The organism is Paracidovorax valerianellae (assembly GCF_900102625.1).
GTDB classification, from domain to species: Bacteria; Pseudomonadota; Gammaproteobacteria; order Burkholderiales; family Burkholderiaceae_C; genus Paracidovorax; species Paracidovorax valerianellae.
In genome coordinates this window covers 1-57,671 of record NZ_FMZC01000016.1, presented here as the reverse complement: position 1 = coordinate 57,671, position 57,671 = coordinate 1, and the positions used below count along the sequence as shown (strand labels likewise).

Genomic DNA, 57,671 nt, shown 5'->3' with positions numbered 1-57,671 from the left:
ACCTCTTCCAGCCGCTTGTTCTTGTAGCCGAAGTTCACGGCCGAATACCACATCTGCAGGTCGAGGTACGGCGTGCCTTCGCCGTCGTACATATAGCTGCCTTCGCAGCTGTCGAAGATCTTGGGCGGGTTGACGTAGTGGACGGTGTCGCCGAAGGAACAGTATTTCGCTTCGTCGGCCAGCAGTTGCGCGTTGTCGTTGCTCATGTCGGAAAGGCTCCAGGAGGGGGTTTCATCTGCAGCGCAGTCTGGCCACCCAACCTTGATCGACTATCGAGCTTTTGTGCGCACTTTGTGCAGACGCCGGAAAAACGCAATCCCTCAGGCCACGCCGCCCTGTGGCAACGCGACTTCGGCGTGCCGCAGGTCCACGTGCGCCTGCAGAAAGTCCAGCACGGCGCGCGTGCGCGGCGGCAGCCGATCGGGCCGGCCCATGTAGACGGCGTGGATGGGCTCCAGGTCGCCGGCATTGAACGCCTCCAGCACGGGCACCAGCCGCCCGCTCGCCACGTCGTCCCACGCGTGGTAGAGCGACAGCCGGGCCAGCCCGGCGCCCTCCAGCGCCAGGCGGCGCATCACGTCGCCGTCGTTGACGCGGATGGCGTGGCCGATGTCCACCGCCGTGCGGCGGCCGTCGACCAGAAAAGGCCAGTGGGGAATGGCGCGCGGGTAGTTCCAGCCCAGGCGCACGTGCCCTTCCAGTTCATCGGGGTGCAGCGGCTCGCCGTGGCGCGCCAGGTACTGCGGCGCCGCCACGACGATCTGCCTCGTGTGGCCCAGCAGGCGGGCCACCACGTCCGATGCGGGCAACGCACCCCAGCGGATCGCGATGTCGATGCCCGCGTCCGCCAGGTCCACCACGTGGTCGGTGAAGTACAGATCCAGGCTGAGGCCGGGGTGCAATTCCCGCAGGCGCGGCACCAGCGGCAGCAGCAACACGGCGCCGGTGGACGTGCTGGCGCCGATGCGCACCGTGCCCCGCGGCGCGCTGCGGACCGCCACGTCCGCCTCCAACTCGTTCAGGTCGGCCAGCAGGCGCTTGGCGCCCTGGTAAAGCTGCGTTCCCTCGGCCGTGAGCTGCACGCGCCGCGTGCTGCGCTGCAGGAGTTGCACGCCCAGCCGCGCCTCCAGCCGCGACATCGCCTTGCTCACGGCCGAGGGCGAAACGCCCAGTTGCCGCGCCGCAGCGGACAGGCTGCCGCGCTCGGCCACGAGCACCAGTATTTCCAGTTCGCCGGACCGGTTGGTTTCGGCCATGCCGCCGTCGGGCCTGGGTGGGGAATGAGGCATCGAATGCATCAGCGATGAAGTTGCGATGGAAAGAAGACAAAGCAATGAAAGACTGGAAGACTGCGGATTTGTGCCAGTGGGGCACAAAGGCCTTTCCATTATTCCCGCTACACAAAGATGACGCGCACTGCCACATTCCAGGCATCGATCTACTCCCGTCCCTGCGGACGCTTTTTCCATGCCTCTCTCCCTACTCGCCCTGGCGGCCGGTGCCTTCGGCATCGGCACCACGGAATTCATCATCATGGGCTTGCTCACGCAGGTGAGCGAAGACCTGCACATATCCATTCCCGCCGCGGGCACGCTGATCTCGGGCTACGCCATCGGCGTGGCCGTGGGCGCGCCGGTGCTGACGCTGCTCACGCGGCAGTGGCCGCGCAAGCGCCTGCTGCTCGCGCTGATGCTGATCTTCATCGCCGGGAACGCGGCGGCCGTGGTGGCCCCCACCTACGGCTGGCTGCTGGCGGCGCGCGTGCTGACGGCGCTCACCCACGGCACCTTCTTCGGGGTCGGAGCGGTCGTGGCCACCGGGCTGGTGCCGCCGGAGAAAAAAGCCTCGGCCATCGCGCTCATGTTCTCGGGCCTCACCTTGGCCACGCTGCTGGGCGTGCCGGCGGGCGCCTGGATCGGCCAGCACTTCGGCTGGCGCATGGCCTTCGCCGCCGTGGCGGTCGTGGGCGTGGTGGCCCTGGCGATCCTCGCGGCCTTCGTGCCGGGCGACACGAGTCGCCCTGCCGCGACGCCGCTGCGGCAGGAACTCGCCGTGCTGGCGCGGGCGCAGGTATGGCTCGGCCTGGGCATCACGGTATTCGGTTTCGCCGGCGTGTTCGCGCTCTATACCTATGTGGAGCCGCTGCTCACCAAGGTGACGCACATGGACGGCACGTGGGTCGCCCTCACGCTACTGCTGTTCGGCGCGGGCCTTGCGGCCGGCAATCTGCTGGGCGGCAAGCTGGCCGACCGGGGCGTGATGCGGGCGCTGGCGCTGTCCATCGGCGCATTGATGCTGGTGCTGGTGGCCGGCCGCTGGGCCTTCGGCCATGCCGGCATCGCCATGGCCTACGTGATCGTGCTGGGCACCGCCGCGTTCGCCACCGTGGCCCCCATGCAGATGCGCGTCCTGGAGCAGGCCGGGCCCGAAGGCGCCACGCTGGCCTCCAGCCTCAACATCTCGGCCTTCAACCTGGGCAACGCCATCGGCGCATGGCTGGGCGGCCTGGTCATCGCGCAGGGCCTGGGTCTGCTTTCGGTAACCTGGGTGGCGGCCGCCCTCGCCGCGCTGGGACTGGCGCTGGTGGGCGCCAGCACCCGCAGCGAAGGACGCGCCCCGCTGCGGAGCGCCCCCGCCCGTGCCTGAGGGCGGTGGCGCCCGACAGGCTACCGCGCCAGCACGGGCCCCAGCGCCTTGCCCGTGTGCGTGCCCAGCCGCACCACGTCCTCCGGTGCGGCAGCGGCCACGATGCGGCCCCCTTCCCGGCCGCCTTCCGGTCCCAGGTCGAGAATCCAGTCGGCCTCGGCGATCACGTCCAGATCGTGCTCGATGACGACCACGCTGTGCCCGCCATCGACCAGCCGGTGCAGCACGCGGATCAGCTTATGCACGTCGGCCATGTGCAGGCCCACGGTGGGCTCGTCCAGCACGTACAGCGTGTGCGGCGCCTTCTGGCCACGGCGGCCGACCTCGTCGCGCACCTTGGTCAGTTCGGTCACCAGCTTGATGCGCTGCGCCTCGCCGCCCGACAGCGTCGGGCTGGGCTGGCCCAGCGTGAGGTAGCCCAGGCCGACGTCTTTCAGCAGTTGCAGCGGATGGGCGATGCTCGGCATGCTGGCGAAGAACTCCACCGCCTCGTCCACCTCCATCTGCAGCACGTCGCCGATGCTCTTGCCGCGCCATGACACCGCCAGCGTCTCGGGGTTGAAGCGCGCGCCGTGACAGGTTTCGCAGGGCACCTTCACATCGGGCAGGAAGCTCATGGCGATGGTGCGGATGCCCTGGCCTTCGCAGCTCGGGCAGCGGCCTTCGCCGGTGTTGAAGCTGAACCGCCCGGCCGCGTAGCCACGCGCCTTGGCCTCCAGCGTCTCAGCGAAGAGCTTGCGGATCGTGTCCCAGAAGCCGATGTAGGTCGCCGGGCAGCTGCGCGGCGTCTTGCCGATGGGGGTCTGGTCCACTTCCAGCACGCGGTCCACCGTCTCGAAGCCGGACAGGCCGGTGCAGCCCACGAGCGGCGGCGCCTTGCCGGCGTCCATCGCGTCGCGGCCGGCCTTGGTGGATCGCTGCTGCACCCAGGCCTGCACGTTGGCCAGCAGCACGTCGCGCGCCAGGGTCGATTTGCCCGAGCCGCTCACGCCGGTGACGGCCACCAGCCGGTTGAGCGGCACGCTGGCCGTCACGTGCTGCAGGTTGTGCAATTGCGCCCCGCGCACGGTGAGCCAGTGCTCGGGCTGGGCGGTTTTGGCATCGTTTTGGCCTTCTGCCGCCGTATTTTCTGCCTTGGTAGCTATTAAAAAAGTAGCATCCGAGCGAGCGACGTGCACCGGCGGCACCACGGGGCGGCGGGCCTGCAGCGGGTGCCGCATGGCGTGCAGCAGGTAGCGGCCGGTCTGCGAATCCTCGGCCGCGGCGATGTCCGCCACCGATCCCTGCGCCACCAGGCGGCCGCCGCGCTTGCCCGCGCTCGGGCCGATGTCGATGATGTGGTCGGCGCGGCGGATGGTGTCCTCGTCGTGCTCCACCACCACCAGCGTGTTGCCCTTGTCGCCCAGCTTGTGCAGGGCGTTCAGCAGGATCTGGTTGTCCCGCGCGTGCAGGCCGATGGTGGGCTCGTCCAGCACGTAGCACACGCCCTGCAGGTTGCTGCCCAGTTGCGCGGCCAGGCGGATGCGCTGCGCCTCGCCGCCTGACAGCGTGGGGGCGCCGCGGTCCAGCGTGAGGTAGCCCAGGCCCACCTCTTCCAGGAACTCGAGCCGGCTCTGGATCTCGGGGATCAGGTCGCGGGCGATGTCCGCCTCGCGCTGGCTCAGGCCTGCGCCCTGCTGCAGCGCTTCGATCCACTGGCGGATGTCGGTGACCGACAGCGCGGCGATGGCGGCGATGCCCACGCCCGCGCGGCCCGCGGCGGCGTTCTCGCCGAAGCGCACGGCCCGCGCCGTGGCGTTCAGCCGCGAGCCCTGGCAGGTGGGACAGGCCACGTCGGCCACGTCTTCGGCTTCGGGCTCGGCGAAGGTCTGCTCGCGGCCCTTTTCCTTGTCGTCCTGCACCGAGTCATCGAACACTTTGCGCTGCTCCTTGGTGAGCTTGACGCCCGTGCCCACGCAGTCGGGGCACCAGCCATGCTTGCTGTTGTACGAGAACAGGCGCGGGTCGAGTTCGGCGTAGCTCGTGGCGCACACGGGGCAGGCGCGCTTGGTGGAAAACGCCTGCAGCGTACCGATGTGCGCGGTGGCGCCGCCCGCCAGCATGGCGTCCTTCAAGCCGTCCAGCTGGCTCAGCACGTGCACGACCCCCTTGCCCAGCTCCAGCGCCCGAGCGAGCGACGAGCGCAGCAGGCCCTCGTTCTCGGGCGACACGTCCAGGCTGGCCACGGGCAGCTCGATCGTGTGTTCCTTGAAACGGTCGATGCGCGGAAAGCCCGTGGTCGGCAAGAACTGCCCGTCCACCCGCAGGTGGGTGTAGCCCCGCGGGCGCGCCCAGTCGGCCAGCTCGGTGTACACGCCCTTGCGGTTCATCACCAGTGGCGCCAGCAAGCCGATGTGCTGGCCCTTGAAATGGCGCAGCAGCTGCGCGGCGATGCTGTCGGGCGTCTGCGGCTGCACGGCGGCACCGTCGTAGATGCAGTGCTGCACGCCCAGCTTCACGTAGAGCAGGCGCAGGAAGTGCCAGACCTCGGTCGTCGTGCCGACCGTGCTCTTGCGGCCGCCGCGCGACAGGCGCTGCTCGATCGCTACCGTGGGCGGAATGCCGTACACGGCGTCCACCTCGGGCCGGCCCGCCGGCTGCACGATGGAGCGCGCATAGGCGTTGAGCGATTCGAGGTAGCGGCGCTGGCCTTCGTTGAACAGGATGTCGAACGCCAGCGTCGATTTGCCCGAGCCCGACACGCCGGTGATCACGTTGAACTGCCCACGCGGAATGTCCACGCTCAGGTTCTTGAGGTTGTGTTCCTTGGCGTTGACGATTTCAATGGCGTTTTTGGCCGGTGGCGCAACAGCCGCCTGCGCGAGCAGCTTCTCTTTTCGTAGCACCGCAGCCTTTTCGTGCACCGAGTGCCCACCCTCGCCCAGGGCCTGCTCGTACTCGCGCAGCGCCTGCCCGGTGTGCGAGGTGCGGTGCTGGCGCACGTCTTCGGGCGTGCCTTCGGCCACCAGCAGGCCGCCGCCGTCGCCGCCCTCGGGACCGAGGTCGATGATCCAGTCGCTGGCGCGGATCACGTCCAGGTTGTGCTCGATGACGATGAGCGAATGCCCGGCGTCCAGCAGCTTGCGCAGGGCGCGCATCAGCTTGGCGATGTCGTCGAAATGCAGGCCGGTGGTCGGCTCGTCGAACAAAAACAGCGTGCCCTTGCGCGCCAGCGGCTGGCGCGACTTGGATTCGCTGCGCGCCGCCTCGGCCAGGAAGCCCGCCAGCTTCAAGCGCTGCGCCTCGCCGCCCGAGAGCGTGGGCACGGGCTGGCCGAGCTTCACGTATTCGAGCCCCACGTCCACGATGGGCTGCAGGGCGCGGATCACGTCGCGGTCCGCGGCGAACAGCGAGGCGGCTTCGCTCACGGTGAGGTTGAGCACATCGGCCACGTTGAAGGACCGCCCGCCGCGCTCGATGGTGACTTCCAGAATCTCCGGCCGATAGCGCTTGCCGTCGCAATCGGGGCAGCGCAGGTACACGTCCGACAGGAACTGCATCTCCACGTGCTCGAAGCCTGAGCCGCCGCAGGTCGGGCATCGCCCGTCGCCCGAGTTGAAGCTGAACTTGGCCGCCGTGTAGCTGCGCTGGCGCGACAGCGGCGCCACGGCGAACAGCTCGCGCACCGCGTCCCACGCGCCCACATAGCTCACGGGGTTGGAGCGCGCCGTCTTGCCGATGGGCGATTGGTCCACGAAGACGACCTCGCCCAGGTGGTCGGCGCCCAGCAGGCGGTCGTGCGCGCCGGGCGTTTCCGTCGCCTTGCCGAAGTGGCGCAGCAGCGCGGGGGCCAGCACGTCCTGGATCAGGCTCGACTTGCCCGAGCCGCTCACGCCGGTCACAGTGACCAGCCGCTGCAGCGGGAACTCTACCGACACGTTCTGCAGGTTGTGCTCGCGCGCGCCTTCCAGGATGAGGCGCGGCGTCGATTCGGTCACGCGTCGCTGGTAGCCCATGCCGATCTGCTTGGTACCGCCCAGGTACTGGCCGGTGAGCGTGTCGGCGCGGCGCAGGTCGGCCGTGGTGCCGTCGAACACGATGGAGCCGCCGCGCTCGCCGGGGCCGGGCCCCATGTCGATCACACGGTCGGCCGCCAGCATGACGGCCGGGTCGTGCTCCACCACCACCAGCGTGTTGCCAGCGTCGCGCAGGCGCAGCATGGCTTCGGTGATGCGGTGCATGTCGCGCGGGTGCAGACCGATGCTGGGCTCGTCCAGCACGAACAGCGTGTTCACCAGCGAAGTGCCCAGCGCCGTGGTCAGGTTGATACGCTGCACCTCGCCGCCGCTGAGGGTGCGGCTTTGCCGGTCCAGCGTGAGGTAGCCGATGCCCACGTCGCACAGGTATTTGAGGCGCGTGGTGATCTCTTCATGCAGCAGCTTCAGCGCCTGCGCATCGCCGCCCGCGGCGGCATCGCCCTCGGGCAGTTCCATGCGGTCGAAGAAGCGCCGCAGCCGGTCGATGGGCAGCAGCATCAGGTCGTGCAGGCACAGGCCGGGCAGTGCTTCGAGCTGCGCGCGGCTCCATTGCACGCCCTGGGGCATGAAACGGCGAGCGGGGTCGATTGCCGCGTCGGCGTCTTCCTTGCTGCCCACGCGCCACAGCAGGCTCTCGGTCTTCAAGCGCGCGCCGGCGCAGGTGGGGCATGGCGTATAGCTGCGGTACTTGGACAGCAGCACGCGGATGTGCATCTTGTAGGCCTTGCTCTCCAGGTATTCAAAGAAGCGCTTGATGCCGTACCACTGCTTGCTCCATTGCCCGTCCTTGTAGCCGGGAGCGCCGCCGATGACCCACTGTTTCTGGTCGTCGGTGAGCTTGTACCAGGGCGTGTCGCGCGGAATGCCGGCGGTTTCGGCATGCCGCATGAGGTCGTCCTGCGCCTCTTTCCACGCGGGCGTCTGGATGGTCTTGATCGCCCCGGCACGCAGCGTGAGCTTTTCGTTGGGGATCACCAAGCCGTAGTCCACGCCGATCACGCGGCCGAAGCCGCGGCAGGTGTCGCACGCGCCCACGGCGGAATTGAATGAGAACATCGAGGGGATCGGCTCGCTGTAGCGCAGGTCGCTGTCCGGGCAATGCAGCCCGGTGGAAAAGCGCCAGAGTTCCGGCTCGCCCTCGTCCACGAGGCGGTACACGTTCAGCCGGCCCGTGCCACGCTTGATCGCCACCTCGATGGCTTCCACCACGCGCGCCTTCTCGGCGGTGCCCAGGCGGAACCGGTCGGCCACCACGTCCAGCAGCTTGCGCGGGCCGGTAGGCGTCGCGACCTCGCGCTCAGCCTGCACCTTGGTGAATCCGCTGGCGGACAGCCATTGCTCGACCTGCTCAGGCGACGTGTTGACCGGCAGTTCGACCGGAAAGGTCAGGACGATGCGCGGATCGCCAGCTTCTGCGCAGCGGCGCTGCAGTTCAGCGTAGATGGTTTCCGGCGAATCGTGGCGCACCGGCTGCGCGGTCTGGCGGTCGAACAGTTGCCCGGCGCGGGCAAAGAGCAGCTTCAGGTGGTCGTTCAGCTCGGTCATCGTGCCGACCGTGGAGCGGCTGGAGCGCACCGGATTGGTCTGGTCGATGGCAATGGCGGGCGGCACGCCTTCCACCTTGTCCACGGCCGGCTTGTCCATGCGGTCCAGGAACTGGCGCGCGTAGGCGCTGAAGGTTTCCACGTAGCGGCGCTGGCCCTCGGCATAGAGGGTGTCGAACACGAGGCTGGATTTGCCCGAACCGCTCGGGCCCGTGACCACCGTCAGCTCGCCCGTGCGAATGTCCAGATCGAGGTTCTTGAGGTTGTGCTGGCGTGCGCCGTGGATGCGGATCAATCCCTGGGTCATCGGGGGTCTTTCGGGTGGGGAGGCGGAGCATTCTATGGACTGCGGCCGCGTGCAGGAGGTAGGGCGTTTTCCCATATCGGGGCGACTCGGCCATTGGCAACCGCCCCCGCCTGATGGAATAGGCCTGGCACTCAGGGTGTTACCGGTTGTCACCAATTGCCAAGTGCGGCATGGTGCCGGTCAGGCGGAGGGCTTTTCTCCGCAGTCTTTTACGGATTCGACAGGAGACACCATGAACCTCATGCGCAAAACCGGCGTGGCGCTGCTGCTGGCAGGCTTGCTGTCCGCCGCCCAGGCACAGATTCTCATCGGCCAGACGGCGGGGTTCACGGGGGCCGTGGCGTCCGGGGTGCAGGAAACGACCGACGGCGCCAAGCTCTACATCGACTCCGTCAATGCGCGTGGCGGCGTGCTGGGCCAGAAGGTGGAACTCATCTCGCTGGACGACAAGTTCGACCCGCAACTGGCCGCCGCCAACGCCCGCAAGCTGATCGAAGAGCAGAACGTCTCTGCCCTGTTCCTTACCCGCGGCACCCCCCATACCGAAGCCATCATTCCGCTGCTGGACAAATACGGCGTGGCCCTGGTCGGCCCCTCCACCGGCGCCATGGTGCTGCACAAACCCGTGCGCAAGAACGTCTTCAACGTGCGCGCCACCTACCAGCGCGAAGCCGAAAAGGCCATCTCCCACTTGGTCTCCATGGGCATCACCAAGATCGCCGTGGTGCAGGCGGACGACAGCTTCGGGGCCGACGGCATGATGGGCGCGCAAAAAGGCCTGGAAGCCGCCAAGCTCAAGGCCGTGCTGCAGGAAAAGTTCGACCGCTCCAAGCCGGACTTCGGCCCTATCGCGCCCAAGATCGTGCAGTCGCAGGCCCAGGCCGTGCTGATGATCGCCTCCGGCACCGCCGTGGCGGAAGGCTATGCCGCGTTCCGCGCGGCCGGCTCGGGCGCGCAGATGGTCACGCTGTCCAACAACGCCTCGGCGGGCTTCGCCAAGAGCCTGGGCGCCAATGCACGCGGCGTGATCGTCACCCAGGTGTTTCCCAACGAGCGCGCCATGAACTTCCCCCTGGTGCGCGAAGCGCAGGAACTGGCCAAGGCCCAGGGCAAGGAAATCAGCCCCGCCATGCTGGAAGGCTACGCCGCCGCGAAAGTGCTGGTGGAAGGCCTGCGCCGCGCCGGCCCCAAACCCACCCGCGAGCGCATCCAGGCCGCGCTGGAAACCCTGCAGAAGTTCGACCTGGGCGGCCTGGAGGTCAACTTCAGCCCCGAAGACCACACGGGGCTGGACTTTGCCGACCTGTCCATCATCGGCACGGATGGCAAGTTCCGCCGCTGAGCAGGGCTGACCAGGACCGCGGCTGACAGGACGCGGCTGACGAAGGAGGCGGCGGACGGGCCGCACGACAGGCGGCCAGGCCATTCCGTGTCGAGTACACGGCGCTGATGCTTCGCCCGTGAATCGCCTTCAGTGCTTGGCGCGGCAATGGCCCAGCGCCGCAGCGGGATATGGTGGAAGTCACCCGGGAGCGGCACAATCCCCGTGCCTTTGGGTTAACCGCTGCTTGCCTGAGAGTATCTTTGCAGCCCTGCAAAGCCGGCGCGGCGGAATCTCCACCCCCTGAATCAACCTCCATGAATTCCCTTCAAAAACTCAGCACCGGCCTCGTGCTGGCCGCATGGCTGTCGGCCGCGCCTGCGCAGATCCTCATCGGACAGACGGCAGGCTTCACAGGAACGGTCGCGGCGGGGGTGCAGGAAACCACCGACGGTGCCAAGCTGTATCTGGACGCGGTCAACGCGCGCGGCGGCATCCACGGCCAGAAGGTGCAACTCATTTCGCTGGACGACAAGCTCGACCCCACGCTGGCCGCGGCCAACGCCCGCAAGCTGATCGAAGAGCAGCACGTTTCCGCCCTTTTCCTCACGCGCGGCACGCCGCCGACCGAGGCCGTCATTCCCGTCCTGGACCAGCACGGCGTCGCCCTCGTCGGTCCGTCCACCGGCGCCATGGCACTGCACAGGCCGGTGCGCAAGAACGTGTTCAACGTGCGAGCGCCCTACCAGCGCGAAGCGGAGAAAGCCATCGCGCACCTGGTGTCCATCGGCATCACCAAGATCGCCGTGGTCCACGCGGACGACACCTTCGGCGCGGACGGACTGGCCGGTGCCCAGACAGGGCTGGACAACGCCAAGCTCAAGGCGGTGCTGCAGGAAAAGGTCGACCGCACCAAACCAGACTTCTCGGCCCTCGTGCCCAAAATCGTTCAGTCGCAGGCCCAGGCCGTGCTGATGATCGCCTCCAGCACTGCCGTGGCGGAGGGCTACAAGGCGCTCCGCGCGGCCGGCTCCGCCGCACAACTGGCCACGCTGTCGAACAACGCCTCGGCAGGTTTTGCCAAAAGCCTGGGCGAGAATGCGCGTGGGGTGATCGTCACGCAGGTGTTCCCCAACGAGCGGGCCGTGAACCTGGCGCTGGTGAGCGAGGCCCACGACCTGGCCAAGGCGCAGGGCAAGGAAGTCAGCCCCGCCATGCTGGAGGGCTTCGCCGCCGCCAAGGTGCTGGTGGAGGGCCTGCGCCGCGCTGGCCCCAAGCCCACGCGAGAACGCATCCGCACCGCCCTGGAGGGGCTGCAGAAGTTCGATCTGGGCGGACTGGAATTGAGCTTCGGCCCCGATGACCACACGGGGCTGGACTTTGCCGAGCTATCGATCATTGGAGCGGACGGGAAATTCAGGCGCTGAGACACCGGCGAGGGTGAAGGACAAGGTGGCAGTGGCAGCGACAGGCCTGGTCGGCCGTCCTAGCCGCTGAAGCGCCACGCGCCCAATCCACAAAACACAAAAGACAAAGGCCGGCCAGTTCCTGAGAACTGGCCGGCCTTCGGCTTTTTGGCGGAGCCGAATGCCCGGGCGAATCAGCCCGGCATCTGGTCCTACCGCTTCAAGACGCGCTGCTGGCGGCGGATGCGGGCATTGCGGGCACCGACGCCGGAGTGCTGGCCGCAGGCGCAGCGGTTTCAGGCACGTGAACCGCATCGGCCCCATGTTTTTCACCGCTCATGTCCACTTTGTCTCCGGCTTTCATGATGACGAAGAGCGACAGCGCAGCAAACAGAACGAAGCCCACGACGATTTTCCACATACCTATCTCCTTTTTGAATGAACAGAACGGCCGAAACGGTTGAAAAAAAGCCCCACACCCCTTTCGGGATGTGAGGCTCTGTTTGCGTGGAGCGCCTGGCTGGCGGCCGAAGCCACCTGCGAAGCGACGTCCATCAGCAATTAGAAAGCGTGGCGAACACCCACTGCCACGGAGCTGAAGTCAGCGCCGGCGATACCGGTCATGTAAGCAGCGTTGCGGCTGTTGTTGACCTTCGTGTAGTAGCCGTACACCTTGGTGCGCTTGCTCAGGTTGTAGTTGTAGCCCAGCGTGTATTGCGTAGCAGCGCTGTCAGACACGTTCTTGTACTTGCCGGCACGGCCCACGTTCACGTGGAATTCCGAAGCGCCCATCAGGTAGGCACCCGACAGACGGAAGGTGTTGCGCTTGCCGCCGTTCAGGACGTATGCGTCTTCGTCACGTTGGTAGTAGCCACCGAACATGAACGAACCCATCGTGTACAGGCCGCGCAGTGCGAACTGGTTCACGTCGCCTTGCTTGCTGTAGCCAGCGCCCAGGGCCAGAGCGCCCAGGTTGTAGTTGGCAGCCAGGTCATAGGCGTTCTTCACGCCGACGGCTTGCTCGTGCAGAGCCACGGCGCCTTCGACGGTCAGGCCGCCGAAGTCAGGGGTGCGGTAGGAAATCTTGTTGGCATCGGGCATCACGTAGGCGTAGAACGCGTCGGACGACGAACCGGTGTCGTGGTTGTGCAGGCTGACGTAGTCGGCCGTAGCGTAGTAGGACTCAGCCGTGAAGCGGCCCAGACGCAGGGCGCCGAAACCACCCGACAGGTTCACTTCGCTCTGACGGGCGAAGAAGCCACGTGCGTCGGAAGAACCGGTGTCGGAAGCGAAGCCGCTTTCCAGTTGGAAGCCAGCCTTCAGGCCGCCGCCGAGGTCTTCCGTGCCCTTGAAACCAAAACGCGAAGCGTTGTTGAACAGACCGGTGGTCTTGGTGTCGCCCACTTCTTGGCGTTCCACCGTGGTGTTCACACGGCCATACAGCGTGACGCTGCTTTGAGCGAAGGCAGCGGTGCTACCCAGGAGAGCCAGCACAGCCAGTGCCAAACGATTCGTCTTTTGCATGTGATTTCCTTGAATGCTTTTATTCATCAGATGGTTTGGTAGGCACTGCAGAGCGGGTGGCCGCCGGGCGTTGGTGCAACTACTTACGAAATTTTAGGTGTTGCTGCCCAAATACCAGCATGCAAAGTCACTTTGATAACAGCCTTGATGCATTACCACCACACTTTGGCGTTTTTTGCCAACACATGGCCCTCTTTCCGCGCTGCGGACCACTGAATTGCAGTGGTCCGCCAAAGCGCAGAGGAACAAGTTCAATCGTTCGCGTAAATATCCACGTCCTTGGTTTCGCGGATGAACAGCGTGCCGATGATGGCCGTGGCGCCCGCGATGATGATGGGATACCAGAGGCCGTTGTACATGTTGCCGGTCTGGGCCACGATCGCGAACGAGGTGGTGGGCAGCAGGCCGCCGAACCAGCCGTTGCCGATGTGATACGGCAGGCTCATGGACGTGTAGCGGATGCGAGTGGGGAACATCTCCACCAGCATGGCGGCGATCGGGCCGTACACCATGGTCACGAGCAGCACGAGGTACGTCAGGATGACGACCATCATCAGCTTGTTCATCTTGGCGGGATCGGCCTTGGTCGGATAGCCGTCGGCCTTCAGCGTGTCGGCCACCGCTTTCTTGAACTCGGCGTCCTTGGCCTTGACCTGATCGGCCGGCAAGCCCTTGGCGCTGTAGCTCGGGATGGTCGTCGAGCCGATCTTGATCACCGCAGGCGTGCCGGCGGGGGCCACTTCGTTGTCATAGCTCACCGAGCCGGCGGCCAGCACCTGCTTGGCGATGTCGCACGAACTGGTGAACTTGGACGTGCCGGTCGGGTTGAACTGGAACGAGCACTCGGCCGGGTCGGCCACGATCACCACCTTGTTCTTGGCCTGGGCAGCGGCGAGGTCGGGGTTGGCCGCTTCGGTCAGGGCCTTGAACACGGGGAAGTACGTCAGGACGGCCAGCACACAGCCGACCATGATGATGGGCTTGCGGCCGATCTTGTCGGAGAGCGTGCCGAACACGACGAAGAACGGCGTGCCGATCAACAGCGCGGCGGCGATCATCAGGTTGGCCGTGACGGCATCCACCTTGAGCTGCTGCGTGAGGAAGAACAGCGCGTAGAACTGGCCCGTGTACCAGACCACGGCCTGGCCGGCGGTCAGGCCGATCAGCGCCAGGATCACGATCTTCAGATTTTTCCATTGGCCGAACGATTCGGACAGCGGCGCCTTGGAGGTCTTGCCCTCGGCCTTCATCTTCTGGAAGGCGGGGGATTCGGACAGCGACAAGCGGATCCACACCGAGATGCCCAGCAGCAGGATGGACACCAGGAACGGAATGCGCCAGCCCCAGTCTCCGAAGGCCTGTTCGCCCATGATCGTGCGCGTGCCCAGAATCACCAGCAGCGACAGGAACAGGCCCAGCGTGGCGGTGGTCTGGATCCAGGACGTGTAGGCGCCGCGCTTGCCGTGCGGCGCATGCTCGGCCACATAGGTCGCGGCACCACCGTATTCGCCACCGAGCGCCAGGCCCTGCAGCATGCGCAGCGCGATCAGGATGACCGGCGCTGCCACGCCGATGCTGGCGTAGGTCGGCAGGATGCCCACGATGAACGTGGACAGGCCCATGATCAGGATGGTGACGAGGAAGGTGTACTTGCGCCCGATCATGTCGCCCAGGCGGCCGAACACCAGCGCGCCGAAGGGCCGCACAATGAAGCCCGCAGCGAACGCCAGCAGCGCGAAGATGAAGGCCGAGCCCGCATCCAGGCCGCTGAAGAACTGCTTGGCGATGATGGCCGCGAGCGAGCCGTAGAGGTAGAAGTCATACCACTCGAACACAGTGCCCAGCGACGAGGCAAAGATGACTTTTCTTTCTTCCGGCGACATGGGCCGGGGTGCAACATTGGTAGCCATGGTGCTTGTCTCCATAGGTTGTCGGGGGGACGCGGGAATGCACGGTGCGATGGGGTTTCCGGGCACTCGTCGCAACCTGGACCGCAATATCGGACGCGCATCTGACCGAACACTGACAAGCACGCAGCACCGTCCGGCACGCCGGACTGACTCGCAACTGACAAACCGAGGGCCAACCCTGACCCGCCATTTCTCGATGCGGTAAATCGGGGCCTAAAACAGCCGAAATGCCGCTCGCCAAGCCTTTGCGCCGGCCTGTGCGGCATTGCACCGCCACGGGAAAACCCTGCCGGGGACTAACCCTGAAATGGTGGGAACTTCAAGGAAATCGGCCACCCATGCGCTTTGAGCGGAGCCGGCGCCTTGCGCAGCATGGCGATCCGCCAAGACTCCGTGGGCGGAATTTCAAGCCGCCGCAGGCGGCAAGCCCGAGGGCAACGCCTCGGCACCACCCCAGGCGGGGCCTTCGAACCAGGGATCGCCGGCCAGGCAGGCGCGCAGCATCGGCAGGCTGTCCAGTCCCCAGAACAGACGGCCATCCACTTCGAACGCCGGTACGCCGAACACGCCGCGCTGCGCCGCTGCATCGGTGTTGGCGCGCAGCAGTGCCTTGGCGTTGGTGCCGGCGGGCTGGGCGGCGCCGGGCCGCACCTGTGGCGCCAGGGCTTCGGCCAGGGCCTGCAGCCGCGCCGGATCGTTGGCGTCGTGGCCGCCCAGCCATACGTGGCGCAGTATGGTGCTGGCCACGAAACGGTTGACGGCGCCGTCATCGCTGCAGGCCAGCGCCTGGCGCAGCAGCGGCAGCGGGTTGAACGGGTGCTGCGCCGGCATCGCGAGGCCTGTGCCCAGGGAATGGCCGAGCCACTCCGCATGCCGATAGGTCCACAGCCGCTTGGCCGGAATGCCGGCCGGGCCGGGGTTGCCGTTGCGCTGCAGCAGCGCGCCCAGCAGCACGGGACGGTATTCGACGCTGTAGCTCAATCCTTCCAGGGCCTGCGGCAGTTGCTCGAACGCCAGCCAGGCATACGGAGAGACGAAGTCCAGATAGAAGGTGATGTGCTTCACGGCAAGTCCTCGAACGGAGACGGTGGCGGAAACTCGAAGCCCGCGCGCTGCGCCAAACGGCCCCAGATGGCGCGGCGCTCGGCGGAATCGGCGCCGGCCCACACACGGATTTCGTCCAGGGTGCGAAAGCAGCCGTCGCAGAACGTGCCATCGGCCGAGAGGCGGCACACCGAGATGCAGGGCGAGGGCACGCCCTCACCGCTGTTCTCGTCAAAATAGCCTCCAGCGCCCAGCAGCATTGCGCGAGCAGCTATCGATTCAGTAGCACTCATGCGGCCACCGGTGCCTGCACGACATCGACCACGGGGGCGCCGGTGAGTTTTTCGAGGTCTTGCGGGCGCAGCGCGAAAACGCTGTGCGGGTGGCCGGCGGCCGCCCAGATCTCCTCGAAGCGGAACAGCTCGCGGTCGATCAGCGTGACGGGCGGCGTCGCGTGGCCCACCGGGGACACCCCGCCGATCGAAAAACCCGTGCGCGCCTTGACGAACTCGGCGTCGGCCCGGCCGATCTTGCCCACGTGCGCCTCGACCTTCTTTTCATCCACGCGCCGGTCGCCCGAGGTGACCACCAGCACGGCGGCGTCATCGCTCTTGCGCCGGAAGATGATGCTCTTGGCAACCTGGCCGACGAGGATGCCCAGCGCATCGGCCGCTTGCTGCGCGGTGCGCGCTGCATCGTCCAGCATGCGCGGCATGTGCGGATGGCCCAGCGTCTGCAGCGTGGAAGCCACGCGCTGGACGCCTTCGGGAAGAGGAATGAGTTCGGCTGCGCACATGGAGATCTCTCAGAGCCCGAAGGCCGATGGTCCAAAGCCGTGAATCTTAGCGACGGCCACCGCCGGGCGCAGCCCCGCGCGCGACCTCAGGCGGTGGCGCGCTCCCGGTGCACGCCCGGGCCTTGCTCGGCCAGGTCCCAGAACAGCCCCGCCATGATGTGCAGCGATTCCCGGGTCACGTCGGCCAGGATGTGTTCGTTGGGCGCGTGCTGCGAGCACGCAGGGTAGGAATGCGGCACCCAGAGCGTGGGCAGGCCCAGCGTTTCGGAGAACACATCGTTGGGCAGCGAGCCGCCCAGGTTGGGCAGCAGCGCGGGGCGCCGGCCCGTGGAGCGCTCTATGGAGGCCAAACCCCAGCGCACCCACGCGTCGTCCGGGTCCAGCCGGGTGGCGGCCATGTGAACGTCGGTGCCGCGCACCTCCACGTCGGTGAAGCCGCGGGCATTCAGATGCTCGCGGATGTGGTCCAGGAAGGCCGTCGGATCGCAGCCGACCACGTATCGCATGTGGCAGTGCGCGCGGGCCTCGGACGGAATGGCGTGCACCGGCATGGCCGGGTTGCCGGTGGTGAAGGCCAGCACCTCCAGGCTGTTCCAGCCGATCACGCGCTCTGACGGGGTCAGCCCGGGCTCGCCCCAGTCCACATCGATCTCGGGATCGTCGGGACCGCCGCCCACTTCGATGTCGCGCAGCGCCTCGCGCACGCTCGCCGGCACCTCTGCGGGCCGCAGGCCCGGCACCTGGATGCGGCCCCGCTCGTCGATCAGGCTGGCGATGGCATGGGCCAGCCGGATGCCGGGGTTGCGCAACAGGCCGCCCCAGTTGCCCGAATGGTGGCCGCCGTCGCGCAGCTTCACGTGCAGGTCGAAGTTGAAGACGCCACGCGATCCAAGAAACAAGGTGGCGCGCGAGGCCGACACGCGCGGGCCATCCGACGCCAGGAACAGGTCCGCCGCCAGCGCTTCGCGTTCCTTCGCGCACACGGCGTCCAGGCCGGGCGAGCCGTCTTCCTCGCCCATCTCCAGGATGATCTTCACGTTGTAGCCCAGGCGCCCGCCGCGCACCGCGAGCACCTGCTCCAGCGCGGTGAGGTTGATGGTGTGCTGGCCCTTGTTGTCCGCCGTGCCGCGGCCATACCAGCGGTTGCCTTCGACCACGATGTCCCAGGGCTTGAGGCCCACGCGCCACTGGGCGTCGTAGCCGCGCACCACGTCGCCGTGCCCGTAGGTGAGCAGCGTGAAAGCAGCGCCCTCTTCCGTGCGCTCGGCCAGCAGAAAGGGGCTCTTGCCTGGCACCGGGTTGTCCACGACGCGGCAGGCAAAGCCCAGCGCGTGCAGCTGGGGCACCATCTCTTCGGTCAGGTAGGCATGCAGGATTGGGCCGCTGGCGGCGTTCTGGCTTTCGGTGCGAAAGGCGACCCGGCGTGCCAGCGTCTGCTGAAAGCGCCCGTCGTCGAAGCAGGCCAGCGTCTGGGCAATGGCTTGGTCACGGCTCATGGGAAAAGTCCTCGGGGTGGGGGTGGATGGAAGATCGGCCGGGCCGCTCAGGCCATGGCGGCGCGCTCGATGTCGGGAATGCCCAGGCCCGGCTCGGGCGTGAGCGCGGAGGCCAGCAGCCGGCGGGTGTAGGGGTGCTCGGGCCGGGCGAAGATCTGCTCGCGCGTGCCCAGCTCCACGATGGCGCCGCGGTACATCACCGCCACGCGGTCCACCAGGTGCTCCACCACGCCCAGGTCGTGGCTGATGAACAGATAGGTCAGCCCGAACTCGGCCTTGAGGTCGAGCAGCAGGTTCAGGATCTGCGCCTGCACCGATACGTCGAGCGCGGAAGTCGGCTCGTCACAGATCAGGATGTCCGGCCGCAGCACCAGCGCCCGCGCGATGGCCACGCGCTGGCGCTGTCCACCCGACAACTGGTTGGGGTACTGCGAATGACTGCGCTCGGGCATGCCGACCAGATCGAGCATTTCGCGCACGCGCTGGCGCTGCTCGGCAGCGGTGCCGACATGGTGCAGGCGCAGCGGCACGCCGACGATGTCCGCCACCGTGCGGCGCGGGTTCAGCGACGAATAGGGATCCTGGAAGATGGGCTGGATGCGCCGCGCCAGCGCACGCCGGTGGCGCGGGTCGATCTCCTTGCCATCGACCAGCACGCTGCCCGAACTGGGCGGGAGCAGGCCCAGCAGCATCTTGGCCAGCGTGCTCTTGCCGCAGCCGGATTCGCCCACCAGGCCCAGCGTTTCGCCCTTGCGGATGCGCAGCGAAACGTCGTTCACGGCGTGGATCTCGCCGGGGGCACGGAACAGCCCGCGCTTCAGCCGGAAGCTGCGGTGCAGCGCGCAGAGTTCGAGCGCGATGTCGCTGCCCGGCGGTGCAGGCAAGGCAGACGGGGTGGTCAAGGGAACGGGTGACTTGGTTGTCATACGGCCTCCGCCAGAGACTGGGCCTGCACGCAGCGGGCCGCATGCCGGGCATTCAACGCGACATACGGTGGCGTATGGGCACAAGCCGGCTGCACGTGCGTGCAGCGGTTGGCGAAGGCGCAGCCCTGCACCGTGCCGACCAGGCTCGGCACCACGCCGGGAATGGCCTGCAGGCGGCTGCCCGGCAGCGTCTTGCCGCGCACGGGAATGCACTGGAGCAACCCCTGGGTATAGGGATGCGTGGGCCTCGCGAACAGCTCGGCCACCGGCGCGGTTTCGATCACCTCGCCTGCGTACATCACGGCCACGCGGTCGGCGATGCGCGCCACCACGCCCAGGTCGTGCGTGATGAACACCACCGCCATGCCGAACTCCTGCTGCAGCTCGCGCAGGAGCCGCAGGATCTGCGCCTGAATGGTCACGTCCAGCGCCGTGGTGGGCTCGTCGGCAATGATCAAGTCGGGCTCGCACATGAGCGCCATGGCGATCATCACGCGCTGGCGCAGGCCGCCCGACAGCTGGTGCGGATATTGCCGCATGCGGTCGGATGCCTGCGGGACGCCAGCACGTTCCAGCAGGTACACGGCACGCTCACGGGCCTGCGCCATGCTCACTTTGCGATGCGCGCGCAGCGCCTCGCACAGCTGGTCGCCCAGCGTGTACGAGGGGTTGAGCGACGTCATGGGCTCCTGGAAGATCATCGCCATGCGGGCGCCGCGAAGCGCCGCCATGCCGCGCTCCGGCAGGCCCTGCAGTTCGGTGCCATCGAACCGGAGATGGTCGGCCGTGCGCACGGCCTTGCGCGGCAGCAGGCCCATCAGCGCCAGTGACGTCATCGACTTGCCGCAGCCCGACTCGCCCACCAGGCACAGCAGCTCGCCGCGGTTCACATGAAAGTCGATGCCCCGCACCGCATGCAGCATGCCGCGCTCGGTCGGCAGGTCGACCCGCAGGTTCTTGACTTCGAGCAAGGGAGTGGTCATGGGGTTCGTGCCTTTCAATTGCGGCCGTCCGGCGCGGTGAGGTCGCGCAGGCCGTCGCCCACCAGGTTGATGGCCAGCACCAGCACGGCCAGCACCACACCGGGAATCAGGATCACCCAGGGCTGGAAGAACATGTAGGCCTTGCCTTCCGCCACCATGAGCCCCCACGACGGCGTGGGCGGCTGCACGCCCAGGCCGAGGAACGACAGCGTCGATTCGAGCAGGATGGCGTGCGCCATCTCCAGCGTAGCCACCACGGTGAGCGCGCTCATCAGGTTGGGCAGCAGTTCGCGCACCAGGATGTACGGGGTCGAGGCGCCCAGCGCCTTGGCCGCGGCGATGAACTCGGCATCGCGCAGTTGCTGCGTGGCCGAGCGGGTGACGATGGCGAAACGGTCCCACAGCAGCAGGCCGAGCAGCACGATCACCACTTGCAGCGACCCGCCCACCAGCGACGCCATGGCCAGTGCCACCAGCACCACCGGCATGGCCAGGCGCGTGGTGATGATGTAGCTGATCACCGCGTCCACCTTGCCGCCGAAGTAGCCCGCCAGCACGCCCAGCGTCGTGCCGATGGTGCCCGCGATGAGCGCCGTGAGCAGCCCGATCAGCAGCGACACACGGGCGCCATAGATGAGGCGGCTCAGGTAGTCGCGGCCCAGTTTGTCGGTGCCCAGCACGTGCTCACAGCTGCCCTTGGCGTGCCACACCGGCGGAATGAGCCGCTGCGTGACGTCTTGCGTGTACGGGTCGTGCGGGCTGATCCAGGGCGCCAGCAGCGCGGCGATGGCCGCCAGGGCGAGCACCACGGCGCCCAGCACCAGGCCCCGCTGGCCCAGCACGCGGCGCAGCCAGCGGCGCCACGCGGGCGGCGACGGAACGGCCAGGGCCGCGGTCCCAGCGGGGGCCGGCGAAGAAAGAACAGTGGATGCGTTCATGGAAATCTCCGTTCCAGCCGTTCAGCGGGTACGCATGCGCGGGTCGAGTGCGGCGTTGAGCACGTCGGCCAGGAAGGTGAGCGCGATGTAGAACACCGCGATGATCAGCACCACGGCCTGCACCACGGGATAGTCGTTACGTGCGATCGAATCCCACGCCAGCTGGCCCAGCCCCTGCATCGAATAGACCGACTCGATGACCACCGAGCCGCCCAGCATGAAACCCAGTTCCACCGCCGCCAGCGCCACCACGGGAATGATGGCGTTGCGCAGCGCGTGCTTGAACACCACGCGCGAGCGGCTCAGGCCCTTGGCGCGTGCAGTGCGGATGTAGTCCGCCCCCATCACGTCGAGCATGCCGGCCCGGGTGAGCCGCATCATGGCCGGCATGGCGTAGTAGCCCAGCGCCACCGCGGGCAGTACGAAATGCTGCCAACTGCTGTTGCCCGCCACCGGCAGCCATTTCAGGCCCACGGCGAACAGCAACACCAGCGTGAGCGCGAACCAGAAGGTCGGCATGGCCTGCCCCACCACCGCCACCATCAGCGCGACGCGGTCGATCCAGGTGTCACGGTACAGCGCGGCCAGCACTCCGAGCGGTATGGCCACCACCACGGCCAGCAGCAAAGCCACACCACCGAGCTTGAGCGTGATCGGCAGGCGTTCGCCGACCAGCTCCATCACCGTGTTCTGAAAGTAGAACGACCGCCCGAAATCCAGCCGCGCCGCCGCGCCCAGCCAGTCGAAGAACTGCTCCACGATGGGGCGGTCCAGCCCGTACTGGATGCGGATCTTCTCCACGTCGGCCGCGCTCGATTCCGGCCCGGCGATGGCGGTGGCGAGGTCACCCGAGAGGTGCAGCAGCATGAAGCTGACGACCGCCACGGTCAGCATGACGCTCAGCGCCACGAGCAACCGACGAAAGATGTAGATCAACATGACACTGGCCCGTGAATGGGTGGGGAAGCAGCGGCGACGGGGCCGTTACTTCCAGCTGGCCTGGAAGAAGCGCGGCAGCTCGTCGGGCTGGGCTTCGAACTTCAGGTCCGACGTGAACGCGTAGTTGGTCGAATACGTGAACAGCGGCGCCCACATGGCCTGGGTCGAAATGCGCTGCAGCGCCTGCGCGTACTTGGCCTTGCGCTCGGCCTTGTCCACCGTGGCGTCGGCCGTCTGCATCAGCGCGATGACCTGCGGGTCCTTGGCGGTGTCGTCCGGGCCACCCTTGAAGAAGTTGCCCACGAAGGCCGATGCGTCGTTGATCGAGAACGATCCCCACGCCTGGAACGTGAGCGGTGCACGGCCGGCGCGCAGTTCGGTGCGCAGCGCCGGGTACTGCACGAAATGCAGCCGGGCGCGAATGCCCACCTTGCGCAGGTCGCCGATCATCGCCTCGGCATATTCACGCTCGCGGTAGGCCCACAGGGCGGTGTCGAACCCGTTCGGGTAGCCCGCCTCGGCCAGCAATGCCTTGGCCTTGGCCGGGTTGTATTCGTACTGCTGCACCTTGCTGGTGTCGCAGCCGAACTGGGTGCGAAAGCACGGCGCATACACCGGCTGGCTGCCGCCGCGCACCAGGCTGTCGGCCAGGCCCTTGCGGTTGATGGCGTAGTTGAGCGCCTGGCGCACGCGGGGGTCCTTGAATGGCGCGGCTTCGGGCGTGGTGCCGTTGTTGTTGATGGAGATGAAGCCCACGCGCATGGTCTCGCCGCTGAGCACCGAGAGATTCGGCGCCGCCTTGAGCGAGTCGGCCTGGTCGGCTGGCACGCGCCAGATCCAGTCCACCGCGCCGGTCATCAGTTGGGCCATGCGGGCCTCCGGATCGCGGATGACGGTGAACTTCACGGTGCCGATCTTCGGCTGGCCCACCGGGCTGTCCTTGAAATAGGCGGTGTTCTTCACCATCGTCACGCCCTGCCCGGGCACCACGGCGGTGATCTTGTAGGGGCCGCTGCCCACAGGCGCCTTGCTGAAGCCTTCCAGCCCCACCTTGGCGAAATAGGCCGCCGGATAGATGGGCGTGGGGCCGGCCAGGTATTCGAGCGCCGCCGGGAAGGGCGTCTTGAGGTGGATGCGCACTTCGTAGTCGCCCACCTTGTCCACACTCTTGATCCAGTCGGTGTTCTGGCGCGTGGCGATCTTGGCGTCGGGCCCGGTCACCACGTTGAAGGTGTACCCCACATCGTCGGCCGTGAGCTTGTCGCCGTTGTGGAAGGTCACGCCCTGGCGCAGGGTGAGGAGCAGCGCGGTGGGCGTTTCCCACTTCCACGCGGTCGCCAACTGGGGCTTGATCTCGCCGGTCTTGGTGTCGCGGTAGAGCAGCGTGTCCCAGGCCATGGCCGCCAGCACGACGCCTTCGCGCATGTTGTTGTGGTACGGGCTGACGTTCTCGACCTCGTTGTCCGAGGCGTAGGTCAAGGTGTCGTTGGCCTTGTTGGCATGCGCGCTCGCCGCACAGACCGCCACGCCCAGCGCCAGGCAACCCCGACGCACCCATTGGGTGAATAAATGCCCCATTGCGAACTCCTTCATCGTGATGAACCAGGAAAACACCATGACCGGGAGCAAGAATGGGACCTCGGGCGCGTTTTCGCCATTACCGAATATCGCGGCGAGCGCTATCGAAAAGGCAACGCTCGCGCAGCAGTGCCTCTATGCTCCAGCCACTGTTGCAATGCACAACGCCTTTTGTGCCACCCCGCCATGAAACGCTCGCAAATCGTCGCCCGCCAATTGCAGGACACCGCCCTGCGCTACTTTCTCGAAGTGGTGCGCTGCGGCTCGATCAGCGAAGCCTCGCAGCGGCTGAACGTGGCGGGCTCTGCCATCAGCCGGCACATCGCGCACCTGGAAGACCTGCTGGGGGCATCGCTCTTCGACCGCCACGCGCGCGGCATGGTGCCGAGCGCAGCGGGCGAGTTGCTGGCGGTGCACGCGCAGAAATCCGCCCATGACGCCGAGCGCGTGGTGCATGAAATGCAGGCGCTGCAAGGCATGGAACGCGGGCGGGTGCGCCTTGCGTCGTCCGAGGGTTTCGCGCTCGAATTTCTGCCCCGGCTCATCAGCGACTTCCGCCGCCGGCACCCGGGCATCCAGTTCCATCTGGGCGTGTTCCCGCCCGCCGAAAGCACGCGCCGCGTGCTGCTGGGCGATGCGGACATCGGCATCACCATGAGCCGCAACGCGGAAAAGGACATCCGCATCGAGCTGCTGCAGCCTTCGCCGGTGATGGCCGTGGTGCAGCGCGGCCACCCGCTCACGCGTTTCCAGCAGGTCAGCCTGTCGCAATTGCAGAACTACCCGGTCGCGTTGCCCGAGCTCGACACCACGGTGCGGCAGCTGTTCGACATCGCCTGCAGCCGCCAGAAGGTGCAGATCGATCCGGTACTGACCAGCAACTACATCGCCAGCCTGTTCGGCTTCGTGAAGCACGAGCCCGAGGGGGTCTCCATCTCGGGCGAGATCACCATGCGCTACCAGATCGAGCGCGAAGAGATGGCCTGCGTGCGCCTGCGCGACCGGGGCCTCGACCTGCGCAACATCGAAGTGCAGACGCTGATGGGACGCACGCTGTCACGCGCTGCGCAATCGTTCCTGGTGCACCTCAAGGAACAGTTGCAGAACGTGGCAGCACCGCTGCCGGGCGGCTGAGCGTTCTGCGGCGGGTCAGTGCGGCGGGTCAGCCCAGCCGCTTGGTCAGCAGAGCCTTGGCCGCGCGCGAGTTCGAAGGCCGGCCGAGGAAGTCGCTGATGTACGCGCCCGCATCGATGAGCTTGTCCAGGTCGATGCCGGTGTCGATGCCCATGCCATGCAACATGTAGACCACGTCTTCGGTCGCCACGTTGCCCGTAGCGCCTTTGGCGTAGGGGCAACCGCCCAGGCCGGCGACCGAGGTGTCGTACTGCCAAACGCCCATCTCCAGCGAGGCCAGCGTGTTGGCCAGCGCCTGCCCGTAGGTGTCGTGGAAATGGCCCGACACCGCATCGATGCCATAGTGCTGCAGCGTCGCCTCCATGGCGCGCTGCACCTTGCGCGGCGTGCCCACGCCGATGGTGTCGGCCACGCCCACGTGCTGCACGCCGATCTGCTTCATGAGCCCGGCCAGGTACGCCACGCGCTCGGGCGCCACCTCGCCTTCGTACGGACAGCCCACGGTGCAGCTCATCGCGCCCCGCACCGCAATGCCGGCGGCCAGCGCCGCCTCGACCACGGGCGCGAATCGCTCGATGCTCTCGGCGATGCTGCAATTGATGTTCTTCTGGCTGAACGCCTCGCTGGCCGAGCCGAACACCACGATCTCGTCGGGCCGCGTCGGCACGGCCGCCTCGTAGCCCTTGAGGTTCGGCGTGAGCACCGAATAGCGCACGCCGGGCTGGCGCTCGATGCCGGCCATCACCTCCACGTTGTCGGCCATCTGCGGCACCCATTTGGGCGACACGAAGCTGGTGACCTCGATCTCGGTGAGGCCCGCGGCCTGCAGGCGGTGCACGAGGCCGATCTTTACGGCGGCGGGCACGGGCGACTTTTCGTTCTGCAGGCCGTCGCGCGGGCCCACATCGACGAGTTTGACGCGGGAAGGAATGCTGCTGCTCATGGGGGAAATCCTGCTGTGATGGGGTTCCAGGGGATGCGGACACCAGCCGCCGCTAGTAGCCGCGCCGGGGGTCCACAATGCCCGCGACCGGCTCGCCGCGCTGCAGGGCGGCGATCTTGCGCCCGATCTGGGCGATGCTTTCTTCGCGCAGCGTGCGGGCCGAGGTATGGGGCGTGGTCGTGATCTTGGGGTGCGTGCGCAGCGGATGGCTGGCAGGCAGCGGCTCGGTGCGGAACACGTCGAGCGTGGCCCCGGCCAGATGGTCCTCATCGATGAGCGCGATCAGGTCTTCTTCGACCAGGTGCGCGCCGCGCGCCACGTTGATCACATAGCCGCCCGGCTGCAGGCGCGACAGCGTGCTGCGGTTCATGACGTCCTGCGTCTCGGGCGTCAAGGGAAGCAGGTTCACCAGCACGCGGCTCGCCGCGAGGAAAGCATCGAAACCCTGCTCCCCGTCTGCGCCATGAAAGGCGCGCACGCCTTCAATGGCCTTGGGCGAGCGGCTCCAGCCGTTCACCGGAAACTCGAACTGCGCGAGCGCTTTGGCCACGCGCTCGCCCAGCACGCCCAGGCCCATCACGCCGACGGGAAAATCGCCGCGCAAGCGCGGCCGGCGAAAGGCCCAGCCACCGGTCCGCATGTCGGCCTCGTAGGCCTCGAACTCGCGGAAGTGGCGAATCACCGCGTGGCATACGTATTCGGCCATTTGCACGGCCATGCCGGCGTCGTCCAGCCGCACCACCTGCGCGCCGGCCGGCAGGCGCAGGGCCAGCAGCGCGTCCACGCCGGCACCGATGTTGAACAGTGCCTTGAGGCCGGACTGCTCGTCCATGAATTGCTGGGGCGGCGCCCAGACGACCGCGAAGTCGGCGGGCGGCGCCCCGGGTTGCCAGACGGTAATGTGCGCTTCAGGCAGCGCGGCCTGAAGGCCTTGCAGCCAGGGTTCGGCCTTGGTATGGGTACAGCAGAAAGTGATGTTCATGGCGGGAAAGCGTAGCGCGACTGCGTGCTGCGCGCTGTCACGCGGGCGAGAGCTTGAGCAGTTCGGCACCCTCGGTCACCTGATCGCCGGGGGCGTAGAGCAGTTCCTGCACCGTGCCGTCCACCGGCGCGGCGATGGTGTGTTCCATCTTCATGGCCTCCATCACGGCCAGCGCCTGGCCCTTGGCGACGGTATCGCCCGCCTTGACGGCGAACGACACCACCTTGCCCGGCATGGGCGCGGTAAGGCGCCCGCCTTCCGCCTGCGTCTCGCCCGCATGGGCCAGCAGGTCGATGGCAATGATCTGCGTGGCGCCGTGCGGCGTGAAGACGTGGGCGGTCTCGCCCTGCGCATGCACCACGGCGCGCGTGCGCTGGCCGGCGAATCGCAGGTCCATGCCCTCACCTTCGGCCGTGAAGGCCAGCGGCCCCGCCACTTCGGCATCGCCCTCGCCCACCGACAGCACCATGGCGCCGCCAGCGCCATAGGTGAGCCAGGCATTCACGGGCTCGCCACCGAACTCGAACGCGAAGGGCCGGCGCGTCACACCGTGCGATTGCCAGCCATCGCGGCGGCTGAATGGGTCGGTCCCTTCGGTCGCGCGTTCGCGCAGCAGCGTCTGGGCCACGGCGGCAGCAGCGGCCAGTGGCAGGCCCACGGGCTCCTGGTGGAACAGCACGGCCTGCTCGCGCGGGATCAGTGCGGTGTCGAGGTCGGCCTGCACGAACGAATCGGTGCGGGCCACGCGGCGCAGGAACTGCACGTTGGTGGACAGGCCCACGATGCGGGTCTGCGCCAACGCTTCGTCGAGCCGGGCCAGCGCCTGCTCGCGCGTGCCGCCATGCACGATCAGCTTGGCGATCATCGAGTCGTAGAACGGGCTGATCGCGTCGCCCTCGCGCACGCCGTCGTCGACGCGCACGCCGGCGCCTGCGCCATCCATCGGCGCGCGCTCGAAACTGGTGCCCGCCGGCTTGCGGTACACGTGCAGCGTGCCGGTGGCAGGCAGGAAGTTGTTGTCGGGGTTTTCGGCGCAGATGCGGGCTTCGATCGCATGGCCGGTGATGCGCAACTGGTCTTGCGCGAGCGGCAGCGGCTCGCCCGAGGCCACGCGCAATTGCCACTCCACCAGATCCTGGCCCGTGATGGCTTCGGTCACCGGATGCTCCACCTGCAGGCGGGTGTTCATTTCCATGAAGAAGAACTGCATGGCGCCGCTGGTCCGTTGCTCCACGATGAATTCCACCGTGCCTGCGCCCACGTATTGGACGGCGCGCGCGGCGGCCACGGCGGCGTTGCCCATCTGCGCCCGCAGTTCGGGCGTCATGCCGGGCGCAGGCGCTTCTTCCAGCACTTTCTGGTGGCGGCGCTGCACCGAGCAGTCGCGCTCGAACAGGTACACATAGTTGCCCAGCGTGTCGCCGAACACCTGGATTTCGATGTGGCGCGGGCGCTGCACGTATTTTTCGATGAGCACCGCATCGTCGCCGAAGCTGTTGATGGCTTCGCGCTGGCACGACGCCAGCGCGGCCGCGAAATCTTCCGCACGGTCCACCGCACGCATGCCCTTGCCGCCGCCGCCGGCGCTGGCCTTGATGAGCACGGGGTAGCCGATGCGGTCGGCCTCGCGCTGCAGCAGCGCGGGGTCCTGGTCGGCGCCGTGGTAGCCGGGCACCAGCGGCACGCCGGCCTTTTCCATCAACTGCTTGGACTCGGCCTTCAGGCCCATGGCCTGAATGGCGGACGGTAGCGGCCCGATGAACACGAGGCCCGCGTTGGCGCAGGCCTGGGCGAACTCCTCGTTCTCCGACAGAAAGCCGTAGCCAGGGTGCACTGCCTGGGCGCCCGTGGCCTTCGCGGCATCGATGATGCGCTGCCACTGCAGGTAGCTTTCCTTGGGCGCGCTGCCGCCGATGTGCACGGCCTCGTCGCACGCGGCCACGTGCTTGGCACCCGCATCGGCATCGGAATACACGGCCACGGTCTTGACACCCAGGCGGCGCGCAGTCGCGGCCACACGGCAGGCGATTTCACCGCGGTTGGCAATCAGGATCTTCTTAAACATGGGCTACCTCCGCGATGAAATCGCCTGCGCACGCTGCGCGTGCCACGCCATTTGCCGAAACAGCTGCGATGCGACCGTTTTCACCGCGGTTGGCAATCAGGATCTTCTTAAACATGGGCTACCTCCGCGATGAAATCGCCTGCGCACGCTGCGCGTGCCACGCCATTTGCCGAAACAGCTGCGATGCAACCGTTTTCACCCCGGTTCGCAATCAGGATTTTGGAGAACATTCAAACCACCTTCGCAGGACCAGAAAAAAGGGACGACACGCGCCGCAGCACGGCGCGCAGGAATTTGAAGAGCACGATCAGCAGCAGGACCGACAGCACCAGCATGACCACCAGCGCAAAGCCGAAGAGCACGGGGTGCTGCGTGGCCAGCCACACCACGGCCACCACCAGGCCGTCTTCGAAGAACGACAGCAGCCAGTTGGAGAACGGCTCGGGCGAGGTGTTGGCCGCCGCACGCGTGGTCATCTTGGTCGCCAGTGCCGTGGCCGAGAGCGAGCCGCCCAGCAGCCCGGCCACGAGGCCCATGGTGGCGTTGTCGGCACCGAACACGCCCGCAGCCAGCAGCGCGCCGCCAGGAATGCGGATCACGGTGTGCACGGCGTCCCAGGCGCTATCGAGCCAGGGCACCTTGTCGGCGAAGAACTCCACGCACAGCAGCAGCCCGCTCACGGCCAGCACGGCCGGGTGCTGCAGCCCGTGCAGGCCGGCCGGCAACGGCAGCCAGCCGCCCGCGCCCATGAGCCCCACGAGGAACACCACCGCATACAGGCGAAACCCGCTGGCCCAGCCCAGCGCGGCCGCCAGAGCCAGCAGGCCCGGCAAGTCCAGCGCCGACGTGGCATGGGCTGCGCCGGCTGCCACATCGCGGGCGGTGTCGGCGCCCACATGCAGCCCCACGGTGTGGAGCCACTGGACGATTTGCAGCCAGAGCGCGTCCATGACCGATCCGGTCAGCCCGGCCCCGCCAGCCAGGACGGCTTGCGTTTTTGCAGGAAGGCCTGCACGCCCTCGCGGCCTTCGTCGCTCGCGCGGATGTCGGCAATGCCTTCTACCGTGGCGGCGATCAGCGCGGCATCGATGTCGCGGCCGGCCACGTCCTGCACGAGGCGCTTGCAGGCGCGCACGGCCGCAGGGCTGGCGCTCGTGAGCGCCTTGAGCCAGGCCTCCACGGTGTCGTCGAACTGCTCGAATTCGACCACCGCGTGCACAAACCCGAGGTGCAGGGCCTCGGCCGCGCCGAAACGCTCGGCCGTCAAGAAGTAGCGGTGCGCCGCCCGCGCACCCATGGCGCGGATCACATACGGGCTGATGGTCGCGGGGATGAGCCCAAGCTTCACTTCCGACAGGCAAAAGCCGGCGGTATCCACCGCCACCGCCATGTCGCACGCCGCCACCAGGCCCATGCCGCCGGCATACACGTCGCCCTGCACCCGGGCGATGGTCGGTTTGGGGCATTCGTAGATGGTTCGCAGCATCTCGGCCAGCGCACCGGCATCGGCCACGTTCTCTTCGCGCGTGTAGTCGGCCATGCGGCGCATCCAGTTCAGGTCGGCGCCGGCGCAAAAGGCCGTGCCTTGCGCGGCCAGCACCACGGCCCGCACGTCGCTCCGTGCACCGGCTTCGGTGAAGGCGGCGGTGAGCGCGGCGATGGTCTCGTCGTTGAAGGCATTGCGCAGTTCGGGCTGGGCCAGCGTGATGCGCGCCACGGCGCCGTCATAGGCCGTCTGGACGGAGTTCATGGAAAGAGTCCTCGGTTCATGGGTAAAAGAGCCAGGCGAGTCGCCAGCGCACCGGGACGCCCGCGGGGCGGCAAGCCGGCTCGCGTCATGGCGCGCTCCACACGACGTGGTCGTCCACGGCGTACAGGTGGCAGGCGCCGGTGGCCTTGGCGTTTTCGTTGCAGCGGGCCACTGCGGCGGCCATGGCGTCCGCCCGGCCGTAGTAGTACGCCCACGCGCCGCTGGGCGCAATCGCGTAGGCCCGCGGCCAGGGCGAGGCCAGGAACTTGCGGTAGCCCTCGCGCGCCGGATCGCGCACGTAGGGAACGGCGGCGGCATCGCCGACCGGATAGGCATCGGTGGCCTGCGGCACCGGGGCGTCGTGCGGCATCAACGGAATGTGCACCACCGGCCGGGACGGCAGGCCCAGTCCGGCCAGGAAACGCTCCACCTCGGGCAGCCAGATCGGCACCCCGCTTTGCGAGGCGAACAGGCGGTGCGAGTCGGTGCCGAACTTGCCATAGGACACCAGCCGGGCCTGCCCGCCGGCGGCCACGTAGCGAGCGTGCATGTCGCGCGACAGAGCGGTGGACCAATACGAGTCGTTGTCTCCGTAGAACCACAGCGAAGGCAGGCGCGCCTCTTGCCCGTAGGCACCGAACGCGCTGGCGAGGCTGCTTTCCCAGCCGGGGCAATGCTCCAGCCGCAGCCCGCCCGCGAAGTTGATGAGGCCGCGCACGCCCGGCGGCGGCTTCGACGCGCCCAGGGCCATCGTGGTCAGCCCGCCGTGCGACTGGCCGACGACGACGATGCGCTGGCTGTCCGCGTCCGGCAGGCGGCGCACGTAGGCGAGCACGGCCTGCACATCGGCGGCCTGCGCGCGGCCGTTGTTTTCGATGTTGCAGCCGCTGCCCTGGTAGGCGCCCGTGGAGTGCGCGAACCCCTGGCGCATCGGCACGACCACGAGGTAGCCACGCTCGACGAACGCCCGGGCCGCCGGCAGATAGCGCGCCCGCTCCTGCAGCCGCGGATTGCCTCCGGCCTTGCCGTGATTGATCACGACCACGGGAAACGGCCCCGCGCCCGCCGGGCGGAACACGGTGGTTTCCAGCTCGGTGGCTTGCGGCCCGTCGCCCTTGCGCACCATGACGATCTGCTCGCGCAGCGCGGCATCCAGCGTGGGCGGCGAGGACGGCGCCAGCTGCGCCAGGGCAGGCAAGGCGCCCCACAGCAACGCGGAGCGCAGCAGCCAGGCCAGGGCATGTCGACGGAAGGTCATGGCAGGGTCAGGGTCGGGGGCAACGCGCCGGTCACATGCGGAACAGGCCGAACTTCGTGTCTTCGATCGGTGCGTTGCGCGTGGCCGACAAGCCCAGCGCCAGCACGCGGCGCGTGTCGGCGGGGTCGATCACGCCGTCGTCCCACAGCCGCGCGGTGGCGTAGTAGGGATGGCCTTGGTTCTCGTACTGCTGGCGGATCGGGGCCTTGAACGCCTCTTCCTCCTCAGCGCTCCATTGGCCGCCCTTGCCTTCGATGCCGTCGCGCTTGACGGTGGCGAGCACGCTGGCCGCCTGGTCGCCGCCCATGACGGAGATGCGCGCGTTGGGCCACATCCACAAAAACCGCGGCGAATACGCCCGCCCGCACATGCCGTAGTTGCCGGCGCCGAAACTGCCGCCGATGACGATGGTGAACTTGGGCACCGCAGCGGTGGCCACGGCCGTGACCATCTTGGCGCCGTTGCGCGCGATGCCCTCGTTCTCGTACTTGCGGCCGACCATGAAGCCGGTGATGTTCTGCAGGAACACGAGCGGAATCTTGCGCTGGCAGCACAGCTCGATGAAGTGCGCGCCCTTCAGCGCCGACTCGCTGAACAAGATGCCGTTGTTGGCGATGATGCCCACGGGCATGCCCTCGATGCGCGCAAAACCCGTGACCAGCGTGCTGCCGTAGCGCGCCTTGAACTCGTCGAACTCGCTGCCGTCCACGATGCGGGCGATGATCTCGCGCACGTCGAAGGGCTTGCGCGTGTCCACCGGAATCACGCCGTACAACTCTTCCGCTCCTAATTTAGGAGCTGCCGGCGCAATGGATACGGCGGCATCGGGCTTATTTCTATTCAAATTTCGCACCGCGTTACGGGCCAGCTGCAACGCGTGCAGATCGTTTTGCGCCAGGTGGTCGGCCACGCCGGACAGGCGCGTGTGCACGTCGCCGCCCCCCAGGTCTTCGGCCGTGACGACCTCGCCCGTGGCCGCCTTCACCAGCGGCGGGCCGCCCAGGAAGATGGTGCCCTGATTCTTGACGATGATGGATTCGTCGCTCATGGCGGGCACGTAGGCGCCGCCCGCCGTGCACGAGCCCATCACCACGGCGATCTGAGCGATGCCCTGGGCGCTCATGTGCGCCTGGTTGTAGAAAATGCGCCCGAAGTGGTCGCGGTCGGGGAACACCTCGTCCTGGTTGGGCAGGTTGGCGCCGCCCGAATCCACCAGGTAGATGCACGGCAGGTGGTTCTGCGCGGCCACCTCCTGCGCGCGCAGGTGCTTCTTCACCGTCATGGGGTAGTAGGTGCCGCCCTTCACCGTGGCGTCGTTGCACACCACCATGCAGTCCACGCCACTCACGCGACCGATGCCGGCGATCAGGCCGGCGCCCGGCGCGTCGTTGTTGTACATGTTGAGCGCGGCCAGGGGCGCCAGTTCGAGGAACGGCGTGCCGGGGTCCAGCAGCATCTGCACGCGATCGCGCGGCAGCAGCTTGCCGCGTGCGGTGTGCTTGGCGCGGGCGGCCTCGCCGCCGCCCTGCGCCACCTGCGCCGTGCGGGCATGCAGATCTTCGACCAGCGCGCGCATGGCGGCGGCGTTGGCCAGAAAGTCGGCCGAGCGGGGATTAAGTTGGGATTCGAGAATCATGCGGTGGTGCTTTCCTGTAAGCCGAGCTGTTCTTTCATGGCGTCGCGGATCTTGAATTTCTGGATCTTTCCGGTCACCGTCATCGGGAACTCGGCGACGAATCGGATGTAGCGCGGCACCTTGTAATGCGCGATCTGGCCTTTGCAGAACGCGCGGATGTCGTCTTCGGTGGGCGCTGCCGCGCCGGGCTTGGCGATGATCCAGGCGCACAGCTCTTCGCCGTAGCGGGCATCGGGCACGCCCACCACCTGCACGTCCTGCACCTGGGGGTGCCGGTACAGGAACTCCTCGATCTCGCGCGGGTACACGTTCTCGCCCCCGCGGATCACCATGTCCTTGATGCGGCCGACGATGTTCACGTAGCCCTCGGCGTCCATGGTGGCCAGATCGCCGGTGTGCATCCAGCCTTCTTCGTCGATGGCCTCGCGCGTCTTGGCCGGGTCGTCCCAGTAGCCGTGCATGACCGAGTAGCCGCGCGTGCACAACTCGCCGCGCTCGCCCACCGACACCACAGCGCCGGTTTCGGGATCGACGATCTTGATCTCCAGGTGCGGCTGCACCTGGCCCACGGTGGAAACGCGCTTGTCCAGCGGCGTCTCGGTGCTGCTCTGGCAGCTCACGGGGCTGGTCTCGGTCATGCCGTAGGCGATGGTGATTTCTGACAGGTGCATGTCGCTCACCACGCGCTTCATCACCTCGATGGGGCACGGCGAGCCGGCCATGATGCCGGTGCGCAGCGTGGACAGGTCGAACTCCTTGAAGCGCGGGTGGTCGAGCTCGGCGATGAACATGGTGGGCACGCCGTGCAGGCCCGTGCAGCGTTCGGCCTGCACCGTCTCCAGCACCTTGAGCGGGTCGAACCCGTCGTTCGGATAGACGATGGTGGCGCCGTGCGTCATGCAGGCGAGGTTGCCCAGCACCATGCCGAAGCAGTGGTACAGCGGCACGGGAATGCACAGCCGGTCCTCGGGTGTGAGCCGCATGCACTCACCGATGAAGAAGCCGTTGTTGAGGATGTTGCGGTGCGTGAGCGTGGCGCCCTTCGGGAACCCGGTGGTGCCGCTGGTGAACTGGATGTTGATGGGGTCGTTGGCATCCAGCGTGGCGGCGACGGCATCGATGCGCGCGTCCTGGGCATCGCCCCGCGCCATCAGTTCGGAAAACCGCAGCAGGCCGGGCTCGTCGGCGCTGCCCTCGCTGCCGCCGTCGATCCACACCACGCTGCGCAGTTGCGGCAACCGTTCGGCCTGCAATTCGCCCGGCGTGCCGGCAGCCCATTGCGGGGCCAGTTCACGCAGCATGCCCAGGTAGTCGCTGGTCTTGAAGCGCGCCATGGTCACCAGCGCCTTGCAGCCGACCTTGTTGAGTGCGTATTCGACCTCCGCCGTGCGGTAGGCGGGGTTGATGTTCACCAGCACCAGGCCCACCTGCGCGGTGGCCAGTTGCATGAGCACCCATTCGGCGTTGTTGTGCGACCAGATGCCGACCCGGTCGCCCTTTTGCAGCCCCAGGCCCAGCAGCGCGCTGGCCAGGCGGCGCGCCTCGGTGTGCAACTGGCCGTAGGTGTAGCGCAGTCCCTGGTGGGCGCTCACCAGCGCCTCGCGGTCGGGCTGGCGCTGCGCCATGTCGGCGAAAAAGGCGCCGATGGTCTGCTCGATCAGGGGCACCGCCGTGGAGCCACTGGCTTGGGCGGTGGTCAACGGGGCGTTCGGGCTCATTCGATCCATGGAATGTCTCCTCGTTTTGCGCGCCCCCGGCCCAGCCGGGGGGAACGGCGATGGGCCGCAGCATACGCCCGCGCGGGGCCTTGCAGCATGACAGATGGGGTCACAAAGGTTGCAATATGCGCCAGCGCAGGCACACTCCGGACCCATGGCAGTCACCCGCATCGACACCGCCCCGCCCAACGCTCAGGCGCCCGCAGCGGCCACACCCATGGCTTTCGTGCGTGCGATCGTGCAGGCCTACACCCTGCGAGGCATGGACGCATCGGCCGTGCTGCGGCAGGCACAAATCACGCCATCGGAGATCGACGACCCGCACGGGCGCATCACCGCGCTGCAGATGGAGCAGCTGTCCGACGGCGCCATGCGCGAACTGGACGACGAAGCCCTGGGCTGGTTCGGCCGGCGCCTGCCCTGGGGCAGCTACGGCATGCTGGCGCGCGCCTCGATCAGCGCGCCGCACCTGGGCCTGGCCCTGCAGCGCTGGTGCCGCCACCACGGCCTGCTGACCGACGACATCGCCCTCACCCTGACCAGCGACGGCGCTACCGCCACGCTGGCCATGGCCGAGCACCGCGACCTCGGCACGCTGCGCGAGTTTTGCCTGGTCTCGATGCTGCGCAATGCGCTGGGGCTGGCGTGCTGGCTGATCGATTCGCGGCTGCCGCTCCAGGGGGCTGACTTTCCTTTTGCGCCGCCTCCGCACCACGCGGTGTATCCGCTGCTGTTCGCCGGCCCCATCGCCTTCCATGCGCCCCAGGCTGCGCTGCGGTTCGATGCGCGCTACCTCGCCCTGCCGCTGCGGCGCGACGAAGATGCCTTGCGCACCATGCTGCAGCGCGCCCTGCCGCTCACCGTGCGCCAGTACCGGCGCGACCGCCTGCTGGTGCAGCGCGTGCGGCAGGTGCTGGCCGCAGACTCCGGCGCGCTGTACGGCGCGCAGGCCCTGGCCGAACGGCTGCACCTGTCGCCACGCACGCTGCACCGCCAGCTCAAGGAAGAAGGCGCATCGCTGCAGGCGTTGAAGGACGAGGTGCGGCAGCACCGCGCCATCGATCTGCTGCACCGCACCGACCGCCCGATCAAGCAGGTGGCGCAGGCAGCGGGGTTCATGAACGAGAAGAGTTTCATCCGCGCGTTTCGCGACTGGACAGGCCAGTCTCCCGCCGCGTTCCGCCGGGCGGCCCGGCTGGCCAGCGGAGGGTAGAGGGAAGGCTCGCGCCGGTCCGGCGCCGCCGTTCGCTCAGCCCAGCAGTTCGGGCAGCTCCGCCATGTGGGCGATGACATGGTCGGCCCCCGCCGCGCGCAGGTCCTGGACCGACCCGTGTCCGACAGGCGCGGGGCTGTAGCCGACCACCGTGGCGCCCGCTGCTACGCCGGCCTGCACGCCCGTGACCGAATCTTCGACCACCAGGCAGCGCGCCGGGTCGGCGCCCAGGGCCGCAGCCGCGGCCAGGTACACGTCGGGCGCAGGCTTGGTGCGGGGCATTTCGTGGCCGCTGAAGATGCGGCCCTGGAAGAACGGCGTCAGGCCCACCTTGGCCAGTTGCAGTTCGACCTTGAAGCGGTCCGCGCCCGAGGCGCAGGCGATGCGGCCACCAAGCCGCGCATGCACGGCGCGCACGGCATCGAGGGCGCCGGGAATGGGGCCCAGCTCGGCCTGCAGCGCGTTGTTGCGGCGGGCGTAGAAATCGGCCATCCACGCGTCCGTCAGCGGCTGGCCAGTTTCGGCCTCGATGCGCGCCGCCTCGCTGCGCACCGCCTTGCCCAGAAAAATGGCCATGCATTCCTCGGGGGTGAGCTTCCAGCCCGAGGCTTCGAGCCGGTCGCGCAGCACGCGGTGGGTGATGGCTTCGCTGTCCACGAGAACGCCGTCGCAATCGAACAGCACGGCGTCGTAGGCAGATGGCAGGGCGGGATGGGGCATGGCAGAGGGATTGGGGCAGGAACACACAGGGCAGGCGCGGTTGGCGCCAGTGGTGCGGCTGCCGGTAAGGGCCGGCGCCGCATCCATCAGAGAGCCTGCAATCTACCGCAAGCGCTGGAAGGGCCCAGCCCAGCGCCGTCCGCCCTCAAGGGTAGGTGATGCCCGCCAAGGGGTTGCGCAACGACTCGGCACCGCCCACCGACACCGTGAACGAGCTGATGGCGTTGGTGGATGTATCGACGGAGGCCACATCGCTGAAATAGAACAAGCCCTGCGCAGCCCGTGCATTGAGTTCGGCCTGCAACTGATCCAGGGTGTTTCTGGCGCCCGCGGGTTCGACGGTGTAGCGAATAGCGCCGCTCTGGCTCGCGCTTTTCTCGAAGATGCTGGCGGTGGCATTGCCCTGCACCACGAAATCGCCGACCCACAGGCGGCCCTGCCCACCCTGCTCGTTCAGCCGCTGGCGCAGCGCGTCGCCATAGGCTGCAACGCTGGATTGCAGGCCGTCCAATCCAATGTAGGCGTAGGTGTTGGCCGAAGAATCCTTCATGTACACGTTGAAGAACTCATTGCCCGCCGTCATGGGCCCCACCAGACGGAAGCCGCGCGCGCCCTGTGCGTTGAGCTGGGCCACGAACCCATCCCTGGACAGCGTGGACGAGATCGGCAGTTTTTCATACGTGTAGGTCGTCGACTTGGTCGTGTCTTTCACGAAAATGCCCCGGGATTCCGACACCGTGCCGAACGACATGGGCGACTTGTAGGCGAAGCCGCTGGCGCCCTGCTGATTGAGCAGCGCCAACAGCGCGTCCGCCGTGGCCGGCTGCGCGATGGCCACGTACTGCAGGCGCGAGCCGGTATGGGCCGTGTTCTGGAGATAGAAGCTGCCCAGCGCTTGCGAATTGGTGCCCGGGTTGACGGCGAACGTGGCGAGGTACGCGTAGCCCTGAGCGCCCTGGGCGTTCATGGCCGCCAGTGCGGCATCCATCGATGCGGGGGCGCTTTCCTGGCGGTACTGGCCGGTCACGTTGGCGGGGGCTGGAGCCGGAGCGGGCGCGGGAGTCGTCGGATCGGGACCTGGCGCGGGCGCCGGTGCCGGTGATGGCGCAGGAGCAGGCGCGCCTGGTACCGTCGGTGCCGTGGAGTCGCCGTTGCCATCGCTGCCTCCACAGGCCGCGAGCAGGGAGGCGATCAAGGCAGTGGCGGTCAGGCGGGTCAGGTCCGCAGTGTTCATGGTGTTTCCTGGTGAATGGTGAAAAGACGAGGTGCCCACCCAAAGGGAGAACACCCACGATCGCAGCGGACGCGCGTGGTCCGGCACGGCGGCGCCGGCACGTCCCTGCGTCGGGGTGACTGGCATCAAAGCAACGGCCGAGGGCGATATCGCCTGGCCCGACGTCAAAAAGGCGCTGATTATTAGTACAGTGCACCCCATGCCCTACCCCCTCTGAAGGGGGGTATTTGTTACACGGTGCAGTGCAACCCGAGGGCGGAAAACCTGCATCGGCACGGAAATTTCCTTGAGCTTTTCTGAATCCCTGCGCCCTGGTGGCGACAACTATGGGCTGGTGGTCGATGACCATCCCCTCGTCGCGCACGGCATGACCGCGTTCCTGCGGTTACACAAGAAACTGGACGATGCGGTGAGCGCGGGCAGTGCGCCCGAAGCGCTGCGCACCATTGCACAGCGCGGCGCACCTGCTATCGCGCTGGTGGACTTCTGGCTGGCGGACGGCGCCACGTCGCTGTTCATCCGCGACGTGCTGGCGCTGGCGCCCTCCACCCGCGTGCTCATGGTCAGCGGCGACAGCCATCCGGCCGTCGTGCTGAAGGCACGCGCTGCAGGCGCCCACGGCTTCGTCCATAAACAGGAAGTGCCTGAGGTGTTCGCGGCTGCGGTGACCGAGGTGCTCGAGGGCGGCACGTGGTTCGACGCGGCGGCGGACGGTGCCGTGCCGGTGTCCGACGCGCCGCTGGCGCGCGAGGTGCCGCTGTCGCCCGCCGAACTGGGCCTGACCCCGCGTCAGGGCGAAATCCTGGCGATGCTGCTGCAGGGGCTGCCCAACCGCCCCATCGCGACGGCTTTGAATGTGTCCGAGCACACCGTCAAGGAACATGTGACCGCCATCCTGCACAAGCTGCAGGCGCGCAACCGGGTCGAGGCGATCGCCAAGCTGCGCGGCGTGCGGCTGGAGTTGCCGGCGTCGCCCTACCCCCGCTGAACTACGGCGCCGGTGCCATCCACCGGGACAGCACCGCATGCAGCGCCTGCGGGGCCAGCGGTTTCCGGAACACGAGGTAGCCGTCCTCCTCGGCCTGTAGCAGCGCCGGGGCGTCGTGCTCGCCACTCACCATGGCGCCGCGCGCGTGGCCGCAGCGCGCCAGCAAGGCCTGCAGCACGGCAAAGCCGCTCTCGCCCGCCCCCAGCCGCTGGTCGCACAGCACGGCATCGGGCACGAAGCCACCGTCCAGCCGGGCCATGGCCTGCGCGCCGGTCGCGGCATGCTGCACCTCCAGCCCCCACGACTGCAGCAATTGGGACAGCGACTTGGCGATCTGAGGATCGTCCTCCACCAGCAGGCAGCGCCCCTGGAGCGATGCCATCCGCTCCGCCCAGGGCGCCGCGGGCTGCAGCATCGTGTCCGCCGGCGAAGCCTCTCCCGGCGGGGCTGCGGCCAGTTCCAGCCAGAAACAAGAGCCCCGGCCGGGCGTCGATTCGAAGCCATACCCCGCGCCGATCAGCCCGGCCGAGCGCGCCACCACCGACAGCCCCAGGCCATGCCCCTCGGCCTGCTGCACCCGGGCATGCTCGCTGCGGTAGAACGGCGCGTAGATGCGGTGGCGGTCCTTCGGCGCCACGCCTGCGCCGGTGTCCCACACCTCGATGCGCCAGCGGTCACCCCGCGCCCGCGCACCCAGCAGCACCCCGCCCGAAGCGGTGTAGCGCAGCGCGTTTTGCGCCAGGTTGAACACCATCTGCCGCAGCAGCGCCGGGTCGCCCCGCACCGTGGCCTCGCGATGGCGCGGCAGGTGCCGCCGAAGCCGCAGCCCGCGCAAGGCGGCATCCGGCGCGAAGACCGTGGCCACGTCGTCGAACAGCGCGGACAGGGCCACGTTTTCCTCGTGCACGGAAAAAGTCCCCGCCTCGATGCGCGACAGATCCAGCAACGCGTTGAACATGAAGTTCAGCGACCGCACGCAGCCCTGCACGTCCTGCAGCACAGCGGCCAAACTCTCGTCCCGGTTGCGCTGCAGGGCCGTCTCCACCAGCAGGCCCATGGCATGCAACGGCTGGCGCAGGTCGTGGCTAGCGGTGGAGATGAAACGGTTCTTTTCCTCCAGCGCCCGCTCTGCCGCCTCCTTGGCCGCTCGGTACTGCTCGGCCAGCTGCGCGCGCTGGCGCTCCATTTCGACCTGCTGCAGCACGAACTTGCGCGAGCCCCAGGCATGCCGGCACAGCACCGCGCCATACAGCAGCATCAGCGGCAATATGTAATGCCAGCGCAGCGGAAAGTACCAGTAGATCCCAAAAGCGGACGGCACGTAGCTCGCCCCGAAGAACCGCCAGAAAATCCCCGGCACCGGTGCGAGGAAGGTCGTGGCCGACGCGATGACCGCGCACAGCACCAGGTACAGGAACAGCCGAAATTCCAGCGGGGCGGTCTGCAGCGTGAGAACGACGGGCAGCGTCCACACCAGCCCGCTGACGATCGACAGCCGCTGGAAGATGCGCTCCCACTTGGGCACGGCCACGGCATCGGACAGCGCGGCGTCGCGGCGCAGGCCCAGCCGCATCCACAGCAGGCCCGCGGCAACCCCCAGGAAAAGCGCCCACCAGGCAACGAGCACGCCCGGCGGTGCGAAGCGGCTGTAGAACCACACCAGCACCCCGGGGATGACCAGCGCCGCGATCTCCGAAGAGCCCCGCGCGGCCAGCGATTGCAGCAGCCGCCGGCGCACCGCCAGGTCCAGCGCCTGCACGCCGGCCCCGTCCAGGCCGGCGGAATGCACGGAGGTATCGGTCATGGGCGGCGATGGCCGCCAGGGCGATCGGCCATGCGGGGGCTACCGAAGATCGCCGTCGACATAGAACCAGCGCCCCTCCCGGCGCACGAAGCGGCTCAGCTCGTGCAGCCGATGGGCCCGGCCGCCGGGCAGGCGTTGGCGGGCCACGAATTCGACCTCGGCGCGGTCACCCTCCGTGCAGCGGTGCGCGCGCACCTCCAGGCCCAGCCAGCGCACGCCGGGCTCGAAATCCACCCGTGCAGGGCGATGGACGGCCTCCCAGGTGGCCAGCAGGTACGGCGCCTGCTCGCGCACGAAGGCCGTATAGCGCGAGCGCATGAGGCTTTCCGCATCGGGGGCGGGCACGGTTTCGAAATGGTCGATGTAGCGCCCGCAGCAATCGGCATAGGCCAGCGGCCGGCGCTGCGGCGACAGGCGGCCGCACGGGCAGGCGGTACCGCCGCCAGGCAACGCGGACGGCTTCGCAAATGCGGACGGAATCACTGGCGCGCTCCCGTCATTGCAGCGCCCCGAAGACCTTGCGCAAGATGGCGCTGCCCGTGCCGACCGGGTCCTGGCGGATCTTCTTTTCCTCCTCGCCGATCATGAGATACAGGCCGTCCAGGGTCTTGCCCGTGACGTACTGCGACAGGTTGGCGTCTTCCTGGCGGATCAGGCCGAAGCCTGCGGCCTTGCTGGCGAAGGCGTTGTACTGCTGCGTGAGCCCCACCTGTTCGATGGCACGCCCCACCACGGGCAGGAACCGCTCGCCCAGCGGCGCGCGGGTCTTGCGGGCGAAGAATTCGGTCACCGACGTTTCGCCGCCCGCGAGGATGCCCTTGGCATCGGTCACGGTCATGGTCTGCACGGCGCCCACCAGCAGATCGCGGCCCATGGGCACGGCCTGCTCGGCCGCGCGGTTCATGGAGGTGACCAACTCGTCGATGCGCCGGCCCTGGCCGAAGCGGCGCATCAGCTCCGCGGCCTTCTCCAGCTTGCCGGGCAGCGGGATGCGCACCTGCGGATTGCCCAGAAAGCCGTCCGGCCGCCCGAGCAGCGCCACGGCCGCCTGCGCGCCTTGCGCCAGTGCGGTTTTCACGCCGCTGGTGGCATCAGCGCTGGAGAGGTCGCCCAGCGACAACGCCAGCGCCCGGCCGTGGGCGGCCAGCAGGCAAAGGCCCAGGGCCCCGGCGCCCGCGTGGTGGTGGAAGGTGCGACGCTGCATGGCGGTCCTTTGCTGAAACGAAAAAGATGGGGGGCGGGAGCGGAGCCGCAAAGTGCGAAAGCGGCCCGGCACCGGCCCGAGGGGCGCATTCTTGCAGATGGCACACTGCACCCCGCCCATGTCGGGCTCAACCGGAGAATGGCGATGTTGGCAATGAGCGTGCCTTGGTGGGAATTCATCGTGCGCGGGGTGATCGTCTACCTCTTCCTGCTGGTCTTCCTGCGCTTGACGGGCAAGCGGCAGACGGGGCAGACCGCACCGTTCGACCTGGTGCTGCTGCTGGTGCTGTCCAATGCCGTGCAGAACTCGATGAACGCGGGCGACAACTCCCTCGTGGGCGGGCTGATCTCGGCGGTCACCCTCATCGTCTGCCACGTGCTGCTGGCCCAGCTGACCTTCCGGTTCCAGTGGCTCGCCCACCTGGTGGACGGCAAGCCCGAGGTGCTCGTACGCCACGGCCAGGTGAACGAGGCGCTGATGCGCAAGGAGCTGATCTCGACCGAAGACCTCGCCGCCGCGCTGCGCGCGGGGGGCAGCCTGCACCTGCACGAGGTGGAGCGCGCCACCATCGAGACCAATGGCCAGATCACCGTCGTGCTGCGCCAGCGCGGAGGAGGCTCTTGATCAAAAAGGCCTCCAGCGCAATAAAATCAACGGCACATAGCTATCTATTTAATAGCAATCGCTTTGCAGGCTGATTGGCTTGCTTTCTTCTTCCACGATCCCACGGGACGCCACCACCGGAACACACCCCATGAATCTTCTGCTCCTGAGCAACTCCAGCAGCGACGCAGGCTACCTCACCCACGCCCTCGACTGGGTCCGCGACTGGGCGGCGTTGCCCACGACCGCGAGCCACGGTGAGGCGGACGGCGGCGACGCCCTCTTCATTCCGTTCGCCGGCGTCACGCGCGGCTGGGACGACTACGAAGCGCTGGTCGCGCAGGCCCTGCATCCGCTGGGGCTGCGCGTGCAGTCGGTCCACCGTGCGGCCGATCCGCTGGCGGCCGTGCAGGGCGCGCGACGCATCGTCGTGGGTGGCGGCAACACCTTCGCGCTGCTGGGCCACCTGCGCCGGCAGGGCCTGCTGGCTGCCATGGCCGAGCGCGTGTGCGGTGGCCAAGCCTCGTACCTGGGATGGAGCGCAGGCTCCAACATCGCCTGCCCCACCATCCGCACCACCAACGACATGCCTATCACCGATCCGGGCGGCCTGGACGCAATGGGCCTGGTGCCCTGGCAGATCAATGCGCACTACACCGAAGCCCACCCGCCCGGCCACCGCGGCGAAACGCGGCAGGAGCGCCTGCAGGAGTTCTGCGTGCTGAACCCCGACACCCGCGTGCTGGGCCTGCCGGAAGGCACGGGGCTGCGGCTGCAAGGCAGCGCGCGCACGCTGCTGGGCGACGCGCCGGCGCGGCTGTTCCATGGCGCGACCGCGCCCCGGTTGATGAATGCGGGGCCGCTGCCCGCCGACCTCTGAACCAGGGGACGCGTTCGGGCCCAGCGCTAGGCCGGTGACCCTGGCGGAGTTAGAAGTTCTCCCTCTTGCTGCGCTCGCGGCCGATGTAGCTGTTTTGCGCATTGAAGAGTTGCTGCACCGCTGGGTCATTCCATTGGTCCGGCTCAATGACTTTGTTAGCCAAATGAAGCGAGACTGCGTATTTCTTGAGCCCTTCTAGCCGACTGCCCGCAGCATCAAGCTCGGCCTCGTTCAGCTTGTCTGAAAGGATCGAACGAAGGTCGCTTTCGGCGAGCCCCTGAATCGCTCTTTCCATGTCCGTGTCGATCACAGGTGGTAGATGGGTGCCCTCGAAAGGCACGAACAGGCTATCGCTTTCGATCCGTCGAATGTCGGCAGGGTCGGTCAGTTTCTCGCCGAAGCACAGGTCGTTGTCGATGCCCGTGACCTTGGCGTCGCCGTTCGGCCCGACGTGAATGAAATAGTTGTTGAGATGCCGATCCACCTGGCCCGTCAGGTGGTCCAGCAACTGAAGCTTGGTCACTTCTGCGAAAACAGCTGGCAGTGACAGGACGCCAGGCTCGACGGAGCCGGCCTTCGTACCGGGCGCACGTTCCATGATCAGGCCGAGATCAGGATCTAACGGGCCACGCCCGGTGTCGATCATTGCCAGTTCTGTGTCCACGATGACGTCGAGTCCGAGCCTCTTCGCCAACGAGACAGTCGCGATGTTGCGCATCGCCATTTGCGAATCGTCCCTGGAGATGCCAGCAAAGATGCCAACCTCGTTTTTCTCCTTGGCCTTGAGCGGCTTGAAGACCTTGTCTTGCGCGACGTCATCGGCACCCATGACTTTCAGCGCAAAGACGGTGTGATAGTTGCCAGAGGCCAGCGCCGTGGGCGCCTCCAGCACCTGAGCATCTTGGTACGCCAGTTGGGTGTCGGGCGTGATCTTCAGATTCAACTGTCGATAGAGATGATCGGCAGGGTCGGCCAACTGCCCCAGGACTTCCAGCAGCAACCCACGGTCTTCCGCCAGGATGTCCTGGCTCAGAGCCCCATCCTCGACCGCCGGGCGCATTCTGTCCACCGCCACGCGGGCATCGATCTGGCCAACCCTGGCCACCGCCATCGCATCGGCTCGCACCAGCGCCATGAAATCCGCTCTGCGCTTGCCCTCCATGGGCTTTGGCGATCCGTTCAAGCGTGCATGCCACTTTTCGGCCATCGTGGCCGGATGTTTTCGGGCGGCTCGGTCCTTCAGCCGCTTCATCGCCCCTCCTCCTTGGGGCAGGGCCGATTGCAGGAGCTGATCGCGTTCGGCTTTTTCTTCCTGCCGCGCCTGCGCGAACAGCTCGCCCAGCGTCGAACGGGGCACGGGCCGGGCGGCTGCCTCCGGCTGGATTTCGCGGCTTGAATGCCTTGAAAGAATCGCGGGAGAGGAGGACGGGTTGCCAGCCTGTGGCTTGGGAAGCGCACTGCGCAAGGGTGAAAGTTGCCCTGCCATGCCTTTGGGCGACTCAGGCGCACGACCCTCCAGCCCGATCGGCCCCTGCAGCACACCGCCGCGTGAAGGCGATGCGGGTGGGGATGGCACAGCGTCAAGGTCGACGCGCAGCGCACCGGGATTGGAACTCCGGGTGATTCGGGACAGGCTCTCTGGCAAAACGACTCGCTCTCTGCCACCAAAAACCAAGGTGGCATCGGCAAGTGCGGGGGTGAACAAGCGCTGGAAAGCGCTTGTTGGCGAAGCGCCAGAGCAAGGGACGAAGCGAGACGCCGCTCCGGTGCGCCGGTTCGATGCGCAACGTGATGGGGCCGGGGCCAGCTGATCCGAAAGGTTCTACGGCAAGACAACTCTCACCACGCCGGTCAAAAAACAAGGCGCATGGCGGTGTATCAGCCGATGGCACCCGCGCTCCGGCTGCAGCGAACTGCACCCCGCCACCAGAAGAAGGCGAACGCCCCGCTACAGAGCGATCTGCGCCTGCAGGTTCGACCCGTCAGCGAACGCCCTGCCAGCGATCATTTCTTCGAGCTCCTGAAGCAAGGCCGCCCGCATGCCACCCGCAGGGTTCCACGGCGTCTGGGCCGCGTTCTGCCCCGCGCCCACCCAGCGCCAGCCCGCGTGGTCGAAACGGCTCGCCGCCACGTGGAGCCGCATCCCCGGCGGGACCTTGCCGGCCACTTCCGCCCGTTGCAGTTGCAAGAGCAAAGCTGCGGCCCAATCGAACATTTCCGTGATCTGAACGCGCGCCGGACCGGGCTCCAGATACGCCCCACCCCAAGGGAGCTTGATGAAGAGGGCGATGCCTTTGGCGACCATGTAGAAATGCACCGCCCAGCTGTTGGTACCGTGCCCGTCGAAGCCCACTACGGCGTAGTCCGCCAGGTCGGGCTGGGTTTCGATCTCGTTCAGGAAGTGATGGAAGTCGTAAGGGGTAGACGCCATGGGGCGCGTGGCGAACCATGCCCGCCCCTGGGACTGCAATGCGCCCGCGAGCGCTTCCGGCACCGGCGGAAATGGCAGTTCCTCGCCGGCAAACAACGCCAGCGCCGTGCCGGGCAAAGCGGTATCGCGTGTTGTTTCTTTTGCGGGAGCATTCATCGGAAATCTTTCTTCAATGATCGTTGCGGCGGCAGCCTCGAAGGCAGGAGCCACGCTAGTCTTTGGCCCATGGCAGTTCTCGCCCCAGGTAGCTGTTCACTGGGGTCAGGAGCTCCTGTACTTTCTCAAGCCCCCAGTGGCCAGGATCGATGACCAGGCCGTCCACCTTCAACTGGGCGACGTAATCCTTGAGGCCTTGGTGTCGCTGAACGGCGGCTTCGATTTCGTCTCCGTCCAGTTTGTCCCCCAGCATCTCCCGGATATCGCCCTCCGTAAGTGACTGGATGGCTTGTTCCATGTCCGTATCGACCACGGGAGGCAGCGCGGTGCCGTTAAATGCCCAACGCTGTGAGTTGCCGTCGATTTTCTGGATGTCTTGCGGTTTCGTCAGGTTCTTTCCGAAGCACTGATCGTTGTCGATTCCAGTGACCTTGGCCTGATCGTTCGCGTCGATGTGGATGAAATAGTTGCTGCCGTGGCGATCGCCCTGGCCGGTCAAGTGGTCGAGCAACTGGAGCTTTATCACGCCCGCAGTCACATCCGCCCGCTTCAGGATGCTGGCCTGGGTGTAGTCAGCCTGGTCCCCCGGGGCCATGTCCATGACCATGCCGAGCGTTGGCTTGAAGGGGTCTTGCCCTGGGCTGCCCCTGCTGATCAGCCCCATGCGTGTGTTGGTGATCACGTCGAAGCCCAGCTTGTCCCCGTAGGCGACGGTAGCCAGGTTGCGCATGGCCGTCTGCGGGTTCTCTTTCGGGATTCCCGATCGCAATGCAACGAAGCTCGGGTCCTCTGATTCCAGCGGCTTGAAAACGGCAGTGATGGGTACGCCATCAGAGCCCATGAGCTTGACCTGATAGGTCACGCTCATCTTGCCTTGCCCCATCTTCTCTGGCCGTTCCAACAACTGGGAATCGGTGAACGCAGGCTGGGTTGCGTCCGTGATCTTCAGGTTGAATTCCTGGTAGATGGGCAAGATGGACAGCCCGTCCAGAACTTCCTTCAACAGGGCCCGGTCTTTGTCCAGAATGCCCTGACCCAGAATCCCCTCCGCCAGAGCCTCGTTCATCTTGTCGGTGGCCTTCATCGGCTCGATTCCGCCGTGGTCCGCCAAAGCCATCAGATCGTCGCGCACCAGCGCTTCGAACGCTGTCTTTCGCTCGCCCTCCATTCGCTTGGGGCTTCCCGTGCGAATCGCGTGCCACCGCTCGGCCATCGTGACGGGGTGCTTTCGGGACGCACGCTCCTTCAGCCGCTTCATCGCCGCGCCGCCATCGGGCAGCGCAGAGTTCACCAGCCGCACCAGTTCGGCCCGATGGTGTTCCTGGGCTTGCAAGGCCTTCTCTGCCTTCTCGGCTTGTTCTTGCCGTTGCGCCTGCTTCAACAGCTCGCCCAGTTTCGGACGGAAAGGGGGGTCTTTCTGAAACAACTCCCCGAGCGTCGTGCCGCCCCCTCGCGGAGGGTCGATGCCAGCCGGTTGAATCTCACTCTGCGGCGAATTCGAAGGCGGGCGTGCCACTGAAGGCAACGCGCTGCGCAAGGGCGACAGTTGCTCTGCCACGCGTTGTGAGGGCTTCGGAGCACCGCGGAGCCCGACAGGCCGCTCCAGCGAAGCAGATGGCGGCGAAGACGTTGCTGAGGCAGGGGGTGCGATCTCGTCGGAGCCGCGCCGCGCAATGGGCATCGAATTCCGACCGATGCGAGGAGAGTGATCCGGCAACATGACTTTCTTTCTGCCGCCCATACGGTCCGGCGCAAGTCAGTATGTCGGTCGGATCCGCTGCGCCGTTGCCACTTCGCGAAGCGTCATGCGGGCAGGCGAATCAACGGGGCAGGACACCATGGGTCCTGCGCTGCCCCCTTCAGGCCTCAGGCCAGGGCGCGCTGAATGATGATCTTCTGCACGTCGCTGGTGCCCTCGTAGATCTGGCACACGCGCACGTCGCGGTAGATGCGCTCCACGGGGAAGTCGTTCACCACGCCATAGCCGCCCAGCGTCTGGATCGCTGCGCTGCACACCTGCTCGGCCATCTCGCTGGCAAAGAGCTTGGCCATGGCGGCCTCTTTGAGGCAGGGCCGTCCGGCGTCGCGCAGGGCCGCCGCGTGCCAGATGAGCTGGCGCGCGGCCTCGATCTGCGTGGCGCAGTCGGCCAACCGAAAGCCGACGGCCTGGTGGTTGAAGATGGGGGTGCCGAAGCTCTCGCGCTCTTTCGAGTACGCCAGCGCGGTTTCGAAGGCGCTGCGTGCCATGCCCACGCTTTGCGCAGCGATGCCGATGCGGCCGCCCTCCAAGGCGCCGAGGGCGATCTTGTAGCCTTCGCCTTCCGCGCCGATGAGGTTTTCGGCAGGCACGCGGCATTGGTCGAATTGGATCTGCGCCGTGTCGCTGCTGTGCTGCCCGAGCTTGTCCTCCAGCCGCGCCACGGTGTAGCCGGGCGAATCGGTGGGCACGAGGAACGCGCTCATGCCCTTCTTTCCGGCGCCCTTGTCGGTGACCGCGATGACGATGGCGACATGGCCGTTCTTGCCACTGGTGATGAACTGCTTGACGCCGTTGATCACGTAGCCGTCGCCGTCCTTTACGGCCGTGGTGCGCAGGGCCGAGGCGTCGGAGCCCACATGCGGCTCGGTCAGGCAGAACGCGCCCAGCATCTGGCCCTGGGCGAGCGGGGCGAGCCAGGTCTTCTTCTGCGCGGCATTGCCGTAGCGCATGAGGATGGCGTTCACCGGGCAGTTGGTCACGCTGATGGCGGTGCTGGTGCCGCCGTCGCCGGCCGCGATCTCTTCCAGCACCAGCGCCAGGGTCAGGTAATCGAGCCCGGCGCCGCCGTCTTCTTCCGGCACGCAGATGCCGTAGGCGCCCAGGGCGGCCAGCCCCTGGTGGGCTTCGCGGGGGAAGTGGTGCTCACGGTCCCAGCGGGCGGCGTGCGGCCACAGCTCGCGCTGGGCGAAGTCGCGCACGGCGTCGCGGATCATTTCCTGGTCTTGGTTCAACAGCATTTTTTGTCTCCGTCGTCGAAAGGAATGGCTCTGAAAAGGCCTTGAAAATTCTTGTGCGGTGCTCAGCGCCGGCTACACGGGCGCACCCTGCAGCCGCTGGCTGCGGCGGCGCGACCACTGCTCCACCACGCGCCGCCCCAGGCGCACTCCGGGCTTTTCGATGCAGAACCACGAGAACGCGGCCATGACCAGCGTCAGCACGAGCGACGCCGTGAGGCAGACCGCCAGGCTCCAGCCACGCCGCAGGCCGATTTCGGTCACGGCCTGCTGGATGGGGAAGGCGTAGATGTACACGCCGTAGGAGAGGTCTTCGCGCAGCCAGCCACCCGAACGGCCACCGCCCGCGTGCGCCGCCCAGAACATGCCTGCGGCCACCAATGCCCACACGCCTACCTGCACGCTCCAGGCGAACGGCGTGGCCAGCGCGAGGACGCCGCCCATCGCTGCCACCGGCAGCAGCCAAGCGCCACTGCGCACCCGGTAGGCGGCAAAAGTGCAGCCGAGCAGGAAGACCACGCCGAACCCCGATACCTCGGACCACTGGAACAGATGGAAGAACGCCTTGAACCAGCGTGGTCCGGCATCGACAAACGCGTCCCAACCCGCCGCGCGCGCCCATTGCCAGGACACCGCCATCAGCAGCGCGGCCAGGGGATACACCCAGCGCCGGCGCGTCCACCCGGCCACGCCAGCGAGCGACAGCAGGACGTACATCAGCAGTTCGTACCGGATCGTCCACAGCGAGCCGTTGACCGTGCGCGCGAACGGGTTGGTTTCGAATACGCCGGGCAGCACCTGCATGAATGCAAGGCCGACGGCGTTGTTGGAGAAATTGATCCAGGTGCGCGCGTCGGTCCAGTACTGCTGCGTGGACACCTGCGTCATGGCCCAGCCCACCACGGCCACCGAGAATGCGGTCGCCACGATCAGGCCGGGAAAGATGCGCGCCACGCGCTTGATCCAGAACAGACCGAGGTGCGGTTCGCGCTCCCAGCTTTGGCACACGAGATAGCCGCTGATGAAGAAGAAGCAGTACACCGCCAGCGACCCCACGCTGTGCCCCGCAAAAGGCACAGGCATGGTCAGGCGATAAAGGAACTCGCCGTGCGATAGCAGCACGGCGATGGCCGCCGCCAGCCGCAGCAGGTTGAAATGGTTGGTGCCATGCGCGGTCGGCGCGATCACCGCCGCCCTGCCCGAGGCCTCCAGCGTTGCGGCGCTCACCAGTGCGCGGCCCGCCGGCCGTCGTGGTGCAGCAGCCGGCCGCGGTCAGCCGCGGTGACGCTGCCCAGCACCTGGCGCATGCCGCGAACGCTGTCTTCGGGCGCGAGCGCAGCGCCCTCGCCGCCCATGTCGGTCTTGACCCAGCCCGGGTCCAGCGTGATGAGCGTCGCCGCGGGATAGTCGTGCTGCGCGGCGGCCACCGCCATGTTGAGGGCCGCCTTGCTGGTGCGGTACAGCCACGAATCGCTGTTCGGCACGGTGCCGATCAGCGACATGGTGGAGGAAAGAAAGGCAAAGATGCCGCCCGCCTGCTCCACCTGCGGCGCCACCTGGGGCAGCGCCTGCATGGCGCCCAGCACGTTGGTGTGCATGACCGCGTCGAAGTCCTCGCGCGTGGGCGGGGTGCGCGCAGAAGGCCGGCGGATCACGCCCGCCACATACAGCGCCACATCGATCTTTTCGCCGTCCAGTTGCCAAGCCAGGCCACTGACGCTGGCCGGGTTGGCCACATCCACGAGCATGGGCTCGGCACCAAGCGCCTGGACGCGGTCGCGGCCCGCTTCGTCACGCACGGTGGCGATCACGCGGCAGCCCGCTTCGCGGTACTGCCGCACGAATTCGAGCCCGAGACCACGCGATGCGCCGATGACGAGAACAGTCTGAGTCACGAGATAGGTCCTTGAGTCAAATTGGCCTCCAGCGCAATAAAATCAACGGTGTACAGCTATTATTTTTATAGCAATAGGATTCCGGGCAATTACACCAGTTCCAGCGCCACGGCCGTGCCTTCGCCACCGCCGATGCACAGCGTGGCCAAGCCGCGCTTCTTGCCGCGCGCTTTGAGCGCATGGATCAGCGTGACCATGATGCGGGCGCCGCTCGCGCCGATCGGATGGCCCAGCGCGCAGGCGCCGCCGTTCACGTTGACGATGTCGTGCGACACGTTCAGCTCTTTCATCAGCGCCATGGGCACGACGGCGAAGGCTTCGTTCACTTCCCACAGGTCCACGTCCAGCACGCTCCAGCCGGCCTTGTTCAGCGCTTTCTGCGTGGCGCCGACGGGTGCTGTCGTGAACCATTCCGGCGCCTGCGCATGCATGGCATGGGCCACGATGCGCGCGATGGGCTGGCAACCGAGCTTCTGGGCGGTGGACTCGCGCATCATCACCAGTGCCGCGGCGCCATCGTTGATGCTGGAGCTGGAGGCAGCCGTGATGGTGCCGTCCTTCTTGAATGCGGGCTTCAACTGCGGAACCTTGTCCAGCTTGACCTTGCCCGGACCTTCGTCGATCGACACCACGGTTTCGCCCGAGCGGGTCTTGACGGTCACCGGGGCGATCTCGTCGGCGAACGCGCCCGAGTCGCTGGCGGCCTTGGCGCGCTGCACACTGGCCGTGGCGAACGCGTCCTGCTGCTCGCGCGTGAATTCGTATTTGCTGGCGCAATCCTCGCCGAAGGTGCCCATCGAGCGGCCGGGCTCGTAAGCGTCTTCCAGGCCATCGATCATCATGTGGTCGAAGATGCGGTCATGGCCCAGGCGGTAGCCGCCACGGCCCTTTTGCAGCAGATAGGGCGCGTTGGTCATGCTCTCCATGCCGCCGGCGACGATCACCTCATGCGTGCCGGCGAGCAGCAGGTCGTGCGCGAACATCGCCGCCTTCATGCCCGACCCGCACATCTTGCTCAGCGTGACAGCGCCTGCGCTCTGCGGCAGCCCGCCCTTGAAACCGGCCTGGCGGGCAGGGGCCTGGCCCTGTCCCGCCATGAGGCAGTTGCCGAACAGCACCTCTTCCACCAGTTCCGGAGATATGCCCGCGCGCTCGACGGCGGCACGGATGGCCACGCCGCCCAGGTCGTGTGCGGCCAGGCTGGAAAAGTCGCCCTGGAAGGCGCCCATGGGGGTGCGCGCGGCACCGACGATGACGATGGAATCACTGCTCATGCTGTTGCTCCTGCTGCAAGGGGTGTGAAAAATCGGAAAGGAAAGATGCTGTGCCGCTGCCTGCTCAATGCGGCGGTGCGGATTGCGGCGAGAACCGCCGTTCGCTGTCGTAGGGAAAAACGTCGTACACGTGGCCCGCCTGGATGCGCTCCTTGTGCGTCTGCCAAAAGCCTGCATCCAGCAGATCGGCGTGGTGCCGCATGAACACCTCGCGCACGGCATCGTTGCCAAGCAGAAAGGGGCCGAAGGTTTCAGGAAACACGTCGCGCGGGCCCACGGCGTACCAGACCTCGCCGCTCATTTCGTCCTCTTCGTTGCGGGCGGCGGGAACTCGGCGGAACTGGCAGTCGGTGAGGTATTCGATCTCGTCGTAGTCGTAGAACACCACCTTGCCGTTGCGCGTAACGCCGAAGTTCTTCCACAGCATGTCGCCCGGAAAGATATTGGCGGCCACGAGATCCTTGATGGCGTTGCCGTATTCGATCACGCTGCGCTCCATCTGCTGGCGCGCACGGGCATCGTGCAGCCCGGCCTCGAAAGCTTCCTGCAGGTAGATGTTGAGCGGAATCATCCGCCGCTCGATGTAGAGGTGCTTGATGATGACCTCGGTCTGCCCATCGCCGTCCCGGTCGCTGATCTCCAGCTGGCTCGGGGCGAATTTTTCGATTTCGGCAATCAGTTCGTCTTCGAAGCGCTCGCGCGGAAACGCCACCTCGCTGTATTCGAGCGTGTCGGCCATGCGACCCACCCGGTCGTGCTGCTTGACCAGCAAATACTTGGACTTGATCTGCTCGCGCGTGGTGTCTTTCTGCGGAGGGTAGTAGTCCTTGATCAGCTTGAACACGAACGGAAAGCTCGGCAGATCGAACACCAGCATCACCATGCCCTTGATGCCTGGAGCGATGCGAAAACGATCGCTCGAATAGCGCAGGTGGTGCAGAAAGTCGCGGTAGAACAGCGTCTTGCCCTGCTTGGCCAGTCCCAGCGCGTTGTAAAGCTCGGCCCGAGGCTTGCGCGGCATCAGGCCGCGCAGGAACTGCACGTAGGCGCTAGGGATTTCCATGTCCACCATGAAATACGCCCGCGCAAAGCTGAACAGCATCTGCAGATCGTCCTCGCCGAACAGGGCTGCATCGATCATCAGACGGCCTGAGTCGTCGTGCAAGATCGGCAACGCGAAGGCCAGTTCGTTGAACCCGTTGATCACCTTGCCTACCAGATAAGCGCCCTTGTTCCGGTAGAACAGGCCGGACAGCACCTGGATCTGGAAATTGGCGCGCAGCTTGGTGTGCGCGCCCAGCCGCTGCTGAAGGGCCGCCAGCACATTGCGGATGTCACGGTCCAGGTCTTGGAATGGCCTTTGCAACTGGAAGTTGTCGACGATGCGCACCAGTGTCTCGTGCAGCGTCCCAGGCGAAGGGTAGTAGGCGCGGTAGGTCGGCCTTGCCGCAGGCTCTTCGTTTTCGATGTACTCCGTGCTGACCGCCGGCCGCACGAAGATGAAGTTGTTGTGGAAATGCGTGCGGTGAAGGATCTTCGTCGTGACCGAATTGAAGAATGTTTCGGCGAGTTCGGGCTGGTGATGGTCGACGAGCAGACCGATGTAGTGCAGCTTGACCTGGTGCCACACATCCATCGGCTGCTCCCCCGCATGGAACTCCTTGTCCAGCCGCCGCACGCATTCCTTCACGCGCAGGTCGTAGAACTCGATCCGTTCCCGCTGGGCCCGCTGCTGCCCGTGCCAGTCGGCCGTCTCGAAACGGTGCTTGGCGCGGGCAGACTCCGAGCGAAACAGCTGATAGTGGCGGTTGAAGCCATCCATCATCGCCTTGGCGATTGCGTACGCGTGCGGGGAGTCCAGTCGCTGGGGGAACACGGGGCCCTGTCCTTCGAAAAGGAGCTCGCTTACTCGCGGCGGGTGGCCGCAATGCCGGCAACGGCCGCCTGGTACAGCGCGTCAAGGCCTTCGGTGCCGGAGACCTCCAGGTTCAGGTTCTTGATCAACCCGTCCTTCAGGCCGTAGCACCAGGCATGCAGGGTGACGTTCTGGCCGCTCGCCCAGGCATCGAGCATCACCGTGGTCTGCGCGACATTCATCACCTGCTCGATGGCGTTGAGTTCGCAAAGCACGTCGTGGCGCCACGCCTGCGGCGTCGCCGCGATGAGTTCACGATGGCGATCGCGCACATCCTTCACGTGGCGAATCCAGTTGTCTGCCAGGCCCACGCGCACATCCTGCAGCGCGGCCAGCACGCCGCCGCATCCGTAATGGCCGACCACCATCAGGTGCTCGACGCGCAGTTGATCGACCGCGTACTGGATCGTGGAAAGACAGTTCAGATCGGTGGGCACCACCACGTTGGCCACGTTGCGATGCACGAACACCTCGCCCGGCTCCAGCCCGGTGATCTGGTTGGCCGGCACGCGGCTGTCGGAGCAGCCGACCCACATGTACTTGGGTTTTTGCTGCGCCATGAGGCCTGTGAAAAACCCGGGACGTTCCCGCTCCATCTGCGCTGCCCACGCACGGTTGTGGACGAAAAGTTGTTCGATGTCTGGAACGGTCATATCGGCTCTTTCGGAGGATTGTTCAACAAATCAGCATGTTTCCGCGAACAATTCGCGGCCGATGAGCATACGTCGGATCTCGCTCGTGCCTGCGCCGATCTCATAGAGTTTTGCATCCCGCCACAGGCGTCCCAGCGGGTACTCGTTGATGTAGCCATTGCCGCCAAAGATTTGCACACCTTCGCCCGCCATCCAGGTGGCTTTTTCCGCGCACCACAAAATGACCGAGGCGCAGTCCTTGCGCACTTGCCGAACATGGTCGACGCCCAGCATGTCGAGGTTCTTCGCCACCGTGTAGGCGAAGGATCGGCCGGCCTGAAGCACGGTGTACATGTCCGCCACCTTGCCCTGGATCAGCTGGAACTCGCCAATGCTTTGGCCGAACTGCTTGCGGTCGTGGATGTACGGAATCACGTTGTCCATCACCGACTGCATGATGCCAAGCGGCCCGCCCGTCAGCACGGCTCGCTCGTAATCCAGCCCGCTCATGAGCACTTTGGCGCCGCCGTTGAGAGAACCCAAAACCTGGCTGGCCGGCACCTCGACGTTTTCGAAGACTAGTTCGCCTGTGTGGCTACCGCGCATTCCGAGCTTGTCCAGCTTCTGCGCGATGCTGAAACCCTTCATGCCTTTTTCGATCAGGAATGCTGTGACACCCCGCGCGCCCAACTCCGGCTCGGTCTTGGCGTAAACGACCAGGGTGTCGGCATCCGGCCCGTTGGTGATCCACATCTTGGTGCCATTGAGCAGGTAATAGCCGCCCTTGTCTTCTGCCTTCAGCTTCATGCTGATCACATCGGAACCTGCTCCGGGCTCACTCATGGCCAAGGCGCCCACGTGTTCGCCACTAATCAAGCGCGGCAAGTACTTCTGCTTTTGCTCTTCCGTTCCGTTTCGGTTGATCTGGTTCACGCAAAGGTTGCTGTGCGCACCGTAAGACAACCCTACCGAGGCGCTGGCGCGAGAAATTTCCTCCATCGCCACCATGTGGGCGAGATAGCCCATTTGCGCGCCGCCATAGGTTTCCGGCACCGTGATCCCCAGCACGCCCAAGTCGCCCATCTTGCGCCAGAGATCCATTGGGAACTGGTCGGTGCGATCAATCTCCGCGGCGCGCGGCGCGATCTCCGCCTGCGCGAAGTCGCGCACGGCATCGCGCAATGCATCAACGTCCTCGCCCAACTGAAAATTCAGGCCTGGAAGGTTGGCAACGGTCATATTTATGTCTCCTGTTTTGGCATCAATGAAGAAGAATTCAGCCGGCGACGCCGTCACGCCCTATGACGGACATGAGGGTGCAACCCATCGTGGCGATCAGTTTTTCCTGAGTGCCATCCACGCCGTAAGCGCGGCCCTCACACACGGTGATGGTTCGGCCGGGCTTGATGACGCGGCCCTCCATGCGGAATCGAGGCCCACGCGCCGGTGCCAACAAATTGATTTTGAATTCGATCGTCAACACCGCAGCGTCCGTCGGCATCAGCGTGAAGGCGGCGTAACCACACGCAGAATCCAGCGCGGTGGACACCATGCCTGCATGCAAAAAGCCATGTTGCTGGGTCAAAGAGGGTGCCCAGTCCAACTCGATGTCCACTTCGCCGGGCGCCAAGCGACCCAGTCGGGCATCCAGAGTTTTCATGGCACCTTGAAGGGAAAAGCTTTGAGCAACCCGTTGGGCATACTCAGGATGCGCGAGTTCGGAAAGCGTGAGCGGCATGGCAATGACTGATTTACGTTTACGTAAACGTCAATTATGAATCATTTCTTCTTCTCTGCCTTTAGCAGCAGTGCACGCGCCTCTTTTTCATGCTCTCGCACCTCTTCCAGGTTCGCCTGAAGATCAGCCATCTGCTCTTCCAGTTGCTTGCGATGCCCCGCTAATACGTCAAGGAATTTCCGCAGTTGAACGCCAGTATCACGGGGGCTGTCATACAGATCGATGACCTCCTTGGCTTCAGTCAGCGATAAACCCAAGCGCTTCGCGCGAAGCGTCAGTCTCAGGCGGGCTCGATCTCGAGCGCTGTAGAGACGGGTTCGACCACCTGGACCTGTTCGCTCTGGCTGGAGCAATCCCATGTCCTCGTAAAAACGCATGGCACGGGTGGTTAAGTCAAACTCTTTGGCGAGATCGCTGATGGTGTAGGTGGTGGCGGCCATAAAAGCAAATCATCATTGGTTTGCGGAACGACCAATGGATGCAGGTTCGCCCGGGCTTGTGACGTTTACGTCAACGTCAATCCTAGTGTATTGCAGAGCTGTACTCTCCACACGTCCCGAATTGAATGGCGTTGAACTGCCCAGCGAGGCAAGCTGCTTGCTGCTTGAAATGTAGTTGGATCGGCGCCGTTAAATTGTGACGGACCACTCCACCCACTGAAAGCCCGCAACTCTGCTCCTAAAAAAGCTGTGAATCTGTCTCAACAGCGGCGCCTGTGCCGGAGAGGAATAAATCGCTCTTAGCGACTTTGGAGCTGCTATCTCCCATTGCCGCAGTAGGGCTATGTCATTGTTTCGCCCAAAGCAAAACGCCCCAACATCGATAGATGCTGGGGCGGATTGGGCTGTAAGAGCCTGACGATGACCTACTTTCACACGGGAACCCGCACTATCATCGGCGCAAAGTCGTTTCACTGTCCTGTTCGGGATGGGAAGGAGTGGTACCAACTTGCTATGGTCATCAGGCATAACTTGGTGCTACCTTGACGGCTGTCAAGGCGGCGAATTCATAGAGTTTGGAATCAGTTTTTTGGTTTGACTGCGTCACTTGGCATAACAACTTGATCGAATGGTGATCAAAGTTATAGGGTCAAGCCGCACGAGCAATTAGTACTGGTTAGCTTAACGCAT

General features: G+C 66.5%; 49 protein-coding genes and 1 rRNA gene (1 of these 50 running past the window's edge). 8 read left to right on the top strand and 42 right to left on the bottom strand.

Annotated elements, in window-relative coordinates; all coding sequences use genetic code 11:
* Both BLT03_RS19965 and BLT03_RS19960 read right to left on the bottom strand, forming a co-directional pair.
* A protein-coding gene (locus BLT03_RS19965) for an aspartate aminotransferase family protein (protein ID WP_092745520.1) crosses the window boundary here: on the bottom strand, positions 1-206 show its 5' portion. It extends 1,171 nt beyond the left edge of the window; only the first 206 of its 1,377 coding nucleotides appear in the window; it begins with the start codon at positions 204-206; its stop codon lies off the left edge, out of view.
* 114 nt (positions 207-320) lie between these two features.
* A complete protein-coding gene (locus tag BLT03_RS19960; protein WP_092745552.1) occupies positions 321-1,289 on the bottom strand; it encodes a LysR family transcriptional regulator in 969 nt (322 codons plus the stop codon).
* A 178-nt stretch (positions 1,290-1,467) separates the two neighbouring features.
* On the opposite strand from BLT03_RS19960, the gene BLT03_RS19955 reads away from it, so the two are divergent.
* Complete coding sequence (locus tag BLT03_RS19955) at positions 1,468-2,646, top strand: MFS transporter (protein WP_092745519.1); 1,179 nt, start codon at positions 1,468-1,470, stop codon at positions 2,644-2,646.
* A gap of 20 nt (positions 2,647-2,666) precedes the next feature.
* Here BLT03_RS19955 and uvrA read toward each other — a convergent pair whose 3' ends face one another.
* Positions 2,667-8,513 (bottom strand): excinuclease ABC subunit UvrA, encoded by a 5,847-nt coding sequence (uvrA, locus tag BLT03_RS19950; protein ID WP_092745518.1) that lies wholly within the window; start codon positions 8,511-8,513, stop codon positions 2,667-2,669.
* Positions 8,514-8,745: 232 nt separating this feature from the next.
* Between uvrA and BLT03_RS19945 the strand changes: the two genes are divergently transcribed.
* Together BLT03_RS19945 and BLT03_RS19940 are read left to right on the top strand one after the other, a co-directional pair.
* Positions 8,746-9,855, top strand: a complete 1,110-nt coding sequence (locus tag BLT03_RS19945) for an ABC transporter substrate-binding protein (RefSeq protein ID WP_434802419.1) — start codon at positions 8,746-8,748, stop codon at positions 9,853-9,855.
* Between the two features lie 296 nt (positions 9,856-10,151).
* Complete coding sequence (locus BLT03_RS19940; RefSeq protein ID WP_092745517.1) at positions 10,152-11,261, top strand: ABC transporter substrate-binding protein; 1,110 nt, start codon at positions 10,152-10,154, stop codon at positions 11,259-11,261.
* Positions 11,262-11,460: 199 nt separating this feature from the next.
* On the opposite strand, the gene BLT03_RS19935 is transcribed toward BLT03_RS19940, so the two are convergent.
* The 12 genes from BLT03_RS19935 to BLT03_RS19880 form a co-directional block, all read right to left on the bottom strand.
* Positions 11,461-11,661, bottom strand: coding sequence for a hypothetical protein (locus BLT03_RS19935; RefSeq protein WP_092745516.1), 201 nt, complete (start codon positions 11,659-11,661; stop codon positions 11,461-11,463).
* A 140-nt stretch (positions 11,662-11,801) separates the two neighbouring features.
* Positions 11,802-12,764, bottom strand: a complete 963-nt coding sequence (locus tag BLT03_RS19930; protein ID WP_092745515.1) for a porin — start codon at positions 12,762-12,764, stop codon at positions 11,802-11,804.
* A gap of 251 nt (positions 12,765-13,015) precedes the next feature.
* Positions 13,016-14,674 (bottom strand): MFS transporter, encoded by a 1,659-nt coding sequence (locus tag BLT03_RS19925; protein WP_092745550.1) that lies wholly within the window; start codon positions 14,672-14,674, stop codon positions 13,016-13,018.
* Between the two features lie 405 nt (positions 14,675-15,079).
* On the bottom strand, positions 15,080-15,739 hold the full coding sequence (locus BLT03_RS19920) for a 2-hydroxychromene-2-carboxylate isomerase (protein ID WP_092745514.1): 660 nt from the start codon (positions 15,737-15,739) through the stop codon (positions 15,080-15,082).
* Entirely contained in the window at positions 15,736-16,011 is a 276-nt protein-coding gene (locus BLT03_RS19915; protein ID WP_092745513.1) for a DUF1289 domain-containing protein, read from the bottom strand. Before BLT03_RS19915 ends, BLT03_RS19920 begins: the two co-directional genes overlap by 4 nt.
* The gene (locus BLT03_RS19910) at positions 16,008-16,514 is read right to left on the bottom strand and encodes a YbaK/EbsC family protein (protein ID WP_092745512.1); all 507 of its coding nucleotides are present in this window, start codon (positions 16,512-16,514) and stop codon (positions 16,008-16,010) included. Before BLT03_RS19910 ends, BLT03_RS19915 begins: the two co-directional genes overlap by 4 nt.
* A gap of 86 nt (positions 16,515-16,600) precedes the next feature.
* Positions 16,601-18,010: a M20 family metallopeptidase gene (locus tag BLT03_RS19905; protein ID WP_092745511.1), complete on the bottom strand. Its 1,410-nt coding sequence runs from the start codon at positions 18,008-18,010 to the stop codon at positions 16,601-16,603.
* 47 nt (positions 18,011-18,057) lie between these two features.
* Entirely contained in the window at positions 18,058-18,912 is an 855-nt protein-coding gene (locus tag BLT03_RS19900; protein WP_092745510.1) for an ATP-binding cassette domain-containing protein, read from the bottom strand.
* 20 nt (positions 18,913-18,932) lie between these two features.
* Positions 18,933-19,919: an ABC transporter ATP-binding protein gene (locus tag BLT03_RS19895; protein ID WP_092745509.1), complete on the bottom strand. Its 987-nt coding sequence runs from the start codon at positions 19,917-19,919 to the stop codon at positions 18,933-18,935.
* Between the two features lie 14 nt (positions 19,920-19,933).
* Positions 19,934-20,857: an ABC transporter permease gene (locus BLT03_RS19890; RefSeq protein WP_092745508.1), complete on the bottom strand. Its 924-nt coding sequence runs from the start codon at positions 20,855-20,857 to the stop codon at positions 19,934-19,936.
* A 21-nt stretch (positions 20,858-20,878) separates the two neighbouring features.
* A complete protein-coding gene (locus BLT03_RS19885; RefSeq protein WP_092745507.1) occupies positions 20,879-21,796 on the bottom strand; it encodes an ABC transporter permease in 918 nt (305 codons plus the stop codon).
* A 45-nt stretch (positions 21,797-21,841) separates the two neighbouring features.
* The gene (locus tag BLT03_RS19880) at positions 21,842-23,374 is read right to left on the bottom strand and encodes an ABC transporter substrate-binding protein (RefSeq protein ID WP_092745549.1); all 1,533 of its coding nucleotides are present in this window, start codon (positions 23,372-23,374) and stop codon (positions 21,842-21,844) included.
* A gap of 186 nt (positions 23,375-23,560) precedes the next feature.
* Between BLT03_RS19880 and BLT03_RS19875 the strand changes: the two genes are divergently transcribed.
* On the top strand, positions 23,561-24,508 hold the full coding sequence (locus BLT03_RS19875; RefSeq protein WP_289623603.1) for a LysR family transcriptional regulator: 948 nt from the start codon (positions 23,561-23,563) through the stop codon (positions 24,506-24,508).
* Between the two features lie 28 nt (positions 24,509-24,536).
* Here the strand turns inward: BLT03_RS19875 and BLT03_RS19870 are convergent, their stop codons facing one another.
* The 9 genes from BLT03_RS19870 to BLT03_RS19835 form a co-directional block, all read right to left on the bottom strand.
* Entirely contained in the window at positions 24,537-25,451 is a 915-nt protein-coding gene (locus tag BLT03_RS19870; RefSeq protein WP_092745506.1) for a hydroxymethylglutaryl-CoA lyase, read from the bottom strand.
* Between the two features lie 52 nt (positions 25,452-25,503).
* Positions 25,504-26,433, bottom strand: a complete 930-nt coding sequence (locus tag BLT03_RS19865) for a 2-hydroxyacid dehydrogenase (protein WP_092745505.1) — start codon at positions 26,431-26,433, stop codon at positions 25,504-25,506.
* A 37-nt stretch (positions 26,434-26,470) separates the two neighbouring features.
* On the bottom strand, positions 26,471-28,498 hold the full coding sequence (locus tag BLT03_RS19860; protein WP_092745504.1) for an acetyl-CoA carboxylase biotin carboxylase subunit: 2,028 nt from the start codon (positions 28,496-28,498) through the stop codon (positions 26,471-26,473).
* Positions 28,491-28,613, bottom strand: a complete 123-nt coding sequence (locus BLT03_RS25045; RefSeq protein ID WP_281243315.1) for a hypothetical protein — start codon at positions 28,611-28,613, stop codon at positions 28,491-28,493. Before BLT03_RS25045 ends, BLT03_RS19860 begins: the two co-directional genes overlap by 8 nt.
* Before the next feature lie 115 nt (positions 28,614-28,728).
* Positions 28,729-29,448 carry a DUF4126 domain-containing protein gene (locus BLT03_RS19855; protein WP_092745503.1) on the bottom strand — a complete coding sequence of 240 codons (720 nt, stop codon included), beginning with the start codon at positions 29,446-29,448 and terminating at the stop codon, positions 28,729-28,731.
* Positions 29,449-29,459: 11 nt separating this feature from the next.
* Positions 29,460-30,248, bottom strand: coding sequence for an enoyl-CoA hydratase/isomerase family protein (locus BLT03_RS19850; protein ID WP_092745502.1), 789 nt, complete (start codon positions 30,246-30,248; stop codon positions 29,460-29,462).
* A gap of 85 nt (positions 30,249-30,333) precedes the next feature.
* On the bottom strand, positions 30,334-31,506 hold the full coding sequence (locus tag BLT03_RS19845) for a dienelactone hydrolase family protein (protein WP_092745501.1): 1,173 nt from the start codon (positions 31,504-31,506) through the stop codon (positions 30,334-30,336).
* 31 nt (positions 31,507-31,537) lie between these two features.
* A complete protein-coding gene (locus BLT03_RS19840) occupies positions 31,538-33,142 on the bottom strand; it encodes a carboxyl transferase domain-containing protein (protein WP_092745500.1) in 1,605 nt (534 codons plus the stop codon).
* Positions 33,139-34,869, bottom strand: coding sequence for an AMP-binding protein (locus BLT03_RS19835; protein WP_092745499.1), 1,731 nt, complete (start codon positions 34,867-34,869; stop codon positions 33,139-33,141). Before BLT03_RS19835 ends, BLT03_RS19840 begins: the two co-directional genes overlap by 4 nt.
* A gap of 145 nt (positions 34,870-35,014) precedes the next feature.
* Between BLT03_RS19835 and BLT03_RS19830 the strand changes: the two genes are divergently transcribed.
* Positions 35,015-36,073 (top strand): AraC family transcriptional regulator, encoded by a 1,059-nt coding sequence (locus BLT03_RS19830; RefSeq protein ID WP_092745498.1) that lies wholly within the window; start codon positions 35,015-35,017, stop codon positions 36,071-36,073.
* A gap of 36 nt (positions 36,074-36,109) precedes the next feature.
* Here the strand turns inward: BLT03_RS19830 and BLT03_RS19825 are convergent, their stop codons facing one another.
* Positions 36,110-36,793: an HAD family hydrolase gene (locus BLT03_RS19825; RefSeq protein WP_092745547.1), complete on the bottom strand. Its 684-nt coding sequence runs from the start codon at positions 36,791-36,793 to the stop codon at positions 36,110-36,112.
* Between the two features lie 145 nt (positions 36,794-36,938).
* Positions 36,939-38,027, bottom strand: coding sequence for a hypothetical protein (locus BLT03_RS24920; protein ID WP_175537811.1), 1,089 nt, complete (start codon positions 38,025-38,027; stop codon positions 36,939-36,941).
* 286 nt (positions 38,028-38,313) lie between these two features.
* Here BLT03_RS24920 and BLT03_RS19810 point away from each other — a divergent pair, with 286 nt between their 5' ends.
* On the top strand, positions 38,314-39,015 hold the full coding sequence (locus BLT03_RS19810; protein ID WP_245711474.1) for a LuxR C-terminal-related transcriptional regulator: 702 nt from the start codon (positions 38,314-38,316) through the stop codon (positions 39,013-39,015).
* A 1-nt stretch (position 39,016) separates the two neighbouring features.
* Here the strand turns inward: BLT03_RS19810 and BLT03_RS19805 are convergent, their stop codons facing one another.
* The 3 genes from BLT03_RS19805 to BLT03_RS19795 are packed head-to-tail and all read right to left on the bottom strand — an operon-like array spanning position 39,017 to position 42,023.
* Complete coding sequence (locus BLT03_RS19805) at positions 39,017-40,819, bottom strand: ATP-binding response regulator (protein WP_092745495.1); 1,803 nt, start codon at positions 40,817-40,819, stop codon at positions 39,017-39,019.
* A gap of 39 nt (positions 40,820-40,858) precedes the next feature.
* Entirely contained in the window at positions 40,859-41,299 is a 441-nt protein-coding gene (locus tag BLT03_RS19800) for a YchJ family protein (protein ID WP_175537813.1), read from the bottom strand.
* Between the two features lie 16 nt (positions 41,300-41,315).
* On the bottom strand, positions 41,316-42,023 hold the full coding sequence (locus tag BLT03_RS19795; RefSeq protein WP_092745493.1) for a DUF4197 domain-containing protein: 708 nt from the start codon (positions 42,021-42,023) through the stop codon (positions 41,316-41,318).
* Positions 42,024-42,167: 144 nt separating this feature from the next.
* On the opposite strand from BLT03_RS19795, the gene BLT03_RS19790 reads away from it, so the two are divergent.
* Complete coding sequence (locus BLT03_RS19790; RefSeq protein WP_092745545.1) at positions 42,168-42,647, top strand: DUF421 domain-containing protein; 480 nt, start codon at positions 42,168-42,170, stop codon at positions 42,645-42,647.
* Positions 42,648-42,777: 130 nt separating this feature from the next.
* Complete coding sequence (gene pepE, locus BLT03_RS19785; protein WP_092745492.1) at positions 42,778-43,506, top strand: dipeptidase PepE; 729 nt, start codon at positions 42,778-42,780, stop codon at positions 43,504-43,506.
* Positions 43,507-43,555: 49 nt separating this feature from the next.
* Here the strand turns inward: pepE and BLT03_RS19780 are convergent, their stop codons facing one another.
* The 13 genes from BLT03_RS19780 to rrf form a co-directional block, all read right to left on the bottom strand.
* Entirely contained in the window at positions 43,556-45,211 is a 1,656-nt protein-coding gene (locus BLT03_RS19780) for a hypothetical protein (protein ID WP_217640185.1), read from the bottom strand.
* Positions 45,212-45,454: 243 nt separating this feature from the next.
* Positions 45,455-46,093 carry a hypothetical protein gene (locus BLT03_RS19770; protein ID WP_092745489.1) on the bottom strand — a complete coding sequence of 213 codons (639 nt, stop codon included), beginning with the start codon at positions 46,091-46,093 and terminating at the stop codon, positions 45,455-45,457.
* Positions 46,094-46,148: 55 nt separating this feature from the next.
* Entirely contained in the window at positions 46,149-47,651 is a 1,503-nt protein-coding gene (locus tag BLT03_RS19765; RefSeq protein ID WP_217640184.1) for a hypothetical protein, read from the bottom strand.
* Between the two features lie 308 nt (positions 47,652-47,959).
* Positions 47,960-49,090: an acyl-CoA dehydrogenase family protein gene (locus BLT03_RS19760; protein WP_092745488.1), complete on the bottom strand. Its 1,131-nt coding sequence runs from the start codon at positions 49,088-49,090 to the stop codon at positions 47,960-47,962.
* A 72-nt stretch (positions 49,091-49,162) separates the two neighbouring features.
* Positions 49,163-50,314: an acyltransferase family protein gene (locus BLT03_RS19755; protein ID WP_245711472.1), complete on the bottom strand. Its 1,152-nt coding sequence runs from the start codon at positions 50,312-50,314 to the stop codon at positions 49,163-49,165.
* Entirely contained in the window at positions 50,311-50,982 is a 672-nt protein-coding gene (locus BLT03_RS19750) for an SDR family oxidoreductase (RefSeq protein ID WP_092745487.1), read from the bottom strand. The genes BLT03_RS19755 and BLT03_RS19750 overlap by 4 nt, the downstream gene beginning before the upstream one ends.
* Before the next feature lie 89 nt (positions 50,983-51,071).
* Positions 51,072-52,256, bottom strand: a complete 1,185-nt coding sequence (locus tag BLT03_RS19745) for an acetyl-CoA C-acyltransferase (RefSeq protein ID WP_092745486.1) — start codon at positions 52,254-52,256, stop codon at positions 51,072-51,074.
* A gap of 64 nt (positions 52,257-52,320) precedes the next feature.
* Positions 52,321-54,132, bottom strand: coding sequence for a bifunctional isocitrate dehydrogenase kinase/phosphatase (aceK, locus tag BLT03_RS19740; protein WP_092745485.1), 1,812 nt, complete (start codon positions 54,130-54,132; stop codon positions 52,321-52,323).
* Positions 54,133-54,161: 29 nt separating this feature from the next.
* Entirely contained in the window at positions 54,162-54,824 is a 663-nt protein-coding gene (gene can / locus BLT03_RS19735) for a carbonate dehydratase (protein WP_092745484.1), read from the bottom strand.
* A 30-nt stretch (positions 54,825-54,854) separates the two neighbouring features.
* Entirely contained in the window at positions 54,855-56,042 is a 1,188-nt protein-coding gene (locus BLT03_RS19730; RefSeq protein WP_092745483.1) for an isovaleryl-CoA dehydrogenase, read from the bottom strand.
* A 37-nt stretch (positions 56,043-56,079) separates the two neighbouring features.
* Positions 56,080-56,541, bottom strand: a complete 462-nt coding sequence (locus tag BLT03_RS19725; protein ID WP_092745482.1) for a PaaI family thioesterase — start codon at positions 56,539-56,541, stop codon at positions 56,080-56,082.
* 41 nt (positions 56,542-56,582) lie between these two features.
* Positions 56,583-56,981: a MerR family transcriptional regulator gene (locus BLT03_RS19720; protein WP_092745481.1), complete on the bottom strand. Its 399-nt coding sequence runs from the start codon at positions 56,979-56,981 to the stop codon at positions 56,583-56,585.
* A 412-nt stretch (positions 56,982-57,393) separates the two neighbouring features.
* Positions 57,394-57,506, bottom strand: a 5S ribosomal RNA gene (gene rrf / locus BLT03_RS19715).
* Positions 57,507-57,671 lie beyond the last annotated feature (165 nt).

Coding starts and splice junctions, on each gene's coding strand:
- BLT03_RS19960 (WP_092745552.1), bottom strand. CDS start 1,289: ATGCCTCATTCCCCACCCAGGCCCGACGGCGGCATGGCCGAAACCAAC.
- BLT03_RS19955 (WP_092745519.1), top strand. CDS start 1,468: ATGCCTCTCTCCCTACTCGCCCTGGCGGCCGGTGCCTTCGGCATCGGC.
- uvrA (WP_092745518.1), bottom strand. CDS start 8,513: ATGACCCAGGGATTGATCCGCATCCACGGCGCACGCCAGCACAACCTC.
- BLT03_RS19945 (WP_434802419.1), top strand. CDS start 8,746: ATGAACCTCATGCGCAAAACCGGCGTGGCGCTGCTGCTGGCAGGCTTG.
- BLT03_RS19940 (WP_092745517.1), top strand. CDS start 10,152: ATGAATTCCCTTCAAAAACTCAGCACCGGCCTCGTGCTGGCCGCATGG.
- BLT03_RS19935 (WP_092745516.1), bottom strand. CDS start 11,661: ATGTGGAAAATCGTCGTGGGCTTCGTTCTGTTTGCTGCGCTGTCGCTC.
- BLT03_RS19930 (WP_092745515.1), bottom strand. CDS start 12,764: ATGCAAAAGACGAATCGTTTGGCACTGGCTGTGCTGGCTCTCCTGGGT.
- BLT03_RS19925 (WP_092745550.1), bottom strand. CDS start 14,674: ATGGCTACCAATGTTGCACCCCGGCCCATGTCGCCGGAAGAAAGAAAA.
- BLT03_RS19915 (WP_092745513.1), bottom strand. CDS start 16,011: ATGAGTGCTACTGAATCGATAGCTGCTCGCGCAATGCTGCTGGGCGCT.
- BLT03_RS19910 (WP_092745512.1), bottom strand. CDS start 16,514: ATGTGCGCAGCCGAACTCATTCCTCTTCCCGAAGGCGTCCAGCGCGTG.
- BLT03_RS19905 (WP_092745511.1), bottom strand. CDS start 18,010: ATGAGCCGTGACCAAGCCATTGCCCAGACGCTGGCCTGCTTCGACGAC.
- BLT03_RS19895 (WP_092745509.1), bottom strand. CDS start 19,919: ATGACCACTCCCTTGCTCGAAGTCAAGAACCTGCGGGTCGACCTGCCG.
- BLT03_RS19890 (WP_092745508.1), bottom strand. CDS start 20,857: ATGAACGCATCCACTGTTCTTTCTTCGCCGGCCCCCGCTGGGACCGCG.
- BLT03_RS19885 (WP_092745507.1), bottom strand. CDS start 21,796: ATGTTGATCTACATCTTTCGTCGGTTGCTCGTGGCGCTGAGCGTCATG.
- BLT03_RS19880 (WP_092745549.1), bottom strand. CDS start 23,374: ATGGGGCATTTATTCACCCAATGGGTGCGTCGGGGTTGCCTGGCGCTG.
- BLT03_RS19875 (WP_289623603.1), top strand. CDS start 23,561: ATGAAACGCTCGCAAATCGTCGCCCGCCAATTGCAGGACACCGCCCTG.
- BLT03_RS19870 (WP_092745506.1), bottom strand. CDS start 25,451: ATGAGCAGCAGCATTCCTTCCCGCGTCAAACTCGTCGATGTGGGCCCG.
- BLT03_RS19865 (WP_092745505.1), bottom strand. CDS start 26,433: ATGAACATCACTTTCTGCTGTACCCATACCAAGGCCGAACCCTGGCTG.
- BLT03_RS19860 (WP_092745504.1), bottom strand. CDS start 28,498: ATGTTTAAGAAGATCCTGATTGCCAACCGCGGTGAAATCGCCTGCCGT.
- BLT03_RS25045 (WP_281243315.1), bottom strand. CDS start 28,613: ATGTTTAAGAAGATCCTGATTGCCAACCGCGGTGAAAACGGTCGCATC.
- BLT03_RS19855 (WP_092745503.1), bottom strand. CDS start 29,448: ATGGACGCGCTCTGGCTGCAAATCGTCCAGTGGCTCCACACCGTGGGG.
- BLT03_RS19850 (WP_092745502.1), bottom strand. CDS start 30,248: ATGAACTCCGTCCAGACGGCCTATGACGGCGCCGTGGCGCGCATCACG.
- BLT03_RS19845 (WP_092745501.1), bottom strand. CDS start 31,506: ATGACCTTCCGTCGACATGCCCTGGCCTGGCTGCTGCGCTCCGCGTTG.
- BLT03_RS19840 (WP_092745500.1), bottom strand. CDS start 33,142: ATGATTCTCGAATCCCAACTTAATCCCCGCTCGGCCGACTTTCTGGCC.
- BLT03_RS19835 (WP_092745499.1), bottom strand. CDS start 34,869: ATGGATCGAATGAGCCCGAACGCCCCGTTGACCACCGCCCAAGCCAGT.
- BLT03_RS19830 (WP_092745498.1), top strand. CDS start 35,015: ATGGCAGTCACCCGCATCGACACCGCCCCGCCCAACGCTCAGGCGCCC.
- BLT03_RS19825 (WP_092745547.1), bottom strand. CDS start 36,793: ATGCCCCATCCCGCCCTGCCATCTGCCTACGACGCCGTGCTGTTCGAT.
- BLT03_RS24920 (WP_175537811.1), bottom strand. CDS start 38,027: ATGAACACTGCGGACCTGACCCGCCTGACCGCCACTGCCTTGATCGCC.
- BLT03_RS19805 (WP_092745495.1), bottom strand. CDS start 40,819: ATGACCGATACCTCCGTGCATTCCGCCGGCCTGGACGGGGCCGGCGTG.
- BLT03_RS19795 (WP_092745493.1), bottom strand. CDS start 42,023: ATGCAGCGTCGCACCTTCCACCACCACGCGGGCGCCGGGGCCCTGGGC.
- BLT03_RS19790 (WP_092745545.1), top strand. CDS start 42,168: ATGTTGGCAATGAGCGTGCCTTGGTGGGAATTCATCGTGCGCGGGGTG.
- pepE (WP_092745492.1), top strand. CDS start 42,778: ATGAATCTTCTGCTCCTGAGCAACTCCAGCAGCGACGCAGGCTACCTC.
- BLT03_RS19770 (WP_092745489.1), bottom strand. CDS start 46,093: ATGAATGCTCCCGCAAAAGAAACAACACGCGATACCGCTTTGCCCGGC.
- BLT03_RS19760 (WP_092745488.1), bottom strand. CDS start 49,090: ATGCTGTTGAACCAAGACCAGGAAATGATCCGCGACGCCGTGCGCGAC.
- BLT03_RS19745 (WP_092745486.1), bottom strand. CDS start 52,256: ATGAGCAGTGATTCCATCGTCATCGTCGGTGCCGCGCGCACCCCCATG.
- can (WP_092745484.1), bottom strand. CDS start 54,824: ATGACCGTTCCAGACATCGAACAACTTTTCGTCCACAACCGTGCGTGG.
- BLT03_RS19730 (WP_092745483.1), bottom strand. CDS start 56,042: ATGACCGTTGCCAACCTTCCAGGCCTGAATTTTCAGTTGGGCGAGGAC.
- BLT03_RS19725 (WP_092745482.1), bottom strand. CDS start 56,541: ATGCCGCTCACGCTTTCCGAACTCGCGCATCCTGAGTATGCCCAACGG.
- BLT03_RS19720 (WP_092745481.1), bottom strand. CDS start 56,981: ATGGCCGCCACCACCTACACCATCAGCGATCTCGCCAAAGAGTTTGAC.